We start from the raw sequence: 55,829 nt of genomic DNA on the forward strand, positions 1-55,829 counted from the left end.
ATTGTGCCTATCCACGGGCTCCACGGAAATACGGCGGCTCCAAGGGGTTGGACCATCCACAAATCCCCGGGGTTGCTGTGGATATGTGGATAAGGTTTGTGGATAATCCCATGCTACAATGGGGTGCCCTCCCCGTGGAGGGTTTCCCGGAGGCTTTTTCCCCTTCCCGGGAGGATCCGCCACATTCCACAAGTCGAGGTGAACCCGGTGGAGCAGGACCTCAAAGCGCTATGGCAGGACGTGCTGGCCCAGGGGAAAGACACCCTTCCCCCCGGGGCGGCGGACATTTGGCTCAAGACCTGCCTGCCCCTCTCCCTGGAGGGAGGGGTTCTGGCGCTGGATGTGCCCAACGTGTTCATCAAGGAGCAGATCCAGTCCCGTTTCCTCGTCCCCCTGCAGGAGCTGCTCCTGTCCCGGGGGGTGGCCCAGGGAGTGGAGCTTCAGGTGGCCTCGGAGATCCGCCCCAACGAGCAGAAACGGGCGGAGGCCGCGGCCCAGCTGGTGGTGCCCAAGAACGGCCTGAACCCCAACTACGTCTTCGACACCTTCGTGGTGGGCAAGTCCAACCGCCTGGCCCACGCCGCCTCCCTGGCCTCCGCGGAATCCCCCGGGGTGGCCTACAACCCCCTGTTCATCTGGGGGGGGGTGGGGCTGGGGAAGACCCACCTCATGCACGCCATCGGCCACTACGTCTCCGAGAACCTGCCGGGGGCCAAGGTGGTGTACGTGAGCTCCGAGAAGTTCACCAACGAACTCATCTCCTCCATCCAGAACAACCGCACCCAGGACTTCAAGGCGAAATACCGCAGCGTGGACGTGCTCCTCATCGACGACATCCAGTTTCTGGCGGACAAGGAGAGCACCCAGGAGGAGTTCTTCCACACCTTCAACAGCCTCCACGACGCCAAGAAACAGGTGGTTATCAGCTCCGACCGGCCCCCTAAGGACATCCAGCGGGTGGAGGAACGGCTGGTGTCCCGGTTCGAGTGGGGCCTGGTGACGGACATCCAGCCCCCGGACCTGGAGACCCGGGTGGCCATCCTCCAGAAGAAGGCGGAGCTCCGGGGTTACGTGGTGCCGGAGGACGTGATCTTCTTCCTGGCTCAGAACATCCCCAGCAACATCCGAGAGCTGGAGGGGGCCTTGAACCGCGTGGTGGCCTGTTCGGAACTCAACGGGGAACCCATCTCCACGGAGCGGGCGGCGGAGTGGCTCAAGGACATCATCCGCAACGTCCTGCGGGGCCCCGTGAGCATCGACCTGATCCAGCACCTGGTGGCAGAGAGCTTCGGCATCCCCGTGGAGGAGCTGTCCTCCTCCAAGCGCACTTCCGACCTGGCCCTGGCCCGTCAGATCGCCATGTATCTGTCCCGGGAGTACACCGAGGCCAGCCTCCAACAGATCGGCTACGGCTTCAACAAGAAGGACCACACCACGGTTCTCCACGCCTGCCGGAAGATCGACGAGCTGTTGAAGAACGACCTCCGGGTCAAAAGCATTGTGGATAACGTGCGGAAAAAGCTGTAGATTCCCCGTGTTTTCCCCGTGGACGGATCTGTGGAGGACCCTTTTTGGAAGTCTTTCCACAATTCCTTTGTGGACAGGGTGGATAACTTCCCGATTCCCCCGTGTCCCCCATCCACAGGGTTTCTTCGGAGGGGGACCGGTTTTGTAACAGTTGTCCACCCCATCCACCGCACCTACTTCTAGATCTCCTAGTCTTTTCTTAGAAACAAAGACAATAGAAGAAGAAGGAGGAAGCCCCGTGAAGCTGTCCATCGAGAAGTCCCAGTTCACCAAGAGCTGGTCCCTGGCGGAACGCAGCGTCGGAACGTCCAGCGCCCTCAACGTCCTCTCGGGTATTTTGGTTCGAGCTTCCGAGTCCACCGTGGAGCTTCTCGCCACGGACCTCAAGACCAGTGTGACCTGTCGGGCCCGGGGCGTCCGGGTGGAGGTGCCCGGGGAGGCGGTCTTCCCCGTGAAGTCCGTGGGAGACCTGTTCCGCAAGGCTCCGGAGGGGCAGTTCTCCGTCTCCGTGGAGGAGGGCAAGGCCACCCTCCTGGCGGGGCGCAGCCGCTATCGGTTCAGCACCTACGGGGTGCAGGAGTTCCCGCGGCTTCCCAGTGCGGAGCAGGGAACTCCCTTCGGGACCACCACGGCGCAGCAGCTCTTCGAGGCCCTCTCCGAAGGGACCCTGGCGGCCTCCACGGGGGAGGAGTACCCCCAGTTCCTCTCCTGCGCCTATTTCCAGCCGGAGAACGGCTTCCTCCGGGTGGTCTCCACGGACAGCCGACGCCTGGCCTATTCACGCTTTGCCGTGGGGGATGCGGCGGAGGGTCCGGGGATTCTGCTTCCCATGAAGGGCATCAAGGAGCTGGAGCGCATCCTGGGCTCCCTGGACGGGGAGACTCCCCTGAAGGTTCGCTTCGACGACGCCCAGGCCTATTTCTCCACCTCCGAGGTGGAGTTCGCGGTGCGTCGCGTGGAGGCCAAGTTCCCTCAGTACGAGAGGATCCTTCCCACCAGCCGCACCACCTGGTTCGAGGCGGGGCGCTCCTCCCTGGTGGAGGCGCTGGAACGCATCGACGTGGTGGTTCGGGATTTCAACCGCATGGTGGTGCTCCAGCTTTCCCCCGGGGGAAGCTGTACCCTTCGGGGGCGGGCCCCGGACTTCGGCGAGGCGGTGGAGGAGGTGGAGGGCTCCATCGAGGGAGAGCCCCTGCGCATCGCCTTCAACGTGCGGTTCTTCCTGGACGGGCTGAAGGCCCTGAAGGACCAAGGGGTCCGTCTGGACTTCAACGGGCCGGAGGGGCACCTGGCGATCCGCCGCCCCGGTTCGGACAGCTACCTCTGCCTGGTGGCTCCCATCGCCCTCACGGAGGAGGACGGCGGCGCGGAAGGGGATGCGCTTTAGGGATCTGGAAGTCCACCGGTACCGGAACCTGGAGGACCGGGAGATCACCTGGTCTCCGGGGATCAACGTGCTTCTGGGGCCCAACGGAGCGGGGAAGACCAACCTCCTGGAGGCCATGGACCTGCTGGCCGGATGGGGCCCCTTCGGGGACCGTCCGGCCTCCGTCGTTCCCTGGGAGGGTTCCGGGGACACCTGGGTGAGGGGACGTCTGGAGGGAGAGGAGACGGCGGTGGCCTCGGTACAGGTGAGGGGCCGCACCCTGCTTCGCTGGGGGGGCTCTCCCGTGCGGGCCACCCAGATGCGGACCTCCCTGCCCGTCCTGGCCTTTCTGCCCGACAGCCTCTCGGTGGTGGAGGGTTCCGCCTCCCAGAGGCGCCGGCTTCTGGACCAGGTGGGGGCGCTGGTGTACCCCCCCTACGCCCTGCGGCTCCACGATTACCGAAGGGCCCTCCGGCAGCGCACCGCCTGCCTGCGCCGGGGGGAGCGGGACGACCTGGTGCTTCGGGTCCTGGCCCCCCTGGGGGTGTGGCTCTGGCGGGCCCGGGAGGACGTGGCCCGGCGTCTGGCCTCCCGCCTGGAGGGGGTGGGGCCCCTCCTCTCCGCTCCCCTGGAGTTGCGTTACCATCGGGGGGGGGGAGGCTGGGAGGAGGACTCGAAGGAGGACTTTCGACGGGGACTTCTTCGGCATCGGGACCGGGAGCGCCTTTCCCGGACCCCCTTGGTGGGACCCCAGAGGGACGACCTGGTCTTCCTCTCCGGGAAGATCCCCGCGGCGGAACGTTTCAGCCGGGGCCACCGGCGCCGCGCCGCCGTGGCGCTCATGCTGGCCTCCGCGGGGGTGGTGCGGGACGCCCTGAGGCGGGACCCGGTGTTGCTGCTGGACGAGGTGACGGCGGAGCTGGACGGGGAGGGAAAGGGGATCCTCTTCTCCTCCCTGGAGGCCACGGGGTGGCAGGTCTTCGCCGCTACCGCCGACGCGGACGCCCCGCTGCCCGGGGCGGTGTACCGCATCGAGGGGGGGAAGGTGTTCCCTCCCCGGGAGGGTTGAGATGGAATCCTTCGAGGGGATCTACGACGTGGTGGTGGTGGGGGGAGGCCACGGGGGCTGCGAGGCCGCCCTGGCCTCCGCCCGCATGGGGGCCCGGACCCTGCTGCTGAACCTGCACCTGGAGAACGCGGCCCTCATGGCCTGCAACCCCTCCATGGGGGGTCCGGCGAAGGGACACCTGATCCGGGAAGTGGACGCCCTGGGGGGCTTCCAGGCCCGAGTGACCGACCGGACCACCCTGCAGCTCCGGTGGCTCAACACCTCCAAGGGTCCGGCGGTGCGCACCCTCCGGGCCCAGTGCGACCTGGTGCAGTACCACCTGGCCTTCCGGATGCTCCTGGAGACCACGCAGAACCTGGAGGTGCACCAGGGGGAGGTTACGGACCTGTGGGTGGAGCAGGGCCGGATCCGGGGGGTGCGCACCGCCCTGGGGGACCCGATCGAGGCCCGTCGGGTGGTGCTGGCGGCGGGAACCTACCTGGCCGGGGTGGCCCACATCGGCCTGCACCGCTTCGCCTCCGGTCCCCTGGGGGAGCTGCCCGCCTCGCGCCTTTCCGATTCCCTGCGCCGGGAGGGCTTCCGGGTGGAGCGCCTCAAGACCGGCACCACCCCGCGGCTTCACGCCGACACGGTGGACTGGGCCTCCCTGCCCCTTCAGGAGAGCGACCCCGAGCCCGGGGCCTTCAGCCATTTCTCCCCCAAACGGACCTATCAGGGGTACCCCTGCGCCCAGATCCGCACCAACCGGCGGACCCACGACCTGATCCGGGCCCACCTGGACCGAAGCCCCCTGTTCACCGGGGTCATCCAGGGGGTGGGGCCCCGGTACTGTCCCTCCATCGAGGACAAGGTGGTGCGTTTCCCGGAGCGGGATTCCCACCCCGTGTTCCTGGAACCCCTCTCGGCGACCAACCGGGAGATCTACGTCCAGAACCTCTCCACCTCCCTTCCCTACGACGTGCAGGTGGCCCTGGTGCGCACCCTTCCGGGGTGCGAGAGGGCGAAGGTCCTCAAACCGGGCTACGCCATCGAGTACGACTACCTTCCCCCCACCCAGCTGGAACCCTGGCTGGAGACCAAGGGGGTGAAGGGCCTCTTCTGCGCCGGGCAGACCAACGGCACCTCGGGCTACGAGGAGGCGGCCTCCCAGGGCCTCCTGGCGGGGATCAACGCGGTGCGGACCCTGAGGGGGGAGGACCCGGTGGTGCTGGGGCGTCACGAAGCCTACCTGGGAGTGCTGGTGGACGACCTGGTCACCAAGGGGACCCAGGAGCCCTACCGGATGCTCACCAGCCGGTGCGAGCACCGGCTGCTCCTTCGCCACGACAACGCGGACCGTCGCCTGGCCCCCCTGGGGCGTCGCCTGGGGCTTCTGGAGGACCGGGACTGGGCCCTCCTGACGGAGCGGTGGAGGCGGCAGGACGACCTGGAGGAGAGGCTGCAGGCCCTCCGGGTGGCCCCCACGGACCGGGTGCGTTCCCTCCTGGCCTCCTGGGACACCCCCGCGCCGGAGGAACCCCTGACGGCGAAGGAACTGCTGCGCCGTCCCCAGATCACCTGGGACCGTCTGGCGGAACTCTGCGGCCTGGAGGGGGAGGACCGGGAGGCGGGGGAGTACGTGGCGGTGGAGACGAAGTACCAGGGCTACGTGGAACGCCAGGAGAGGCAGGTGGCCCGGATGCGGCGCTTCGACGAGGTTCCCCTTCCGGAGGGGTTCGACTTCCGGTCCGTGCCGGGGCTCCTGACGGAGAGCCTGACCAAGCTGGAGCGGGTCCGTCCCCGGACCCTGGGGCAGGCGGGGCGCATCTCCGGGGTCACCCCCGCGGACCTGCAGCTCCTCTGGGCCACCCTGGAGGTTCGGAGGCGCCGGGATTCCCGTGGCTAGCCGGACCCGTTTCCTCCGGGAGGTGCTGGAAAGCGGCGTGAGCCCGGAGCTGCACCTGGCCTTCACCCTGGCCCGGGTCTGTCGGGAGTGGGAGTCCCTCCTGGGGCGGGCCCTGGGAAGCCGCACCGCCCCCCGTCGCCTGGAGGGTCGGGTGCTCTTCGTGGCGGCGGAAAGCCCCGCGGCGGCCCAAGCCCTGCAGTTCGAGCGGGCCCGGCTGCTTCGGGAGCTGAAGGAGCGGTTCCAGCTTCCCCTGGAGGAGCTGCGGGTTCAGGTGGGGTCCATCCGGTCCACCCCCGCCCCCGGGGCCCCGAGGCGCCGGGCCTCCCCTCCCCCCGTCCCCCTTTCGGAGGAGGAGGTGAGCCGGCAGGAACAGGCCTTTCGGGAGAAGGTGGCGGACCCGGAGATCGCCCAGGCCTTGGCCCGTCTGGCGGTGGCCTGTCGGAGACGCTTCGGGCCTCGGAACGGTGAAAGGTCTTAGAAGAAAGAATCTTCCGTTCTCTTTTTACAACCGCCCCCCTTTTCCCTATACTCGAACCGGTGCCCTGGGCACCGGACAGGATACGAAATTGACAAAAAAGGAGTCCTCGGTTTCCTTGAACGCCTCCTGGCCCACCCTCAAGCTCGGAAAACACGTGTCCCGGTACCCCCTGATCCAGGGGGGGATGGGGGTCATGATCTCCGGACCCAGGCTCGCAGGCGCGGTGGCCCGCGCAGGCGGAGTGGGGACCATCGCCAGCGTCGGCCTGGCCTGCGCCTCCCCCCACTACAACGGCCGCAACTACTTCGAGGCCAACCAGCTGGCCATGAAGGACGCCCTGGCGGAGGCCCGCGCCGCCGCCCCCGAAGGGGTCCTGGCGGTGAACTGCATGGTGGCCCTCACGGACTTCGACCTGCACATCCGCTCCGCCTGCGAGGGGGGGGCGAACGTGATCATCTCCGGCGCGGGGCTGCCCCTGAAGCTGCCGGAACTCACCAAGGACTACCCCGACGTGGCCCTGGTGCCCATCGTCAGCTCCGTGAAGGCGGCGGACCTGATCCTCCGGCGCTGGGAGAAGCTCTACGGGCGTCAGCCCGACGGCTTCGTGGTGGAGACCCCCCTCCACGCGGGGGGCCACCTGGGGGCCACCAAGATGGAGCAGGTGACGGACCCCGCCCTCTCCCTGGAGGCGGTGGTGCCGGAACTGGTGCGCTTCCTGGAGCAGGACGTGAAGGCGGACATCCCCGTGGTGGCCGCCGGGGGCATCTGGGACCGGTCGGACCTGGAACGGGCCTGGTCCTGGGGCGCCCGGGGGGTCCAGATGGGCACCCGCTTCGCCTGCACCCGGGAGGGAGACGCCTCGGACCGGTTCAAGCAGGCCTTCGTGGACGCCCAGGAGGAGGACGTGGTCCTCATCATGAGCCCCGTGGGCATCCCCGGACGGGCCCTGAAGAACCCCTTCGTGGCCCGGTACCTGGAGGGGGAGGTGGAGAGCAAGCCCTGCATCGCCAACTGCCTCTCCCACTGCACCTACCTCCGCACCCGGAAGACCTTCTGCATCGCCCAGGCCCTGGTGGACGCCTACCAGGGGAACTGGGAGACGGGACTCTTCTTCTGCGGCGACAACGTCACCCGGTGCCGGGGCATCGAAAAGGTGGAGGACATCCTGGCGGAGTTGTTCGAATCTTAAAGCTCTTTCTGGTAAGGCATTGACAGGAACCCCTCTTCCCTCTTGAATGGGGGTGTACGGATAGTCATTTCAATCTGCAGGGAGGGATTCGACTCATGAAGGTAGCGGACACCATCCAGAGCGGCGACTGGAAGGGGGAGAAGCACGTCCCCGTCATCGAGGCCCCGGAGAAGGTCAAGGCAGGAGAGGCCTTCGAGGTGACCCTGAGCGTGGGCAAGGAGATCCCCCACCCCAACACCACGGAGCACCACATCAAGTGGATCCAGCTCCTCTTCAAGCCCGAGGGCGGCAAGTTCGCCTACGAGGTGGCGAAGGTGCGCTTCGAGGTGCACGGGGAGTCCACCGAGGGGCCGAACCAGGGGCCCGCCCACGCGGAGCCCTGCGCCACCGTGAAGGTGAAGCTCTCCAAGCCCGGCACCTTCCTGGCCCTGTCCTACTGTAACATCCACGGTTTCTGGGAGAGCGAGCGGCCCGTCTCCGTGGAGTGATCCTTCCCGCACGCACCGGCAGAGCGCAGCGGAGGGGCCCCGATCCGGGGTCCCTCGGCTTTTTTCATGCCCCCGGGCACCGGGCGTACTCGCTGGGGCTCACCCCGCAGGTCTGCTTGAAGAGGGTGCTGAAGTAGGCGATGTTGCCGTACCCCACCGCCAGGGCGGCGTCCCGGACCGTGGAGCCCCCCGCCAGGAGGGCCTTGGCCCGGTCCATGCGGGTCTCCTTCACCACGTCCACGAACCGGCAGCGCAGCACCTTGCGGAACAGGCGGCTCAGGTGGCTGGCGCTGACGTGGACGTGCCGGGCGGTGGCCTCCAGGGTCACCTCGTCGTACCGCTCCCGGATGAAGGCCATGGCCTGGGAGATGACCTGGGCCCCCTCGTCCTGGGAGCTGGCCCGGATGGTCCAGGCTCCCTCCAGGGCCTGCACCAGGATGGAGTGGAGCCCCGCGGGGTTGTTGGGGGCCAGGATGTTGAGCATCTGCCGACGCACCCAGGCCTTCACCGCCCCCAGGTCGCACCGCAGGTCCAGGAGGAGTTCGCACACCTGACCCAGCAGGCCCAGCACCAGCATCTTGGAAAGCTCCACGTCCGGGCAGGCCCGCTCCAGCAGCCGTACCAGCTCGTCCCGTCCCGCCGCCATCTGGGCCAGGTCGCCGTTGCGGAACCCCTCGAAGACCCGACCCTGGAGGGCGCTCCATCCCTGTTCCTGCCCCGGGGGCCGGTCCTCCGGAAGGAGCTGGGGTTCCTCCGCCCACAACACCCGGCCGGTGCCCCCCAGGAGGCTTTCGTCCAGCCCCTCCTCCAGGGCCTGCACGGCCCGTCGGGTCTCCTCCAGGGTGCGCACGGTGCCCCCGAAGACCACGTTTCCGGGGATGCCGTTTTCCCCCAGCACCTCCAGCAGCCGGGCCGCCAGGGCTTCCGCCTGGGTAGAGGAGTCCTCCGGCAGGAGCAACAGGGTGGAGGAGCGGTGCCAGGGGATCACCAGCCCTCCCTCGAAGGACCGGGTGGCCGCCTCCAGGAACCGCAGGGTGCCCAGGCCCCGGGAGGGCCGGAAGGCCTCCAGGGTGGCCACCCCCAGGAGGTGGCAGGGCCGGTCCGGGGGGAGCCCCAGCTCCCGGAAGACCCCCTCGAAGGCCTCCGGGTCCGTCCTCTCCAGGACCAGCTCCGTGAGGGCCGCCATGGCCACCAGCCCCCGGTTGTCCCGGACGAAAGTCTGAAGCTCCCGGTGGCGCTCTTCCTCCTCCCCCTGCCGGTCCAGCTGGTCCAGGACCTTGCGGAGGGCGGCGTAGAGGGTGTCGGGCAGCACGGGCTTGACCAGGAAGGACTGGACCCCCAGGGAGAGGGCCCGCTGGGCGTACTCGAACACGTCGTAGGCCGTGAGCACCAGGACCTTCCCCCCGAAGCCCTGGTCCCGCAGCCCCTCCAGGGTGGAGAGGCCGTCCCCCCCGGGGATGCGGATGTCCAGGAGCACCACCTGGGGCTCCCAGGCCAGGGCGGTGCGGGCGAAGCTCAGGGCGTCGGCGGCGGTGCGCACCTCCAGGGCCTCGAAGGGTCCCTCCCGGAGGAACTTCGCCAGGGCCTCCCGTTCCAGGGGCTCGTCCTCCACCACCAGGACCTTCCAGGGCATGTTACCAGCCTCCTCTGCGCGGCGGCAGCACCACCCGGATCCGGGTGCCGTGGCCGAAGGCGCTGTCCACCTCGAAGCGCGCCGCCTCTCCGTAGTGCAGCCGCAACCGTTCCTCCACGTTGGCCATCCCCACCCCCCGGTGGGCCCCCTCCGCGTCGAAGCCCACCCCGTCGTCCGCCACCTCCACCACCAGGAAGCCTCGCTCCAGGGCGGTGCGGATGAGGATCTCCCCCCCCTGGGGGAGGGGTTCGATGCCGTGGGAGAGGGCATTCTCCACCAGGGGCTGGAGGAGCATGAAGGGCACCAGGAGTTCCTCCGTTCCCTCTCCCGCCTCGATCCGGGCGCGAAGGCGATCCCCGAAGCGCACCCCGTAGATGGCCAGGTAGCGGCGGATGCAGTCCAGCTCCATCCGCAGGGGCACCAGCTCCCCGTGGGCCTGCCGGTGGAGCACGTAGCGCAGGTATTCCGCCAGGTGCACCGTCAGGTCCTGGGTGCGGGGGGCGTTCTCGAAGAGGGCCAGCCGGGCGATGCTGTTGAGGGTGTTGAACATGAAGTGGGGGTTCAGCTGGCTTCGCAGGGCCTTCACCTGGGAGAGCTTCAGGCTCCGCTCCAGGGCCTCCTTGTGGCGCTGCTCCTGGATGAGGGAGATGCCCTTCTGGAGGAGCCGCCGCTCCGTGAGGTGCCGTTCGCAGAGCCCCACGATGTGGGATGCCACCAGGTGGAGGAGGTCCATGGAGTCCCGCACCGCGTGGTGGTCCACCACGGGGACGTGGAGGAACAGGTCGATGAGGGGGTCCGCCAGGCGCCCCGGGGCGAAGGCCCAGTCCCGCTGGGCGATGCCCTCCACCTCGGAGGTGGAGTAGCGCTCCAGGAGGACCTGGCCGCAGAGGAGCACCCCCACCATGCCCCCCTCCACGATGATGGGGCTGGCCATGTCCAGGAGACCGTGGGGGCACCGGTAGGCGAAGGTGCGTCCCACCTCCCGGGATCGGCGGCCTCCGGCGGCGTCGCTTTCGTAGCACCGGCAGCGCCCTTCGGGGAATTCCCGGATGGCCAGGCAGAAGGGGGTGAAGTTGCTGGGCTGGGTCACGGGGATGCCGTCGGTGGTGGTGATGATGGCCCCCACCTTCATGATCTTGGCGAACCGGTCCTGGATCTCCTGGAGTCGGGCGATCTCCGCCACCTGCTCCCACCAGGCCAGGCTGCCCGGGGTGAGCCCTCCTCCCTCCTCCTCCTTCCACAGGAGGAGCAGGGGGTCGTTCCAGGAGCCTCCGGAGGAATCCGGGGAAACGGGAAAGGCGGGGTCGCCGTTCAGGACGTTCACCTCCCGAGGATGGCCTTGCGCCCCCAGTGTAGCGTCCCGGGGAGAGGGGGGACAGCGGGGAGGGGAGGAAGCGGTCAAAAAAACCGCTTCCCCCGGGGATGCGTCCTCCGGGGAGCCCTCTATGCTGGGACCAAAGCCACGGGGAAGGGGGCGGCGAGGTGGCCTGGATCAAGCGTGGGGCCCTGATGGTGGACCTGAACAACCTGGAGCGGCTGGACGAGAAACGCAAGGACGGCTCCCTGCGGGGGCGCATCGTGGGGTGGGTGAACGAGGGGGTGGTACAGATCCCTTTGCTCAACACCTACTGGTGCTACGATGCCCTGCGGCGGGTGCACCAGGAATGGTTCCTCAAACGCCACCCGGACATGGTGGTGTTCGAGGGAGATCCCGCGGCGGCGGATGCCCTGTACCGGAAGCTTCAGGCCTGGCTGGCCGCCCCGAGTTACCGCCTCTTCGACGTGGACTACGAGCTGGAACGCCTGGGGGAGCCCCCGGGACGCTGACCTCCTCCCCCGCAAAACCGATCAAAAAAACGAACAAGTCCCCCTTGTCTTTCCTTCTTCCTTCTGCTTGGACAAAGGACTGCCGAAAAACCGCTCAAAAAGACCGCCCCCCCCCTGGATGCCCCCCGAAACGCCTTCGGGTATCTCTGGAAGCGCCGTGACGAACCGCGGTTTCCAAGGCGCCGCCCGAAGAGGGGGAAGGTCATGGGAGAGGGCAAGCAGCGCATCGTCCAGGAATACGTGCCGGGCAAGCAGGTCACCCTGGCCCATCTGATCCGCCGTCCCCGGCCGGATCTGTGCGAACGTCTGGGGGTGGACCACCCGGGAGCGGTGGGGATCATGACCATCACCCCGGGAGAGGGAGCCATCATCGCCGCGGACGCGGCGGGCAAGGCGGCGGACGTGCATGTCGAGTTCGTGGACCGTTTCACGGGGTGCCTCATGTTTACCGGAGAGGTCTCCTCGGTGGAGACGGGGCTTGTGGGGGCCGTCTCGGTCCTGGAGTCGGTGCTGGGCTTCGTGCCCGCTCCGATCACCAGGACCTAGGGGGCTCCCTTTCGTGTCTTCAGGGGGGGCGTCGCCCCGGAGGGTCATGGCCGTAGGCCCCGCCGGGGCGGGAAAGACCACCCTGCTGGCGGCCCTGGGGCTGACGGAGGGACGGGTCCGGAAGACCGAGATGGTGACCTTCTCCGCCTTCGCCATCGACACGCCGGGGGAGCTGCTGGACAATCCGAGGCTTTACCACGCCATCCTGATGAACGCCACCAAGGCGAGGGTGGTGCTGTTTCTGGCGGACGGAACGAGGGATTCCCGGTACCCCCCCGGGCTGGCCCGGTCCATCCGGGCTCCGGTGCTGGGGGTGGTGACCAAGAGCGACGAGGCCACGGCGGAAGGGGTTCGCCGGGCCCGGGAGGTGTTGCTCCGGGCGGGGGCGAGGGAGGTGAGGCGCTGTTCCTCCGTCACCGGAGAGGGGTTGCGGGAAATGAAGGAGCGAATCGAAGAACTGTTGGAGGAGGGGTGTTCCCGATGAACGGAGAAGCGCTGGGGCTCATCGAGACCCGAGGTCTGGTGGGGGCCATCGAGGCGGCGGACGCCATGGTGAAGGCCGCCAACGTGCACCTCATGGGGTACGAGAAGATCGGTTCGGGGTACGTCACCGTCATGGTCCGGGGGGACGTGGGGGCCGTGAAGGCCGCCACCGACGCGGGCGCTGCGGCGGCGAAGAAGGTGGGGGAGATCGTCTCCATCCACGTGATCCCCCGGCCCCACAGCGACACGGAAAAGATCCTGCCCAAGCTGGGCTGACGCGGAGGAGGTGCCCTAGATGGAACAGGACGTCATGAAGAAGGTCATGGACGAGGTGATGAAGCGCTTCGCCTCGGAGATTCCCGTGGAGGCCCCGAAGCCCGCCGTCGAGGCGGCCTGCGTTCCCGCGGGGGTCACGGAGTTCATCGGCACCGCCCGGGGCCACACCATCGGCCTGGTGATCGCCAACGTGGAGCCCCGGCTTCACGAGAAGATGGGCATCGACAAACGCTTCCGCTCCATCGGGATCATTTCCGACCGCATCGGGGCGGGGCCGCAGATCATGGCCGCCGACGAGGCGGTGAAGGCCACCAACACGGAGATCGTCTCCGTGGAGCTTCCCCGGGACACGGAGGGCGGGGCGGGGCACGGCTGCCTCATCGTCTTCGGGGCGGAGGACGTCTCCGACGCCCGTCGGGCGGTGGAGGTGACCCTGAAGGACCTGGACCGCACCTTCGGGGACGTGTGGGGCAACGAGGTGGGCTACCTGGAGCTGCAGTACACCGCCCGGGCCAGCTACTGCCTCAACAAGGCCCTGGGCGCCCCCCTGGGCCGGGCCTTCGGGCTCATCCTGGGGGCCCCCGCGGGGATCGGCCTGGTGATGTGCGACACCGCCCTGAAGGCAGCGGAGGTGGAGCCCTTCGCCTACTGCTCCCCCAGCAAGGGCACCAGCCTCACCAACGAGTGTTTCATCATGGTCACCGGCGACTCCGGGGCGGTTCGGCAGTCCATCATCTCCGCCCGAGAGGTGGGCTTGAAGCTGCTCCACTCCATGGGAGGCAAGCCCCAGACCAGCACCGTCTCCTACATCTAGGGGCCGACCGACCCGAAGGGGGTGGAAGGGATGGCACAAGCCAAGAGGAGCAAGCGATTCGAGATCCTGGAGAACCGACCCGTCCACAAGGACGGGTTCATCGGAGAGTGGGTGGACGTGGGCCTCATCGCCATGGACAGCCCCAACGATCCCAAGCCGTCGATCCGCATCGAGGGCGGCAAGGTGATGGAGATGGACGGCCGCACCCGGGACCAGTTCGACATGATCGAGCAGTTCGTGGCGGACTACGCCCTGGACACCGCCGTGGCCGTCGAGGCCATGGGGAAGAGCTGCCAGGAGCTGGCCCGGATGCTGGTGGACATCAACGTCCCCCGCCGGGAGGTGCGTCGCCTCTTCGGAGGGCTCACCCCGGCGAAGCTGGCGGGGGTCCTCTCGGTCATGAACATCGTGGAGATCATGATGGCCATGCAGAAGATGCGGTGCCGCCAGACTCCCGCCAACCAGGCCCACGTCACCAGCGCCAAGGACCACCCGGTGCTGCTGGCGGCGGACGCGGCGGAGGCGGCCCTGCGGGGGTTCGTGGAGATCGAGACCACCGTAGGGGTGGTGCGCTACGCCCCCTTCAACGCCCTGGCCCTGCTGGTGGGCGGCCAGGTGGGACGTCCGGGCACCCTGTCCCAGGACGCCCTGGAGGAGGCCTTCGAGCTTCAGATCGGCATGAGGGGCCTCACGGCCTACGCGGAGACCGTGTCGGTGTACGGCACGGAGAGCGTCTTCGTGGACGGGGACGACACCCCCTGGTCCAAGTCCTTCCTGGCCTCCGCCTACGCCAGCCGGGGCCTCAAGATGCGGTTCACCAGCGGCACGGGCAGCGAGGTGCAGATGGGGGCCGCGGAGGGGCGTTCCATGCTCTACCTGGAAGCCCGGTGCATCCTGGTCACCCGGGGCGCGGGGGTTCAGGGGCTGCAGAACGGCTCCATCTCCTGCATCGGCGTGCCCGGTGCGGTTCCCTCGGGCATCCGGGCGGTGGCGGCGGAGAACCTCATCACCATGGCCCTGGACCTGGAGGTGGCCTCGGGGAACGACCAGACCTTCTCCCACTCCGACCTGCGTCGGGTGGCCCGCACCATCCCCCAGTTCTTCCCCGGCACGGACCTGATCTTCTCGGGCTACTCCGCCACCCCCAACTACGACAACATGTTCGCCGGTTCCAACTGGGACATCGAGGACGTGGACGACTACCTGGCCCTGCAGCGGGACTTCCGGGTGGACGGGGGCCTCAAGCCCGTGTCGGAGGACGGGGTGGTGGCGGCGCGGAACAAGGCTGCCCGGGCGCTCCAGGCGGTGTTCGACGAGCTGGGCTTCCCCCCCATCACCGACGAGGAGGTGGAGGCGGCCACCTACGCCAACGGGAGCCGGGACGTGGGCACCCGAAACGTGCCCGAGGACCTCAAGGGCGCGGAGCGCCTCATGGCGGAGGGGGTCACGGGGGTGGACATCGCCCGGATTCTCGCCAAGCGCGGTTTCCGGGACGTGGCGGAGTCCCTGATCATGATGATGCGGCAGCGCGTTTCGGGGGACTACCTACAGACCTCCGCCTGGATCGGGTCGGACGGCACGGTGCACAGCGCCGTGAACGACCCGAACACCTACGAAGGTCCCGGTACGGGCTACCAGCTCACGGCGGAACGCTGGAACGAGATCAAGGCGATCCCCTGGGCGGTCAACCCCGAGGACATCTAGGCAAGGGGGGAGATACCTGTGCAGATCAACCGTGAACTGGTGGAGAAGGTCGTCGCCGAGGTGATCGCGGAGGTTCTGGGCTCTCAGTCCGGTTCCGCCCCGACCCCGACGCCTCGGGAGGAAGCCTCGGGGGTGGCGTTTGCGGAGAGCGGGAGGGCGGTCAAGGGGACGGACCCGAAGGAAGTGGTCCTGGCCCTGACCCCCGCCTTCGGCACCACCTTCAGCAAGACCATCGTGGACGTGCCCCATGCGGAGGTGCTTCGTCAGATCTTCGCGGGGGTGGAGGAAGAGGGGCTGAAGATCCGGGTGGTGCGGGTCTACCACACCGCCGACGTGGCCTTCATGGCCCACCAGGCGGCGAAGCTCTCCGGGTCGGGCATCGGCATCGGGGTGCTCTCCCGGGGGACGTCGGTGATCCACCAGAAGGACCTGGCTCCCCTGAGCAACCTGGAGCTGTTCCCCCAGTCCCCCCTGCTGGACGCCATGACCTTCCGGGCTATCGGCAAGAACGCCGCGAAGTACGCCAAGTCGGAGCAGCCCACGCCGGTGCCCACGAAGAACGATCCCATGGCCCGGCCCCGGTATCAGGGGCTGGCGGCGCTGCTCCACAACAAGGAAGCCCGCTTCCTCGACCGGACCAAGGCTCCGGTGGAGGTCAAGGTCACCTTCGAAGGATAGGGAGGGGACGAGATGGCCCAGATCAATGAGCAACTGGTGGCGCAACTGGTGAGGCAGGTCCTCCAGAACATGGACGGATCCGCCCCGAATCCCGCCGCCCCGGAGGCGGCCCGGTCCGGTCCGGGGGTCACCGCGGCGGACTACCCCCTGGGGAGCAAGCGGCCGGATCTCCTGAAGAGCCCCCGGGGCATTCCCTTCCAGGAGCTGACCCTGGAGGCGGTGGAGAGCGGCAAGGCCACCTTCGAGGACTTTCGCATCACCCCGGACGCCCTGGAGATGCAGGCCCGGATCGCCGAGAGCGCCGGGCGTCCCCAGATCGCCCGGAACCTGCGGCGGGCGGCGGAGCTGACCCGGGTGCCCGACGAGCGCATCCTCCAGATCTACAACGCCATGAGGCCCCACCGGTCCACCCGGGAGGAGATGGAGGCCATCGCCCGGGAGCTGGAGGAGACCTACGCCGCGAAGGTGTGCGCCGGCTTCGTCCGGGAGGCCGCGGAGGTCTACGGGCGGCGGAAGCTGCTGCGGGGAGACCTCCCCTCCTCGGACTAGGGGGGGTTCCATGTCCCTCGTCGCGGGCATCGACATCGGCAACGCCACCACGGAGGTGGCCCTGGCCCGGGTGGAGGGGAAGGAGATCACCTTCCTCTCCACGGGCATCTCCGCCACCACGGGCATCAAGGGAACCCTGCAGAACCTGTCGGGGCTGCGCCAGTCCCTGGGCATGGCCCTGGAACGGGCGGGGTTCCGGCGGGACCAGTGGGGGGTGGTGGACGTGATCCGCCTCAACCGGGCGGCCCCGGTGATCGGGGACGTGGCCATGGAGACCGTCACGGAGACGGTGGTGACGGAGTCCACCATGATCGGCCACAACCCCTCCACCCCCGGAGGTCTGGGGGTGGGTCGGGGGCGCACGGTGCCCTTCGAGGCCCTGCCCTCCCTTCGTCCCGGGGATCCGGTGATCCCCGTGATCCCCCGGTCCGTGGACTTCACCCGGGCCGCCGGGGGGATCGCCGAGGCCCTGGGGCGGGGGGTGGAGGTGGCGGGGGCCATCTGCCAGGCCGACGACGGGGTGCTCATCGTGAACCGGCTTCCCGTGGGCATCCCCATCGTGGACGAGGTGTCCGCGGTGGATCGGGTCCCCCTGGACATGAAATGTTGCGTGGAAGTGGCCCCTCCGGGGCGGGTGGTGGAACTGCTCTCCAACCCCTACGACATCGCCACCCTCTTCGACCTCTCCCCGGAGGAGACCCGGCAGATCGTGCCGGTGGCCCGGGCCCTGGTGGGCAACCGCTCCGCCGTGGTGGTCCGCACCCCCCTGGGGGAGGTGCGGGAGCGACGCATCCCCGCGGGGGAGCTGTACATCCAGGGCCCGGGGGGCAAGCGGACCGTGAACGTGGAGGACGGGGCCGAGGCCATCCAGACGACGGTGGCCGCGTCGGCCCCGGTGGAGAACATCTTCGGCCAGCCGGGCACCCACGTGGGAGGCATGATGGAACGGGTCCGGCGCACCATGTCGGACCTCACGGGCATCCCCCTGGGAGAGGTCTCCATCCGGGACCTCCTGGCGGTGGACACCCTGGTTCCCCAGAAGGTGGTGGGGGGGGTGGCGGGGGAGTTCTCCCTGGAATCCGGCGTGGCCCTGGCGGTGATGGTGAAGACCGAGGAGCTGCCCATGCAGCGCCTGGCGGAGGCGGTGAGCGCGGACCTGGGGGTCCCGGTGGAGGTGGGGGGCGTGGAGGCGGACATGGCCATCCGGGGAGCCCTCACCACCCCGGGGACGAAACGCCCCCTGGCGGTGCTGGACCTGGGGGCGGGGAGCAGCGACGCCTCCTTCATGAAAGAGGACGGAACCGTGGACCTGGTGCACCTGGCGGGGGCGGGGAACATGGTGAACACCATCCTCGCCAGCGAGCTGGGCATCGAGGACCCGGACCTGGCGGAATCCATCAAGCGGTATCCCCTGTGCAAGGCGGAGAGCGCCTTCCACATCCGGCAGGAGGACGGGACGGTGCGGTTCTTCGACGCCCCCCTGGACCCCCAGGTGTTCGGCCGGGTGGCGCTGCTCCACGAGAACGACCTGCTTCAGCCCATCCCCCTGCCCGTGACCCTGGAGAAGGTCCGGGCGGCGCGGCGCAAGGCCAAGAAGGAGGTCTTCGTGACCAACGCCCTCCGGGCCCTGGAACAGGTGGCCCCGGCGGGGAACGTGCGGATGCTGGACCACGTGGTCCTGGTGGGGGGCTCGGCGTCGGACTTCGAGGTGCCCACCCTGATCACCGAGGCCCTCTCCCGCTACGGCATCGTGGCGGGACGGGGGAACATCCGGGGCAAGGAAGGCCCCCGGAACGCCGTCGCCACGGGCCTCGTGCTCTCGGCGGCGGGGTAGGGGTCCATGGCGACCTGGTGCGGCCGGGCAGGGGAGCTGCCCTCGGACAAGCCCTCCGTCCACCTCCTTGTGGACGCTTCGGTGGATCACTCCGCGGCCCGATGGGTCGCCGCGGGGTGCGAGGAGGAGGGGGTGCCCCTGGCCTGGGACGAGGGGACGGGGGATGCGGATGCCCTGGCCCGGCAGGCTTCGACCCGCTCCCGCCTGGAGGTGGGGGTGGGGGTGGACCCCCTGGGCGGGGCGGTGGCCCTGGCCAAGATCCCCCAGCGGGCCTACGTGGTCGAGGGGGGAAGCGATCCGGCGACGCTGCGGCATCTGGGACAGTGCGCCGCCCGGCTGGCCAAGGGGGAGCCGGTGCCCCGGAAGGCGCCCCCCGGGGCAGAGGTCGGGGTGGCGGCTCGGCCGGAGGACAGCGAAATCGGCGCGGCCCCGTCCCGGTCCTTCCCGGAAGGGGATGGGCGGACCCGTCTCCTGGTGGAGGCGGTGCTGAAGGCCCTCGCAGAACGACCGGGAGGGAGGGATGGATCGGCATGAGCGGGCAGAAGAACGCCTTGGGGTTCATCGAAACCGTGGGTCTGGCGGCGGCGGTGGCGGCGGCGGACGCGGCGTGCAAGGCCGCCGACGTGCGTCTCATCGGCCGGGAGATCTCCAAGGGCTACGGCTACGTCACCGTGAAGCTCGCCGGAGACGTGGGGGCCGTGAAGGCGGCCCTCGCCGCGGCGAAGGCCGCAAGCGAGAAGGTGAACCGGGTGTGGTCCCTGGACCTGATCCCCCGCCCCGCGGCGGGCCTGGGGGACGTGCTGGTGTGGAACCGGGAGACCCGGGGGGCGGAAGGGTGGCGGGAGGGCCAAACCGTCTCCTTCCCCGAAGAGCCTCCCGTCCCGTCGGAGGAACCGACTCCCCCGGAGGAGGAGTCCCTCCCGGAGGTCCCGGAGACGCCGGAACCGGCGGAGGAGCCCGAGGCCCCGGCCCCCGAAGGGCCCGAGGTGAAGGAAGAGGAGACGGAGAAGGGGACGACTCCGGGCGCCGAGGCGCCCCGGGCCCCCCGGCGCAGGACCAAGAGGCGTTGACGCCCCCTGGGGGGCGCGGAGGAACGAAGGGAGGACCGGTCCATGACTCAGGAAGCGTTGGGCATGATCGAGACCCGGGGCCTGGTGGGCTCCATCGAGGCGGCGGACGCCATGGTGAAGGCCGCCAACGTCACCCTGGTGGGACAGCGCCTCACCGGGGGCGGCCTGGTGACGGTGATGGTTCGGGGGGACGTGGGGGCCGTGAAGGCCGCGGTGGACGCGGGAACCGCCGCCGCCACCCGGGTGGGTGAAGTGATCTCCACCCACGTGATCCCCCGGCCCCACACGGACACGGAGACCATCCTTCCCTCCCCCCAGGGAGGGCGGACGGAGAACGTGTCGATCTCCCAGGACTAGGGGGACAGGATGGATTCCGGGGCGGATCGGGCGGCAGGCGCGCCTCTCCCCGGAGGAGACATCCCCTTCGCCCCTGGTGGAGGGGGAAGGGGGCGACGCGGAGGCGGGGGAGGCCGAGAGGGCCTCTTCCGCCGGACCCGGGAGGACTCGGCCCCTTGGGGCGGGTCTTTCCGGGAGACCGGACGAGGCGGGGGCCCCTGCCCCCTCCGGGGAGGAGAGGGTGCGACGGTGCGTGTAGACCTGGACGTGCGGGAGACGGAGCTGCCCTCCCTGGGTCCCTGGGACCCGGAGCGGGTGACGGACCTCCTGGCCCCCCTGGAGGAGTCCCTGGAGGACGAGCGCCCCCGGGCGGACTGGAAGCGCCTGTTTCTGGGCTTCGACCTGGGGACCACCAACCTGGTGCTGGTGGCCCTGAACGAGGAGGGGCGCCCCGTGACGGCGGTGATGGAGTCCTCCCGCGCCGCCGTGCGGGACGGGGTGGTGGTGGACTACTGGCAGGCCATCCAGGGGATGAAGTCCTGCCTGGAGCGACTCCAGCGCCGCCTGGGCCGGGACCTCCCGGGGGTGGGGGCCGCCGCGTTCCCCCCCGGGGTGGGGGAGCGCACCGCCCAGGTGTGCGCCCACGTGGTGGAGGCCCTGGGCTTCGACTGCCGGGGGCTCTACGAGGAACCTACCGCCGCGGCGGAGGCCCTGGGGGTGCAGGAGGGGGCCATCGTGGACATCGGCGGCGGCACCACGGGGATCTCGGTGCTCCGGGAGGGGCGGGTGGTCTACTCCGCCGACGAGCCCACCGGGGGCACCCACATGACCCTGGTGCTGGCGGGGGGCCTGGGACTGGAGTTCGACGAGGCGGAGACCCGCAAGCGGCGCATCGCCCAGGAACCGAGGCTGGTGCCCCTGCTGGTGCCGGTGCTGGAGAAGATGGGCACCATCGTGCGGGACCACCTGGTGCGAAGCGGCCACCTGGGCCGGGTGCCCGTCCTGGTGTCCGGGGGCGGGGCGGTCCTCCCCGGGGCGGAGGGCGTCCTCTCCCGGGTGGTGGGCGAACCGGTCCATCTGGCCCCCCATCCCCTGCTGGTGACCCCCGCGGGCATCGCCGCCCGCCTGTGGAGGGAGCGCCGTGGCTAGGCCCGACCCGGAGGCCTTGATCGCCCGGGCGACGGAGCTGTTGCGCCTTCCCCGCATCGGCCTGCTCTGGTGCCGGGGGGCCGTGCCCTCCCCCTGGACCCTTCCGGGGACCCGGGGGATCCACTACCTGGAGGAGCCTCGCGCCGCGGGGCTGCACCCCCTCTACCTCCTGGAGGGCCTCTCCCTCCCGGAGCGGGAGGCCCGGACCCTGGCGCTTCTGGCGATCCTGGAGCCCCCGGTCTCCCTGGTGGCGGAGCTGGTCTCGGGGTTGGGGGCTTCCCCCGCCGCCCGGCTGGCGTCGGCCTGCCTGGACGAAGGGGTGCCGGTGCTCCTGGACCCTTCCCGCCTGGAGTCCTGGCTGGCCGGGGCCGGTGCGGGGGCTCGGGACCGATGGACGGAGGCCCGAGGGGTCCTGGAGGCCCGGGGGGTCCGGTGGCTGGGCTCCGGAGGGGCCGCACCGCTCCCGAAGGCTCCCGACCATCCGGGAGCCCTGCGCCTCGGTCCGGGCTGGCACGCCTGGGGCGAGCTGAGCGGGCGGACGGAGGGGTGCTCCGCCGTGGTCCTGGCACCGGGGGCGAGGCTGACCCCGGAGGCCCGGGAACGGCTTCGGGTTCGGGGCATCCCGGTTCGGGAGGAGGGGACGGGATGGCGTTGATCCATCGGCTGATCCAGGCGCCCTCGGAGACCACCCGGGCCATGCTGGCCCGGCGCATGGGCCTCCGGAAGGACGAGGCCGTCCCCGGCCCCTGGGGAGCGGTGCTGCTGGTACAGGGGCAGGTGGCGGACCTCTTCGCCGCCGTGGACGTGGGCGCCAAGGCGGCCCCCGTTTCGGTCCGGGAGGTGTGGGGCAACTGCCCCCAGCACCTCAACACCGTGGCCTTCTGGGGGACGGCGGCGGACGTGCGGCAGGTCCTGTCCGCCCTGAAGAACGAGGGGGTGCTGGCGTGAAGCTTGCCAAGGTGGTGGGTTCGGTGGTGGCCACCCGGAAGGACGAACGTCTGGTGGGCCACAAGCTCCTGGTGGTGCAGACCCTCATGCCCGGACGGGAGGGTACCTATCGCCCCGGGCGGGACGAGGTGGGGTTCGCCGTGGCGGTGGACCTGGTGGGGGCGGGGACGGGGGAGACGGTGCTCCTCTGCTCCGGCAGCTCCGCCCGGAGCGCCGCGGGGGACCTGTCCTCCCCGGTGGACCTGGCCATCGTGGGCATCGTGGACCGATCGGACGTGGACGACCGGGAGGTGCTCTAGGTGGGGCGCCTCTACACCCGAGGGGGGGACGGGGGCCTGACCCGGCTGGGGGACGGCACGGCGGTGCCCAAGGACCACCGAAGGGTGGAGACCAGCGGCCTGCTGGATCAGGCGGGAGCCGCCCTGGGCCTGGCCCGGTCCCTGGCGCCCGAGGCCCTGGAAGAACCCATCCGGCGGGCCCAGGAGGACCTGATGGCCCTCATGGCCCGGATCTCCCGGGCCCGCCCCGACGGCCCCATCCCCTCCCCGGAGGAGCTGGAGGCCCGCATCGAGGCGATCCGTTCCCTCTGTCCCTTCCCGGACCTGTTCGTCCTCCCCGGGGACAGCCCCTCGGGAGGGGCGCTCCACCTGGCCCGCACCCTGGTGCGGGGGGCGGAGCGGCAGGCCGTGGCCCTGGCACGGGAGGAGGGGGCGGACGAGGGGGTGCTGGCCGCCCTGAACCGCACCTCCGACCTGCTCTTCGCCCTGGCCCTGTGGGCGGACCGGGAGGAGCGGGTGGGGCGCATCGCCCGCCGGGTGATGCAGGAGCTTCGGGAGGATCCGCCCCGGTGCGGGGTGGGGCTGGAGGAGGCCAAGGATCTGATCGAGGTCATGGAGGGGAAGGCCCGGGAGGTGGGGGTCCCCATGGCCCTGGCGGTGACGGACGAGACGGGGGCCCTGGCGGCCTTCCTGCGCCAGGACGGGGTGTTGCCGGTGAGCGTGGACCTGGCCCGCCAGAAGGCCTTCACCTGCACCCGGATCCGGATGAGCACCGGGGAGCTGGCCCCCCTGGTGCAGCCCGGGGCGGCTCTCTATGGCATGCAGAACCAGCGGGATTTCGTGGTCTTCGGCGGGGGCATCCCCCTCTGGCGGGGGGAGGTCCTGGCGGGGGCCGTGGGGGTCAGCGGCGGGACGGTGGAACAGGACGTGACGGTGGCCGGTGCGGGGGCGGAAGCCTGGAAGAGACGAGGGAGGTAGGTGGTTCCCATGGCGATGGCAAAGGAGCAGCTCATCGAAAACGTGGTGGGTCGGGTCCTCTCCCTCCTGGGAGAGGAGGGGGTTTCTTCCTGCGGCTACGAGAAGGTGGACGAGGCGGTGGCCGCTGCGGGGGCGGCCCAGAAGGCCTGGCAGTGGGACTTCTCCCTGGAGGCCCGGATGCGGGTGGTGGACCGCCTGCGCCGGGACCTGCTGGAGGGGGACGTGATCCGGGAGGTGTCCGCCCTGACCCTGGAGGAGACGGGCATGGGGCGGCTGGACGACAAGCTGATCAAAAAGCGCCTGGCCGTGGAGAAGACCCCGGGGCCGGAGTTCTTCGCCACCAAGGCCACCAGCGGGGACCACGGCCTGGTGCTGGAGGAGCTGTCCCCCTTCGGGGTCATCGCCTCCATCACCCCCTCCACCAACCCGGTGGCCTCGGTGTTCAACAACACCCTCTGCATGATCTCCGGGGGCAACGGGGTGGTCTTCGCCCCCCACCCCGGGGCAGTGAAGTCCACCCTGAGGGCGCTGGAGTACGTGACCCGCTCCCTGGAGGCCAGCGGCGCCCCCTCGGGCCTGGTGACCACCCTCACCCAGCCCAGCATGGAGAACCTGGGGCTCCTCATGGAGCACCGGGGCATCCAGCTCATCTCTGCCACCGGAGGCCCCGGGGTGGTGAAGGCCGCCCTCTCCTCCGGCAAGCCCGCCGTGGGGGCGGGTCCCGGCAACCCCCCGGTGGTGGTGGACGAGACGGCGGACCTGCGGGCCGCCGCCCGGGACGTGATCCTGGGCTGCTCCTTCGACAACAACCTGCCCTGCATCGCCGAGAAGGAACTCTTCGCGGTAAACTGCATCGCCGACGAGCTGAAGAAGCACATGCTGGAGAGCGGGGCCTTCGAGCTGAAGGACCCGAAGGACGTGGGGAAGCTGATGGAGCTGACCCTGCGGGGAGGCGCCCCCAACAAGGCCTGCGTGGGCAAGTCCGCCCCTTGGCTGCTGGAGCAGATCGGCCTGAAGGTGGGGGGGGACGTGCGGGTGATCCTGGTGGAGACCCCGGAGGACCACCCCTTCGTGCAGGTGGAGATGCTCATGCCCCTGCTGCCCCTGGTGCGGGTGGCGGACTTCGACGAGGCCCTGGCGGCGTCCCTGCGGGCGGAGCACGGTTTCCGGCACAGCGCCGCCATCCACAGCACCCACGTGGTCCACATGAGCCGCATGGCCCGGGCCATGGAGACCACCATCTTCACCAAGAACGCCCCCTCCTATGCCTCCATCGGCGTGGGGGGCGACTGCCCCACCGCCTTCACCATCGCCACCACCACCGGCCAGGGACCCACCACCCCCCTGTCCTTCTGCCGCACCCGGCGCTGCCTGCTCCACGGGGCGTTCCGGATCGTCTAGGGGATCTCCCATGGAGCGGGGGGAACTGGCCCGAAGGGTCTTCGAGGCGGGGGTGGTGGGCGCGGGGGGCGCGGGCTTCCCCACCCACGTGAAGCTCGCCGCGGAGGGCATCGACACCTACCTGATCAACGGGGCGGAGTGCGAACCCCTCCTCACGGTGGACCAGCACCTCATGGAGGCGGAGGCCCCCCGGCTGGTGCGGGCCGCCGCCTCCGTGGCGGAGGCCTTGGGGGCGACCCGGGCGGTCTTTGGCCTCAAGAAGAAGTACCGACGGCAGATCGACGCCCTCCGGGCCGCCGGGGGGGAGGTGGCGGAGGTGGGGAACACCTACCCCGCGGGGGACGAGGTGATCCTCATCCAGGAGGTCCTGGGCCGCACGGTCCCCGAGGGGGGGCTGCCCCTCCTGGTGGGGGCGGTGGTGAACAACCCCGAGACCCTGCTGAACGTGGCGGAGGCCCTGGAGGGCCGACCGGTGACCCACACCTACGTCACCCTGGGGGGCGCGGTGGCGTCCCGGGGGGTCTGGCGGGTCCCCGTGGGGACCGACGGGGCGGAGCTTCTGGCCGCCGCAGGGGGTGTCACGGAGGACGACCCGGCGTACATCGAGGGAGGCCCCATGACGGGCAAATACCGCTTCGACCCCCACTTTCCCGTCACCAAGGCCACCAAGGGACTTCTGGTGGTGCCCCGCACCTCCGCCCTGGTGCGCTATGAGACCCTGGACGTGGAGCGCATGCTGAACCAGGCCCGGGTGGCCTGCTGTCAGTGCGTCCAGTGCACCCTGGCCTGCTCCCGCAACCTGGTGGGCTACGACCTGGAACCCCACCGGATCATGCGCCTGCTGGCCTACGGCCCCATGGGACTGCCGGAGGTGGCCAAGCAGGCCTTCCTCTGCTCGGAGTGCAACCTCTGCAGCGGCCTCCACGCCTGCCCCATGCAGCTCTCCCCTCGACGGGTGAACCAGGTCCTCAAGGCCCGGATGCGGGAGGCGGGGATCCGGCCCGACTTTCCGAGGCGGGAGATCGAACCCCGACGGGAGCAGCCCTACCGACAGGTGCCCAGCCACCGTCTGGTGCAGCGCCTGGGGCTGGAGCGCTACGAGGGACCCTCCCCCTTCCGGGGAGACCTGCGCCCCTCCGGGGACCTGACGGTCCTCCTGAAGCAGCACGCCGGGGTCCCGGCGGTTCCCTGCGTGGCTCCGGGCCAGGTCCTGGAGGCGGGGGCCCTGCTGGGCTCTCCCCCCGAGGGGGCCCTGGGGGCCCGGGTGCACGCCCCCCTGGGGGGCCAGGTGGTCCGGGTGACCCCCGAGGCCGTGATTCTACGACCCGCCGCGGCGGGACAGGAAGGGTGAGACCCTCATGGACAAGGCGCTGGCGGTGGTGGAGCTGATCAGCGTGGCCCGGGGCGTGGCGGCGGCGGACGAGATGCTCAAGGGAGGGGACGTGACCCTCCACGTGTCCTGCTCCGTCTGCCCGGGGAAGTACCTCATCGTGGCGGGAGGCCAGGTGGGGGCGGTGAAGAGCGCCCTCAAGACGGGCCTGGCGGCGGGGGCGGAGGCGGTGACGGACTCCCTCCTCCTGCCCAACGCCCACCCGGACCTCTTCCCCGCCCTGTCGGGGGCCACGGACCCGGGGGCCCTCGCCTCCCTGGGGGTGGTGGAGACCATGAGCGGCCCCGCCGCGGTGGAGGGGGCGGACGCCGCCGCCAAGGCCGCCCGGGTGCGACTGTTGGAGATCCGCCTGGGCCGGGGCCTGGGGGCCAAGGCCCTCTTCAGTTTCACCGGCGACGTCTCGGAGGTGCGCACCGCCGCCAAGGCGGCGGAAAACCTCATCGCCCCCAAGGGCCTCCTGGTGGACCTGACGGTGATCCCCCGCCCCCACAAGGACCTGCTGCCCTTCGTGGTCTGATCCTCCGACACCTTCCCTCCTCCTCTCCTCCCGCTCCCTTTCGGGGAGCCCGGCGCCCTCCCCTCCCCCGGGAGGGCGCCGGCCGTTGGGGGGAGTTTTCGCCCCTTCCGTCCGTGAAGGAACACGAACTTTCCCTCGGAAGGGAGACTCGATGGACTCCGACTTTCGAACCCTCCTACGTTTCCCAGACAACAAGAAAATGAAATTTACTAAATGAGCCTTTCCCTGAACGTTTCCTTTGGAATCCTCATGAAATTTCTCAATTTGCCCGTTCTCTCAACCTGGAAAGTTCGGTCCAGCAGCAGCCCCGACGGGAGGGGATAGTACCGTTATGCTGCATGATATACTCTTATCAAGAGAAGGTGCATTTTGATAATTACATGTCCAGAGAGCGAGGGTGGTTTTCAATGGAACGCGGTAGAATTTCAAGAAAGCAGGTTTTTAGGGTTGAGATAACGGAATTGACAAAGCAAGGAGAAGAAAACCGAGAATATAATTATGGTAGAGCAAACAAGGACAAGGCAGGGCGTGCTATTGGGTTATTGTTTATATTTATTGCTTTATATCTGGTAATGTATCTATTTACATATATATCTGTTGAATCTGAACATTTTACGCAAACTGCGCCAAAGCGGATAGGGTTAATATTCGAGCTCCTAGGGGGGTTACTTCCCCTGGGAGGGCTCCTTTCATTGGAACAAAGAAAGATTAATGCCAAAAGAGATGATTACTATATTATAATTGGGTTTATGTATATTTTTTGTGGGAAGATAGTCGAAAACGTATCTATGCCCATAGGGCCTATCATGGCTCTTGTGGTCGTAGTCTTTTCATTTTTTTTACACAAACTTGCCAATCCAAAATATTCATGCTCCTTTGCGGCAATTCTTGCGATACTATGGGGTATTGAATTTTGGAACAAGCTATAGTCACGCTTTAGCCCTCCTGCCCTCCCCCAGCGCCCGCAGCCGTTCCGGCAGGGTGGGGTGGCTGCGGGTGAGGGAGGCGGTGAGGGGGTCTTCGGGCAGCCAGGCCAGTTCGTGGGTGCCCAGCTTGGTGAGGGCCCGGGCCAGGGCGTCGGGGTCCGAAGCGTGGTCGAATGCGTACCGGTCCGCCTCGAACTCCTGTCTGCGGGACAGGGCCGCCGCCGCGGGCTCCAGCACCGTCTTGAAGGCCGTCAGGGAGAGCCCCAGGGCCAGGGCCAGCCGTCCGGGCATCTGCCCCGTCAGGCCGAAGGCCCCCCCCAGGGCGGGAAGGTCCAGCAGCAGCGCCGCCGGGGCCAGCAGGGCGGCGTACTGCACCGCCACCAGCCCCAGCCGCCGGTTCAGGTGTCCCGAGGCGGCGTGTCCCACCTCGTGGGCCAGCACCCCCTCCACCTCCTCCGGGGTCAGCGCCGAGATCAGGGTGTCGAACAGGAGGATCCGCTTGGTCCGCCCCAGCCCCGTCACCGCCGCGTTCAGGTGGCTGGACCGGCCGCTCTCGTCCGCCACGAAGAGCCCCGCCAGGCGCAGCCGCGCCCCCGAAAGCAGCCGTTCCGTGCGCTCCTTCAGGTCCGGGTCCTCCAGGGGACGCATCCGGTACAGCAGGGGCAGCACCACCAGGGGCATCAGGGCCGCCGCGGCCACGGAGACCCCGAAGAGCCCCCCGAAGGCCCAGAGGGGCCACAGGGGCAGGGGCAGCAGCGCCGCGGGAACCCCCAGCAGGACGGCCCCCAGCAGGCCGGACAGCCCCACCCCCAAGGTCTGCTCCCACAGGAAACGCCCCGGGGAGATGCGGGAGAAGCCGAAGCGCCGCTCCACCCGGAAGACCCGCAGCACCGTCCAGGGCAGGGCGAAGAGGGCCAGGACGATCCCCAGGGCCGCGCCCAGGGCGGCGGCCCCTGCGGGCCCCTCCCCGAACCGGGCCGCCGCGGTCTCCACCATCCGCCGGAAGAGCCCCCCCCGGAAGAGGGCCCACAGGGCGGCGGTCTCCGTGAGGGTCGCGAAGATCTGGTGCCACGCCGAGAGGGTTCGGTACAGGTACTCCCGGGTGCCGTCGTAGCCCTCCGGGGCGCCCGGAAGGTCCTTGAGGCGCCGGTCCAGGGCCAGTCGCTTCCAGCCCCGGAGGTTCCGGGTCAGGAGGATGACATCGAAGAAGCCCGAGAGGAGAATGAACCCCAGAAAGACGCTCTCGAAGGCCGAAGGGGACAGGGCTCTCACCGCCTTGGGTGGAAGGATGGGCCCGGGGGCCGGGTACGAGGATACCCCCGCCCCGGGCCTTCGTCCAAGCCCGGGCTTGGGGGTTTGCGAAAGGGTCGGCCTTTCGGAGCGAGGGGCTTCTGGCAGATCTGGCCGAACCGGTGAGGGGGGATGTCCATGTCCGGGAACGGGAACCGCCGAAGAGCCGTGGGGTTGTGGACGATCGTTCTGGTCCTGGGTCTCCTGGCCCTGGGGGGGTGCGGGGGAGGCGGCGGGGGATCCCTGGCGGAGGAGGAGGGAACCCGCTACGCCCGGCAGATCCTCCAGGATCGCCGAGGGGGGTCCCTTTCCGTGGCCCTGGTGGAGGACGGCAGGATCCTCTGGGCCCGGGGGTTCGGGCTGCGGGACCGGAGCGCCGGGCTGGCGCCGTCCCCGGATACCCTGTACGGCATCGGATCCACCAGCAAGCTCCTGGCGGCGGTGGCGGTGATGCGCCTGGCGGACCAGGGCCTGGTGGAGCTGGACCGTCCCTTGGGGGACTACCTTCGGGACTTCCGCATGGAGTCCCCGGAGGCGTCGCAGGTGACGGTGCGCATGCTGCTGAACCATTCCTCCGGCTTCCCCGGGGGGGATTACCGAGGCTCGGGCACCACCGCCCGCAACGAGGGGTACCTGGAGGACATGTACGAGAACCTGAGGACGAGCCACCTGAAGCACCGCCCCGGGGCCCTGTGCATCTACTGCAACGACGGGTTCACCCTGGTGGAGAAGCTGGTGGTCGCGGTCTCCGGGCGTCCCTACGAGGCCTTCCTGCGGGAGGAGATCCTTCTCCCCCTGGGGATGACCCACACCCGGGCGCCCCTGGAGGCCTTCCCCTTGGGGTCTTTCGCCCCGGGCTATCCGGACAGCGGCGACCGTCCCCTTCCCCAGGAGTTCATCAACACCCTGGCGGGGGGAGGGATGTACTCCACCCCCACGGATCTCTGCCGCCTCCTGGCCCTTCTGGCGGGCGGGGGAACCCTGGAGGGGACCCGGATCCTTTCGGAAGCGTCCGTTCGGGCCATGGGGGAGGACCAGACCGGGGGGACCCTCCGGGTGGTGGACACCCGATCCTCCCGCTACGGCCTGGGATTGGACACGGTGCGCCAGCCCGGCCTGGAGCTGGCGGGCTTCCGGGCCTGGATGAAGGGGGGAGATTCGTCGGTCTACGGGTCCGCGGTGGTGGTGATCCCGGATCTGAAATTGGGGGCGGCGGTGACCGGGGCCACCCGCATCGGCTCGGAGCAGGCGGTGGCCCTAGCGGAACGGGTGCTCCTGGCGGCGCTGGTAGAACGGGGCCTCCTGGACCGGATGCCCCCGCTCCTCCCCGAGACCCCCCGTCCTCCCGCCCCGGCCCCGGACCTTTCCCCCTTCCTCCCGGGGATCTACGCCGCCTCGGGACAGCTGTTTCGCCTGGAGCAGGGCGCGGCGGGCCTGGCGATCTCCCGGTGTTCCGAGGGAGGCGGCTGGGAGCCCGCCTTCTCGGGGCTGGTCCATCGGGAGGACGGGCGCTTCTCCTCCGACGGCGACCCCCTTCGGGAGTTCTCCTTCGCCGAGGAGGGCGGGTTTCGGTACCTGGTCCAGCGGTCCCCGGGGTACGGGCGGATCTACCAGGACGACCAGGTCCTGGCCCAGAAGCTGGAACCGGGAGCGCCCCTGGAAGCCCCCTGGGCGGCCCGCCTGGGGAGGGTGTGGCTGGCGGTCAACCTCCCCAGCCGGACCTACGGCCTGGACACCTCCTGGGATCCCCGGATGCGTCTCCTGTCCCTGCCCGATCTGCCCGGGAGCCTCTTCGCGGGGCCCCAGGGACAGGGCTGGTACCTGGTGCGGCCCCGGTCGGACCGGCTGGCCCTGCCGGGCATCACCATCCCCACCGACGGGGGGCGGGACCAGAACGACCTGAAGGTGCTGGAGGTGGAGGGGGAGGAGTGGCTGCGCTTCGGCAGCTTCCGGTACCGCCCCGCGGAGACGGTCCCGGTGGTGTCCGCCGACGCCCTGCCCCGACAGGTGGCCCTGGGGACGGAGGGACAGTGGCTTCGCCTGGACCCCGGGGCGAAGGGGGGTATCCTGAGGGTGGCTTCCCGGGGGACCGGGACCCGGTGGATGCTCTTCGACGGGGCCTTCCGAGGGGTGACGGACAGCCAGGTCCTGGGGGCGGACTCCCGGGCCTCGGCGCCCCCGGGGGGCTACCTGGTCCTCCTGGGGGACCCGGGAGCCCGGTTCGAGGTGACCCTGGAGGTTCCCGGGGGGAGCGGAAAAGGGACACGGCGTCCCTGAGGGGGCTTGGAACGACGAGGGGAGGCTGCGCCATGCCGCTGGCAGCGGTGCTGTGGGATCTGGACGGGGTGCTGGCGGACACGGGGGAGCTGCACTATCGGGCCTGGCAGGAGGCCTGCGACGAGGAGAAGATCCCCTTCGACCGGGATCTCTTCGCCCGGACCTTCGGGCGGAACAACGCGGGGGCCCTGGAGGTGGTGCTGGGGCACGTCCCGGAGGAGGGGTTCCTTCGCCGGTTCGTGGAGCGCAAGGAGGGGCTCTTCCGGGCCCGGGCGGCGGGGACGGTGCGCCCCATCCCGGGGGTGGAGGGGTGGCTTCGGGCCTTCCGGGACCGGGGGCTGAAGCAGGCCGTGGCCTCCTCGGGACCTCCGGAGAACCTGGAGGCGGTGCTGGGATCCCTGGGCTTCCTGTCCTACTTCGACGCGGTGGTCTCCGGGGCGGAGCTGCCGGGAAAGCCCCAGCCTCACGTGTTCCTCCGGGCGGCGGAGCTGCTGGGGGTTCCCCCCGCCTCCTGCCTGGTGGTGGAGGACGCGGTGGTGGGGGTCCGGGCGGCCCGGGCGGCGGGCATGAAGGTGGTGGCGGTGGCCACCACCCACCCCGCGGAGGCCCTGGGGGAGGCGGACCGGGTGCTCCCGGGGTTCGGGGAGGCGCCGGGGCCGGAGTGGTTCCCGGGGGCTCCCTGAGAAGATGCCGGAACGGCGCCGGGGTACAATGGGACCGAGACGAAGCGACGAACCTATGGAGAGGGGAATGCCCATGAACGGATGGAAAGGTCGGATCCTTGCGGCGCTGTGCGTCCTGAGCTGCCTGGCCCTGCCCGCCTTCGGGGGGACCGGGTCGGCGGAGGGGCTGGGCCAGGCGGCGCAGCTGTCCACGGCCCTTCGGGCCGTGGTGCCCCCCGGGCAGTCGGATCGGCAGCTCTGGGGGATCCTGACGGGAGAGGGGAACCTGCAGGTGCGGGTGGGGGCGGGGCTGGTGCTGGCGGATCGCCTCTACCCCCAGGGAGACCTGGCCCGCTGGTCGGAGGTGCAGGGCTGGTGGCTGCCCGAGCAGATCCCCCTTTCTCTGGCGGCGGCGGACGCGGCGCTGGTCACGGCGGTGCTGGCGGCGCAGCTCCCCGATCCTTCGGGATCGTGGCTGGCTTTTCGCCTGCTGGACAGCTTCTTTGCCTCCCCCGACGCCTGGGTCTTCCTGGGGCGCTGTCCCCCCGTCGCGATCTCGGACCTGGAGGACTCCCTGTCCTCCCGGGGAATCCGGTCCGGTCGGGGGTGGCCTCCCTTCGGGGCCGCCATGGGGACCCTTCCCCTGGCCCGGCCCCTCTTCGGGGAGCTTTCCCTTGATCAGGCCATGGCCCAAGATCTGTCCTTCCTGGACGGCATGGGACGCCCCACCGGGGGGGCGGGATTCTACGCCTGGGACCGCCTCACGGGCCGGGTCTACCAGATTCGCGAGAAGCTGCGGGACTAGGGTCTTGAGGTTCTTCGAGAGGATGGGGATCATGGGGAAGAGGGGACGAGGGCTTGCCGCCCTGTGCGGGGTGCTTGCGCTGCTGGCGTTCCTGCCCGCTCTGCCTGCCCGAGGGGACGAGGTCTCCCGGCTCTACGACGGGATGGTCCGAAGGGAACAGGGGGTCGCCCAGGGGCAACGGCTCCGGCAGGAGCTTCGGGGGTACGTCCCCTTCGGGGTGAACGACCAGTGCCTGTGGGAGGCCCTGGTGGGGGACGGACGCCTTCGGGACCGGGCGGCGGCGGGGCTGTACCTCATCGAGTGCCGCTGTCCCGACGGAGACCTGGCCCGGTGGGACGAGGTGGAGGGCTGGTGGCTCCCCGGGCAGATTCCCGTGCCCCTGGCGGTGGCGGACGCGGCGCTCCTGACGGCGGTGCTGGCGGCGCAGCTTCCCGACCCGGGGGGGCCGTGGCTGGCCCTGTCTCTCCTGGAAGGGTTGTGCCGGTCCGACCGGGGGCGGTACTTCTTCGGTCGGGTCCTCCCCGGTCCGGTGGCGGAGCTGCGGGCCGCCCTCTCCGCCCGGGGGGTGGAGCCCCTCTTCGGCTGGCCCCAGGTCCTGGAGGTGACGGGAACCCTGCCCCTGGCCTCCCCCCTCTACGGGACCATCCGGGTGGGTCGGGCCCTGAACGAGGGCATGACCTTCCTGGACGGCATGGGGCGTCCCGTGGGCGGGGCGGGGGCCTACGCCTGGGACCGGCCTACCGGCCGGATCTACCGGGTGGTGGGGAACGAACCCCTGTTCCCCCTGCTTCCCTGAGGGAGGGGCCCCATGCTCCTCTACCGGAGGGTCCAGTGGGGGCGCTTCCTGCTCTGGATCTTCGGGGCCGCCTGGCTCCTGCAGCTGGGGGTCCTGCTCGCGGCGGCCCGGGGGACGGGGGAGCCTTCGGGATTTTGGTCCTCCCTGGGGGTGACGGGGCTGATCCTGGGGGCGGCCTTTGGGGCCTTCGGGCGGATGGAGGTTCGGGTGGAGGACCGGGTCCTGCGGGTCTCCCAGGCCTTCGGGCTTCTCCGCCGAAGGGTGCCCCTGGAGACGATCCGGGACATCCGGCCGGGGCGGATTCCCTGGTATCTGCTGGGGATCAAGTTCCATCGGGGGGGCTGGTGGTGGAGCGTGGCCCCCGGGGAGGCGCTGGAGCTGACCCTGGAAGGCGGGAAGCTCCTGGTGGTGGGTACGGAGGATCCCCGAAACCTGGCCGCGGCCCTGGGGGTTTCCGTCCTTTCCGGGAGGGCTTGAGGGATCCCGGAGATTCCGGTAGGGTGGGAAAGGCGCATCGCTTCGGGGAGCCTCCGCTTCGCGGAGGCCCCTTTTTTTCTCTGGTCCTCCCGGAACGTAGGGACTATGATGGAATGCGACAACAAGACATCAGGGTCTAAGGATGACCCATCAACAAGGAGGTGTCGAAGATGCAAAAAGGCAACCATCCGGCCCTTCTGGCCCTGGCCCTCGGGGTCCTCTGCTTCCTGGGGGGCGAAGCCTGGGCGGGACCTTTCCAGGCAGGATCCAAGCGGGAGCTGGGTCTGGAGGCCGCCGCGGCCCTGCGCATCGAGCTGCTGGCGGAAAAGCCCCACACGGGCACCGAGGAGGCCCTGTGGCGGGTCCTCACCACGTCCAAGGACCTTCGGGTCCGCGTGGGGGCGGGCTTGGCCCTGGTGGACCGCATCTTCCCCGGCGGAGATCCCGCCCTCTGGGGGGAGGTCCACGGCTGGTGGCTTCCCCGGAGGGTCCCCCGCTCCCTGGGGGCGGCGGACGCGGCGATCCTCACCGCCTCCCTGGCCACGGCCCTGCCGGATCCGGCGGCTCCCTGGCTGGCCTACCGCATCCTGGAGCCCTTCTTCCGGTCCTCCGATGCCCGCTACCGCTTCGGTCGCCTGGCCCCCCAGGGGCTGGAAGAACTGCTTCGGAGCCTCTCCGCCCGGGGAGTGGAGCCCCCGGAGGGGTGGCCCGAGCCCTTCGAGGTGGTGGGAGTCCTTCCCCTGGCCTGCCCCCTGGAGGGGACGGTTCCCCGGGAGCGGGCCCTGATGGAGAGCATGGTCTTCCTGGACACCAAGGGACGGATTGCCGACGACGCCCGCACCTACGCCTGGGATCGGGCGGAAGGGCGGCTTCACGAGGTCGTGGAGGATGAACGGTTCCCGGTCCCCTGAGGTCTCCCCGGGGATCGTCAGCGCCAGCCGCCGCACCGACCTGCCCGCCTTCTACGCCCCCTGGCTTTTTCGGCGTCTGGAGGCGGGCTTCGCCTTCACCGTCAACCCCTTCAACCCCCATCAGGTCTCCCGAATCGACCTTTCCCCGGAGGCGGTGACCTGTCTGGTTCTGTGGACCCGCAACCCCGGTCCGCTGCTTGCCCGCCTGCCCTGGCTGGAGGCCCGAGGCTACCGGTTCCTGATCCAGGCCACCCACCTGGGCTACCCCCGGGAGCTGGAGCCCCGCCTTCTCCCTCCCCATCGGGCCCTGGGACTGCTCCGCACACTGGGGGATCGCCTCGGTTCGGATCGGACCCTCTGGCGCTACGACCCGGTTTTCCTCTCCCACGCCACCGACCCCTCCTGGCACCGCCGCCGCTTCTCCGCCCTCTGCGCCGCCCTGGCGGGCCGGGTGGGCGGGGTGACCCTGAGCTTTCTGGACCGGTACCCCCGGGCGGAGCGCCGGCTTCGGGCCCTTCGGGGGACGAGCCTGGAACCCTGGGACCCGGAGCGGGCGAAGGAGGCCCGGGGGCCCCTGGCCCGAGACCTGGGGGAGATCGCCGCGGGCTTCGGCCTGGAGGCGCGAAGCTGCGCCGAGGCGGGGCTGGAGCCCTGGGGGATCCCTTCCGGGGCCTGCATCGACGGGGAGCGCATCGCCCGGCTCTGGGGCGTCCCGGTGTCCCGGGGCCGGGACCGGAACCAGCGCCACGGCTGCCGCTGCGCTCCCAGCCGGGACCTGGGAGCCTACGACACCTGCCCCGGGGGGTGCGCCTACTGCTACGCCCTCTCCTCCCCCGAGAGGGCCCTGGGGCGGTTTGCCCGGGGGGAGGCGGGGAAGGAAGGGGAGGAAAGATTCGCGCAGGGGAAGGGATGGGAGGGCTAAAAAGAAACCCGTTGATCTGGTGTGTTACTTTTAGCGAAGCAACTATTTGAATGATACGAAAAAGGGAATACAGCATTGACAATACTTTCGAGAAAGGAGAAGATGCAGCCGATGGCTTGTGACTTTATTAGCATTCAGGTCGACCCATCTATCGGAATTGTAGGAAAAAGACAGTACGCGCTTGACAAAGCACCGGGGCCTTACGAGAATGGCACGCAAGGCGCTCAGCCGCCTGCAATCCAACTCGTTCGGGTGCTCGGGAAGACCGGTGAAACTCCGGAGCGGACCCGCCACTGTGACCCTGACGAACCTGCCGCGACATCCACTGGACCTCGATCCGGGAAGGAGCAGGGGAGGAAGAAGGGAAGCCAGGAGACCGGCCCGGTGCGAGGGAGAGTCAAGAGTCTGCGGTGGTCGGATTCTCGTCTGGCAAGGCACATCCCGTGCATGGGTCGCTTTGTGCACGAGACGTCCCGCTTGGTTTCCAGAGGGGATCTTCCGCATCGGGGGAAGGTCCCCTTTTTGTACCCGAAAACCGGCCGGCTCGGCCGTAGAAGGAGTGAGGAGCATGGGGCAGACGGTGACAGAGAAGATCCTCTCGGCCCATCTGGTGGAAGGGAAGCTGGTCAAGGGCGAGCGGATCGGCCTGAAGATCGACCAGACCCTGACCCAGGACGCCACGGGGACCATGGCCTACCTGGAGTTCGAAGCCATCGGGGTGGACCGGGTGCGCACGGAGCTGTCGGTGAGCTACGTGGACCACAACATGATCCAGGGGGACTTCCGCAACCCCGACGACCACCGGTACCTGCAGGACGTGGCGGCGAAGTACGGCATCCTCTACTCCCCCCCGGGCAACGGCATCTGCCACCAGCTCCACGTGGAGCGCTTCGCCCGCCCCGGCAAGACCCTGCTGGGCAGCGATTCCCACACCCCCACCTCCAGCGGCGTGGGCATGCTGGCCATCGGAGCCGGCGGCCTGGACGTGGCTCTGGCCATGGCAGGAGAGCCTTTCCCCGTGGCGGTGCCCCGGGTGGTGAAGGTGCACCTCACCGGGACCCTCCAGCCCTTCGTGTCCGCCAAGGACGTGATCCTGGAGGTGCTGCGGCGCATCGGCGTCAAGGGCGGGGTGGGCAAGGTGCTGGAGTACGCCGGTCCCGGCGTCGCCACCCTCTCCGTGCCCGACCGGGCCACCATCACCAACATGGGCGCCGAGACGGGCGCCACCTCCTCCGTCTTCCCCAGCGACGAGGTCACCCGGCAGTGGTTCGTGGCCCAGGGCCGGGAGGACCAGTGGGTCCCCCTGGCGGCGGACCCCGACGCGGTCTACGACGAGGTCATCGACATCGACCTGTCCTCCCTGGAGCCCCTGGTGGCCCAGCCCTCCCAGCCCGACCGGGTGGTGAAGGTGCGGGAGATCGCGGGGCTGAAGGTGGACCAGGTGATGTTCGGCTCCTGCACCAACTCCTCCCTGCGGGATATCGAAGCGGTGGCCAACATCCTGGACGGCCGGATCGTGCACCCCAACGTGGACGCGGGGATCTCCCCGGGGAGCCGTCAGGTGGTGGCGGAGTCCTCCGCCTCCGGCGCCTTCTCCAAGCTGGTGGCCGCGGGGGTCCGCATCCTGGAGGTGAGCTGCGGGGCCTGTATCGGCATGGGCTTCGCCCCTCCCACCGAGGGCATCTCCCTGCGCACCATCAACCGCAACTTCCTGGGGCGCTGCGGCCACAAGACCGGCAAGGTCTACCTGGTGAGCCCCGAGGTGGCGGCGGCCTCCGCCCTGGCGGGGGAGCTGATCGACCCCCGGGACCTGGCGCAGAAGCTGGGGATCCAGTCCTTCCGGTTCCAGCAGCCCGCGGCACTGAAGGTGGACGACCGGCGGATCCAGCATCCCGCGGCGGATCCCTCCAAGGTGACCATCCGCCGAGGCCCCAACATCGCCCCCCTGCCCGTCATGAAGCCCCTGGGGGCCTCCCTGGACGGCCCGGTGCTCCTGAAGGTGGGGGACGACATCACCACGGACCACATCATGCCTGCAGGGGCGAAGATCCTTCCCCTGCGCTCCAACGTCCCCGCCATCTCCAAGCACGTCTTCGAGGTGGTGGACGAGACCTTCCCCGATCGGGCCCTGGCCTCCGGCGGCGGCTTCGTGGTGGGGGGCAGCAACTACGGGCAGGGCTCCAGCCGGGAGCACGCCGCCCTGGCTCCCCGGTACCTGGGGGTGCAGGCGGTGCTGGTGAAGAGCTTCGCCCGGATCCACCTGGCGAACCTGGTGAACTTCGGCATCCTGCCCCTGGTGTTCCAGAAACCCGAGGACTACGACCGCATCGACCGGGACGACAAGCTCTCCCTGAACGTGTCGAAAATCACCGCCGGCGGGCCCTTCGTGGTGCGCAACCTCACCAAGGGGGCGGAGATCTCCTGCGACACCCCCGTGACCCGGGAGGACCTGGAGGTTATCGCCGCGGGGGGCCGTCTGAACTGGGTGAAGGGCCGCAAAAAATAGCGTTTCCGTTTGGCCTTCGGGGAACACCTGCGGGACACCGGGTTGACCTTGCCCTGGGTTGAAACACCGGCTCCGTAGTTTTGCGACACGCCTCCGCCTCCACCGTTCCCCGGAGGTTCTCCTTTTGGATAGAGCACCGGCGTCACGAGCACCTGCGCACGAGGGCCACAGGCTAGGCACCACCGACCAGAGACCCGAAGGAGGAACACGCACATGTCGCGTTTTGAAGGGCTTCAGCTGAAGGACATCGCCGCGCCGGAGCGGGGCGAGCGGATCGAGTACAGGAACGGCAAGCAGATCGTCCCCGACGAGCCCGTCATCCCCTACGTGGAGGGTGACGGCATCGGGCTGGACATCACCCCCGCCATGAAGACCGTGCTGGACGCGGCGGTGGCCAGGGCCTACGGCGGCAAGAAGCGCCTGGCCTGGTGGGAGATCTTCGCGGGGGAGAAGGCCATGAACAAGTTCGGCACCGCCATCCCCGACGATTCCTTCAACGCTCTGCGGTACTTCCGCATCGGCATCAAGGGCCCCCTGACCACCCCCGTGGGCGGCGGTTTCCGCAGCCTCAACGTGGCCTTCCGGCAGGTGCTGGACCTGTACGCCTGCGTGCGCCCCGTGCGGTGGTTCGAGGGCGTTCCCGCCCCCCTGAAGCGTCCCCAGGACGTGGACATGATCATCTTCCGGGAGAACACGGAGGATCTCTACGCGGGCATCGAGTGGGAGCAGGGCACCCCGGAGTGCGCCAAGGTCATCGAGTTCCTTAGGGGCATGGGCGCCAAGGTCCGGGACGACTCGGGCATCGGCATCAAGCCCATCTCCGTCACCGGCAGCAAGCGGCTGGTGCGCATGGCCATCCAGTACGCCGTGGACCACAAGAAGAAGTCCGTCACCCTGGTGCACAAGGGCAACATCATGAAGTTCACCGAAGGGGCCTTCCTCAAGTGGGGCTACGAGGTGGCCAAGGAGGAGTTCGGCTCGGTGTGCATCACCGAAAAGGAACTCTTCGACATCTACAACGGCGTGCAGCCCGAGGGCAAGATCGTGGTGAAGGACCGCATCGCCGACGCCATGTTCCAGCAGATCCTCCTGCGGCCCGCGGAGTACGACGTGCTGGCCACGGCGAACCTCAACGGAGACTACATCTCCGACGCCCTGGCGGCCTCCGTGGGCGGCCTGGGCCTGGCGCCGGGAGCCAACATGAACGACGAGGTGGCCTTCTTCGAGGCCACCCACGGCACCGCCCCCAAGTACGCCGGGCAGGACAAGGTGAACCCGGGCTCCCTGATCCTCTCGGGGGTGCTCATGCTGGAGCACCTGGGGTGGCAGGAGGCGGCGGACCTGGTGGTCAAGGGCATGGAGGGAGCCATCCGGGACGGCATCGTCACCTACGACCTGGCGCGGCAGCGGGAAGGGGCCACGGAGGTCTCCTGCTCCAAGTTCGCCCAGGCCATCTGCGAGCGGATGTAGCATAGCGGGGGGCGAGGAGCGTCCTCGCCCCCTTCTTCGTGGAGGGAGGCTCCTCCGAAGACGGACCTTCGGGGAACCCTCATGGGGTTCCCCGCGTCCCTTATGGAGAGCCTGATTCGCGAACCGACGGAGGGAGGAATGTCCCATGGCTTTGGAGACGGCGCAGGCGGGGACCCTGGAGTCCTCGGACTGCCTGGTGACGGTGGGTCCCGCGGAGGGACGCATCCTGGACGTGCGGGGGGGCAACGCCAAGCTCTTCGCGGAGCGCACCCGGCGGGTGGTGGACGAGGTCCTGAAGAGGTACGGCCTGCGGGACGTGCGGGTGCAGATCCAGGACCAGGGGGCCCTGGAGGCCACCCTGACCGCCCGGGTCGAGACGGCCCTGGATCGGGCCTTGGGGAAGGAGGGGGGACGATGAAGCGCGCCCTTCGCTCCATGCTCTACATCCCCGGGAACAACCCCGGGATGATCCAGCACGCCCCCATCTTCGGGGCGGACAGCGTGCTCCTGGACCTGGAGGACGCGGTGGCCCTGTCGGAAAAGGACGCGGCCCGCCGCTTGGTGACCCGCCTCATGGGGGTCCTGGACTTCGGGGACGTGGTGGTGACGGTGCGCCTCAACGGGGCGGACACCTCCTTCTTCGAGGAGGACCTGAAGGCGGTGGTGCCCTGCCGTCCCGACGCGGTGCGCCTGCCCAAGTGCTCCTCCCCGGAGGACGTGGTGGCGGCGGACGTCCGGATGACGGAGATCGAGCGGTCCTGCGGCTTCGAGTCCCGCACGGTGAAGCTTCACGCCATGCTGGAGACCGCCTCGGGCATCGCCCTGGCCCGGGAGATCGCCTCCTGCTGCCCCCGGGTCACGGCGCTCACCCTGGGGGGACAGGACCTCACCGCCGACCTGGGGGTGGCCAAGACCCGGGAGGGATGGGAACTCTTCGTGCCCCGAAGCCAGGTGGCCCTGGCGGCGCGGAGCTGCGGCATCGACGCCTTCGACACGGTCTGGGCGGACGTGAACGACCACGAGGGCCTGCTGGAGGAGACGAAGAAGGTCGTCGGCCTGGGCTTCACCGGCAAGGCGGCCATCCACCCCGGCCAGATCCCCTGGATCCACAAGGCCTTCGTACCGGAGGAGAAGGAGATCGCCAAGGCCCTGCGTATCGTGGAGGCCGCGGAGGCGGCGGAGAAGGAAGGCCGCGGCGTGGTGGCCGTGGACGGGAAGATGGTGGACGCCCCGGTGGTGAAGCGGGCACGGCACACCCTCGACATGGCCCGGCTGGCGGAAGGGGGAGTGTCCCGATGAAGCTGGTACCCAACGCGCTCGGACGGATGGTGCCCGAAGAGGTGCCGGAACTGGGACGCTTCGAACCCTACGGGGGCCTGTGGGCCCGCCTGGAGCGGGGCTACGAGGCCCCCCGGCTGGTCCCCCCCCTCAAAGGAACGTCCCGGCGGAAGGACAAGCTGGCGGAGAACCTGGAGGCGGCGGTGCGGCGCTCCGGCCTGGAGAGCGGCATGACCGTCTCCTTCCACCACCACCTGCGCAACGGGGACGCCCTGCTGCCCCAGGTCCTGGGGGTGTGCGAGAACCTGGGCATCCGGAACCTCACCCTGGCCCCCAGCTCCCTCACCGACGCCCACGAGGCGGTGGCGGACTTCGTGCGCCGGGGGGTGGTGCGGGTTATCCACACCTCCGGGGTCCGGGGCGAGGTGGGCAAGGCCATCAGCCGCGGAGAGCTGGAGGTGCCCGTGGTGATCCACAGCCACGGGGGCCGGGCCCGGGCCATCGAGGAGGGGAGCATCTCCATCGACGTGGCCTTCCTGGCCGCCCCGGCCTGCGACCCCCAGGGGAACCTCACCGGGGCCCTGGGCCCCACGGGGTGCGGCTCCCTGGGGTACGCCCAGACCGACGCCCGGTACGCCCGCCACGTGGTGGCGGTGACGGACAACCTGGTGCCCCAGCCCCTGGCCCACGTCTCCATCCCCCAGTACCTGGTGGACCAGGTGGTGGTGACGGAAAGCCTCGGGGATCCCAAGAAGATCGCCACCGGGGCCGCCCGGATCACCCGCAACCCCGTGGACCTGCGCATCGCCGAGGATGCCTTCCGGGTCATCCGGGCGTCGGGGCTTTTGGAAAACGGCGTCTCCTTCCAGGTGGGCGCCGGCGGGGCCAGCCTAGCGGTGGCCCAGTACGTGCGGGAGTACATGAAGGACAAGGGCATCGTGGGCAGCTTCGGCTGCGGCGGCATCACGGGCTACATGGTGCAGATGCTGGAGGAGGGGCTCTTCAAGGCCCTCTACGACGTGCAGAGCTTCGACGCGGCGGTGCGGGACTCGGTGGCCAAGAACCGCAACCACATCGAGATCGACCAGTCCTGGTACGCCAACCCCCTGAACCGGGGCTGCGTGGTCCACGACCTGGACGTGGTGGTCCTGGCGGCCCTGGACGTGGACGTGGACTTCCACGTCAACGTCCTCACGGGGCACGACGGGGTGCTTCGGGGCGCCTCGGGGGGACACTGCGACACCGCCGCCGGGGCCAAGCTCTCCGTGGTGGTGCTTCCCTCCTTCCGGGGGGGCGTGCCCTCCGTCAAGGACCGGGTGCAGACCGTGGTCACCCCCGGGGAGAGCGTGGACGTGGTGGTCACGGAGCGGGGGGTCTGCGTGAACCCCCGACGGCCGGAGCTTGCCGAGGCGGCCCGCGGGGCGGGGCTCAAGGTGGTGGACATCCACGACCTGAAGGCCCAGGTGGAACGCCTCACCGGCGTCCCCGAGCCTGTGGCGGCGGACACCTCCCGGGTGGTGGCGCTGGTGGAGTACCGGGACGGCACGTTGCTGGACAGCGTGTTCCGGGTGGACTGCTGAGTCTATCGGGACGAGAACAGGAGATTCAAAGGGCCCCGGGGCGTTATCGCCCCGGGGCCCTTCCCTTCATTCCCTCGGCGGCTCCTCGAAGAGGTCCCGCACCTCCAGCAGTTCCGGGTGTTCCCGGAGGATCCCCTCCACCAGCGCGTCGCTGCGTCGGCAGTAGGTCTCGAAATCCGCGAACCCCGGGTCCAGGTGTCCCATGTAGGTGCGGAACACCAGGTCCGGGATGTGCCCCACCGCCCGGGTCTTGGGGTAGAGCACCAGGGTGCGCTCCATGCTCACGCACAGGTAGGTCCCGAAGAGTTCCAGATACTCATCGCTGTGCCCCAGCCCGTATTTTTCGTTGATCCGCCGGAGGCTGCGGAGGCTCTCGTCGGGGTTGCTCCCCCGATCCTCCGGGATGGTGCGGAAGTACAGGTCGTTGCGCATGGCGTCCTTGTAGAAAAGCTCGAAGGGGGGGGAGGACATGACCCGGTAGTTCAGGCGCACCAGGGAGGCGGAGTAGAGGAGGGGATCCTCGTCCACGTCCACCGCCCGCTCCAGGTGCTCCTTGAAGATCCCCAGGAAACGGTTCAGGATCTCCAGGGCCACGGTCTCCTTGGTGGCGAAGTAGTAGGTCACCAGCCCCAGGCTCACCCCTGCCGCCTCGGCGATCTGCCTCATGCTGGTGCCGCCGAACCCCCGGGCCAGAAAAAGACGCCAGGCCTGGTTGAGGATCCGGTTCTTTCGGTTTTCCGGGTCTTTCATCTCCTGCACCTCCGTGGCCAGCGGTTCTCCGGGGCCGAAAAAAACCGCCCCGAAGGGGGCGGGAAAGGGCGGTCCCTCGGGACCCGGACCGATTGTACTCCCCTCTTCGAAGGGGGGGCAACGAAGGGGGCTCCCCTTCGGGGAGCCCCCGGACCCGCTCAGGCTTCTTCGTAGCTGATCTCCATGTGCACCTTCCCGCTTCGTTTCCGCATCACCGCATAACCCGCCGCGGTGACCAGCACCACCCCGTTGCCCACCATCTCGTAGGGCTTGAGGACGCTGAACAGCAGCAGGGTCTGCCCCAGGGTGGCCACGCCTCCCAGGACGCTCCAGAACTTCAGGGTTCCGGTGGACACGTGGAACCGGGACTGGGCCCACAGCTCCGGCACCCGGGTGGTGAGGCGCACCGCGGAGAAGCACACCAGGGCGAAGAGCACGTTGTTCAGGATCACCGCCATGTTCCCGATGGTGGAGATGTTGAACTCGAAGAAGATGGGCGCCAGGCTTTCCAGGTACAGCAGCGTGAGGATGACGTAGGGGATCTTGTGCTTCACCGTGAGGACCCCCAGGCCCGAGGGGAGCCATCCGTCCACGCAGGCCTGGAGGATGGGCTTGGTGACCCAGCCCAAGGCGGCCACCTTGGTGTGCCGCACCCCCTTCTTGATAGCCGCCGCCAGGTAGGCGTTGCAGCCGTGGGGGAGGAACATGGAGGGCACCATGGTGGTGTTGGTGGAGGGCACGTGGAAGGTGCCGTCGGACACGTTCAGCAGGTCCAGCTTCCCGTCCAGCATCCCCGCGAAGGCCACCATGTCGTCCAGATCGAAGCCCCCGGGGGTCAGCTCGGAGCCGCTGATGCGGAACTCCACCGGGAAGTCGGCGCCGCATTTTTTCTTGATGTTCTCCAGCACCAGGAGGGCGAAGCGGCCCCGGTTCTCCAGGCTGCCCCCGAACCGGTCCGTGCGCTGGTTGTTCAGGGGGGACAGAAACTGGTGCAGCAGCCAGCCGTGGCCCGCGTGGACCATGCACAGGTCCACGCCCCCCAGCTTGGCCATCTCCGCCGCATCCCCGAAGGCCTCCACGATCTCCTCGATGTGCTCCTCGTCCAGCTCCGTCACCGGGACCCCCAGGGGGCCCATGCCGGCGGAGGGGCCGTAGATGGGCCCGTCGTAGTAGCGGGGGTTGGCCCGACGCCCCGGGTGGATCAGCTCGATGGACGCCAGGGCCCCGTGGTGCTTGATGGCGTCGGTGGTGTTGATGAGGGAGGGCAGCACCTCGTCGTCGTCCAGGGGCACCATGCGCCCGTGGGCCTTGCCGGTCTTGGTGTGCACGTTGCTTTCCCCGATGGTGACGATGGCGGCGCCCCCCCCGGCTTTCACCTCGTAGGCCGCCACGTTCTCCCGGGTGAGGTAGCCCTCCGGGGTGAGGTCCCCCATGCTCCCCGGGGCGGACTCGATGCGGTTCCGGGCGGTGAGGCCTCCGATGCGGACGGGACTGAACAGGTGCGGGTACGGATTCATGCGGATTCCCCCTTGGGTATGTCGATTCGGGCCCCGGAGCGGAAGGCCCGCCGCCGGGGATGGAGACCACGACCCACCTTCCCGGAGCGTGGACGCCCCGGGGCGGAGGCATGGGAGAACCGTCGCGACGTTCCCGTACATGTACGGCAGTGTCAAGATCCCCTTCCTCTTTGCGGCAGGGACGAGTTCCCGGGGGTTCTTTTCGAGGGGGGCTTGTAATACCAGAGGCAATAGACTAAACTTCAAGGAGTGAATGGTTCATATTTTTCTGGGCTTCGCGGCGCGGGTTCCGCCGGATGCGAGCGGGCAGAGGAAGAGGCTTTCCCCGGTCGGTCTTTTTCGTGGTGCCTTCGCCAGGGAAACGGAGCTTCAAACCGGGGGAAGGGGCGTCTTGACAGGCCTTTCAGACCGGTTTTCCTCCGCCTAACTAAGGAGGAAGCCAAACCCCCCCGTCCCTTCTCAGTCTGTTGCGTTGCGCTTCCTTCCAATTTGGGGAAAAACGGTTTTTGCGTCGACCATCGGGGCGCATCGAAACCCAAGTCATAAATGAGGTCAAAAAACCAGAAAGAGGTGGAACCCATGGCGAACAGGTCGCAGGAACTCATGGAGATGGAGCACCACTACGGCGCGCACAACTACCACCCCCTCGAAGTGGTCATCGCCAAGGCCCAGGGCATCTGGGTGGAAGATCCCGAGGGCAAGCGGTACATGGACATGCTCTCCGCCTACTCCGCGGTGAACCAGGGACACCGGCACCCCAAGATCATCCAGGCCCTGAAGGACCAGGCGGACGTGCTTACCCTCACCTCCCGGGCGTTCTTCAACGACCGGTGGCCCCTCTTCGCCAAGAAGCTCTCCGAGATGACGGGCAAGGAGATGATCCTGCCCATGAACACCGGCGCCGAGGCGGTGGAGACGGCCCTCAAGACCATGCGCAAGTGGGGCTACATGGTGAAGGGCGTGGAGAAGGACAAGGCGGAGATCATCGTCTTCGAGGAGAACTTCCACGGTCGCACCATCAGCATCATCTCCTTCTCCGTGGACCCCGACGCGAAGGACAACTACGGGCCCTTCACCCCGGGCTTCGTGGTGGTGCCCTACGACGACCTCGCCGCGGTGGAGAAAGCCATCAACAAGAACACCGTGGGCATCCTGGTGGAGCCCATCCAGGGCGAGGCGGGAGTTCGGGTCCCCAGCGACGGCTTCCTGAAGGGTCTGGAGAACCTGGCCCGGAAGCACAACGTGCTGCTGGCCATGGACGAGGTGCAGACGGGCTTCTGCCGCACCGGCAAGACCTTCGCCTTCCAGCACGAGGGGATCAACCCGGACATCATCGTCATGGGCAAGGCCCTGGGCGGCGGCGTCTTCCCCGTGTCCGCCGTGGCGGCCAACAAGGACGTCCTGGGGGTGTTCCAGCCCGGGACCCACGGTTCCACCTTCGGGGGCAACCCCCTGGCCTGCGCCGTGGCCATGGCGGCCATGGACGTGCTCCAGGAGGAGAAGCTCGCCGACCGGGCCGCCGAGCTGGGGGTCTACTTCATGGAGGGCATCCGGGCCATCAACTCCCCCAAGATCAAGGAAGTCCGGGGCAAGGGGCTCCTCATCGGCGTGGTGCTCCACGAGTCCGCCGGGAAGGCCCGCATCTACACCACCGCCCTCAAGGAGAAGGGGCTCCTCTGCAAGGAGACCCACAGCTGGATCATCCGGTTTGCCCCTCCCCTGGTCATCACCAAGGAGGAGATCGACCAGGCCCTGAAGATCATCAAGGAAGTGCTGGGCTAGAACCGTCCTCCGAAACGACGCGGTCCTGAGGGGAACCCCTTCCGGGGTTCCCCTTTTTTGATGCCCCGGGATCCTTGAGCCCCCACCGGGCGGGTAAGATGGGAAAGGGCCTCGGGCCCCGAGGGAGGGGATGCCGTCATGACGGAAGGATCCTCCGCCCTGAGGGAGCGGATCCGCAGGCTCCAGCGGGACGAGATCACGGAGCACCACATCTACCTGCGTCTGGCCCGTCGGGCGTCCCCGGAGAACCGGGGGGTGCTGGAGCGGGTGGCGGGGGAGGAGCTGCGGCACTATCAGGTCTGGCGGGACCGGTCCGGGGAGGAGGTGTCCCCCCGGTGGGGGAAGGTGTGGGCCTACGGTCTCATGGGCCGGGTGCTGGGGTTCACCTTCGCCGCCAAGCTCATGGAGAAGGGGGAGGAGGGGGCTCAGGACTGCCTGGAGGAGCTGACGGAGGTCTTCCCGGAGGCGGAACAGATCCTCCGGGAGGAGGAGGAGCACGAGACGGCCCTCCTGGCCCTGCTGGACGAGGAGCGGCTGCACTACACCGGCTCCCTGGTGCTGGGTCTGAGCGACGCCCTGGTGGAGCTGACGGGCACCCTGGCGGGGCTGACCCTGGCGCTGCAGAACACCCGGCTCATCGCCCTGTCGGGACTCATCACCGGGGTGGCCGCCTCCCTGTCCATGGGGGCTTCGGAGTACCTCTCCACCAAGGCGGAAGGGGGGCGGAAGAGCCCCTTCAAGGCGGCCCTCTACACCGGGGGGATCTACCTGTTCACCGTGTTCCTCCTGCTGCTGCCCTACTTCGTCCTGAAAGACTACTTCCTCTGCCTGGGGGTCTCCCTGGCGGGGGCGGTGGGGGTGATCCTGGCCTTCACCGCCTACGTGGCGGTGGCCCAGGACGAGCCCTTTCTCCGGCGGTTCCTGGAGATGGCGGGGCTCAGCCTGGGGGTGGCGGCGGTGAGCTTCGGCCTGGGCTACCTGGCCCGCCTCTTCCTGGGGGTGGAGGTTTAGGGAAAGCCCTCCCCCGGGCCCTTTCGGGCGAAGGGGCAGACGCTTCGGCAGGCGAAGCACCGGATCCGCCACTCTCCCCCGTGGGCGGGGGAGCCGAAGGCGTGCTCCCAGCAGGCCCGCTGGTCCATAGGGTCCCGATCCAGGGCTCCGGAGGGACAGGCGTCTCGACAGAGCCGACACCCCTCGGGGCAGCGAGGGGCGGCACGGACCGGGTCGGGCTCCAGCTCCAGGTCCGTCACCACCCCTCCGAGCCACACCAGGTTCCCGTGCTCCGGGGTCACCAGGAGGGTGTTCCGGCCGATCCATCCCAATCCCGCCAGGGCGGCGGCGTGCTTCAGGGAGAGGATCCCCCGGGTCCGCCCCGAGAGGGGGTCCCGTTCGGTGGGCCCGATGGCGTTCACCGGGACCGCCCGGGCTCCCGCGTCCTCCAGCCGGTAGGCCAGCTCCGTCGACAGGTCGTCCATCCTTCGGGTCAGGTGGTTCCGCACGTCCGTGTAGGGGATGGAGCTTCCCGCCTCCAGGGCGCTTTGCAGAAACCGCCGGGCCGTCACCACCACGGACCGGGCCCGGGGCAACACGTCCTCGGGGCGGAACCCCTCCGGGGCCTCGCCGAACCGGCTCGCCGCCGCCACGCCGCACAGGTCCGCCCCCAGTTCCCGGGCCAGGGCCTTCACGTCTTCCCTTTCCATCATTCCCTCGTCCCCTTTCGGCGGATCCGTTCCTGGGCTACCCTACCAGGGAGGGCGGCGGGGAGCCATCGGAAACCCTCGAAGGGGAGCTTCGAAAAGACGAAAGGCGGGAAAACCATGGAGATCCGAAACCTTCGCAGCTTCGCCGTGGCCGTCCGGCTGGAGCGCTTCGCCCGGGCGGCGGAGACCCTGGGGTATACCCCCTCCACCATCACCGCCCACATCCAGGCTCTGGAGGCGGAGCTGGGGGCGTTTCTCTTCTTCCGGGAAGGGGGTGTGGTGAGGCTGACCCCGGAGGGAGAGAAGCTGCTGCCCTTCGCGGAGCAGATGGTGGCTTTGGCGGAACAGGCGGGGGAAGCGGTGCGCTCCCCCCGGGTGCCCTGCGGTCCCCTCCTGGTGGGGGCCGCGGAGACCTTGGTGGATCATCGGCTGGGGGGCTTCCTGGAGGGCTTCTGCCGTCGTTACCCCGACGTCTCCCTGAGCCTCTGCTACGGAAGCTGCAACGAGTTCCGCTCCGCCCTGCGGCGGGGGACCCTGGACCTGGCGCTGCTGCTGGACCGGTCCTCGGAGGATCCGGACCTGGAGGTCCTGGACCTGGGGGAGGAGCCCCTGGCCTTCGCCGTCGCCCCGGACCACCCCCTGGCATCCGGTCCCCTGACCCCGCCGGGCCTGGAGGAGCAGACCCTGATCCTCACCGAGGCGGGGTGCTACTACCGGGGGCACCTGGAGGGGGTCCTGGAGGCCCTGGGGGTGCACCCCCGGGCGGTGCTGAGCCTGGGCCAGACGGCGCCGATCCTGCAGCTGGTCCGGGCGGGAGGAGGGATCACCTTCCTCCCCCGGGTGGCCCTGGCGGGGGATTTCGAGGCGGGGACCCTGACGGAGCTTGCCTGGGAGGGGCCGGAGTTTTCCCTCCACGCCCTCCTGACCCGTTGTCGCCTGCGTCCCTTCGGCGGCCCCGCCCGGGCCTTCTGGGAGGCGATGGAGGAGCATCCCTGGCAGGAGGAGGCCCCGGAGGCTTCTCTTTCTGTATCCGATAAGATACAATAGGGTCCATGGTCCTCTTCCTTCAGACTCGGGAGTTTCAGCGCTGGCTCCATGACCTCAAGGATCTTCGTGGGAAGGCGAGGATTCTGGCCCGCCTGCGCTCCTCCGAGGAAGGGCATTTCGGGGACTGTGCGCCCGTGGGGGAAGGGGTTTCGGAGATGCGGGTCCACGAAGGACCTGGATATCGGGTTCTTTTGCCCGACCGGGACAGACGGTCTACCTGCTTCTCTGCGGGGGAGACAAAACGTCCCAGAAAAGGGACATCCGGTGTGCCTTGGCTCTTTGGGCTCGAAGGAGGGGAACCCCTTGAAGGATCTGGCGGTTTTCGACGCGGCGGAGTACCTGGACAGCGAGGAAATGGTGGCGGAGTACCTGGATGCGGCGCTGGAGGACGGAGATCCGGAGGTGCTCCTTCGGGCGATTGCGGATGTGGCCAAGGCTCGGGGGATGACTCGTCTGGCCCGGGAGGCAGGGGTGGGACGGGAGAGCCTCTACAAAGCCCTGGCTCCCGGGGCCAAACCCCGGTACGACACGGTGCTGAAGCTTCTTCGAGCCCTTGGGGTGGCGCTTCGCGCTTCGCCCCGGGCCGGGGGTCTTTGAACTCCTTAGAAGTGTGCCGCAGGGCGGCCCTTGGAGGGGCCGCCCTGCGGCGTTGCGGGTGTGGATGCGCCATGGGAGCGCGCAGAGTTCAGCTCGCCGAAGGGGTCCTGCGGCGGCGGACCTTCACGTAGGCCAGGTAGATCAGGGGCACCACGAAGAGGGCCAGAAGCCCCGACATGAGCACCCCTCCCGCGGAGGCGATGCCGATGCCGTTGGTGAGTTCGCTGCCCAGGCCCGAGGCCACCGCCAGGGGCAGCATGCCCAACACCGCCGCGGCGGTGACCATGAGCACCGGTCGGAAGGATTCCTCCAGGGCCTTGTACATCCCCTCCTCCTGCCCCAGCTCCGGCTCCGCCCGCCGGATGGTGAGGAACCGGTCGATCACCAGGATGGCGTTGTTCACCACGATGCCGATGAGCATGACCGTCCCCAGGAGCACGAAGATGGACATGCTGGTCCCCGTGAGGGCCAGGGCCCAGAGCACCCCCACCAGCCCCAGGGGGACGGTGGTGAGGATCAGGGTGGCCCACTTGAAGGACTCCATGATGGCGGAAAGGGCCAGGAAGGTGAGGAGGACGGAGAGCACCGCCGCCTCCCCGAAGGCCGCCGTCGCCTCGTCCATGCGCTCGAACTCTCCTCGGAACCGGGCCTCGTACCCCGGGGGCAGCAGGTCCCCCTCCCGGATCTCCCGGTTCAGGGTCTGCACCGCCGTGCCCAGGGGCAGCCCCGAGGCCAGGCTGGCGTTGACCTTGCTCACCCGCACCTTGTCGGACCGGCGGATCTGGATGGGGGAGCGCCGTTCCTCCAGGGAAGCGAAGTTGGCCAGGGCCACGGTGTGCCCCGGGGTCGTGGGGATCTGGAAGGTCTGCACCTGGTCTTTCCCGGGGCGTTCGGCCAGCTTCACCCGGATGTCGTAGGTCTTGGCGCCGGACTTGTAGGTGGCCGCCTTGACCCCCTCCAGGTTCCCCCGAAGCAGAGCCCCCACCGCCAGGGGAGAGGCCCCCAGGTCCGCCAGCACCGCCCTTCGGGGGAGCACCCGGATCTCCGGCTTCCCCTCCCGCACCGACGTGTCCAGGTCCACGAACCCCGGGGTCTTCCGGGCCCGGTCCGCCACCCCCAGGGCGATGCGGTCCAGCTCCTTCAGGTCGTCCCCTCGGATCTCCAGGTCGATGGGGCTGCTCTGGCCCCCCACCAGCCCCGGGATGCTGGCGGTGACGATGCAGTCCGGGAAGCTGCGGAAGCGGCGACGCAACTCCGTCAGGATCCGAGCGATCCCCTCGTCCCGGTCCATCTTGTCCGACAGGTTGAGCTGGATCTGGGCCAGGTACACCCCCTGCTGGTTCTCCCCCAGCCCCTCCACCACCCCTACGGTGGAGAGGACCCGACGCAGCCCCGGCAGCCCCTTCAGGAGCCCCTGGGCCTCCTGCACCCGGCCCACGGTGGTCTCCAGGTCCTGCCGGGTGGGGAACTCCAGCTTCATGTAGATGGTGCCCTTGTCGATGTCCGGGGCGAAGCTGAAGCCGATCCCCGGGGCCAGGGAGAGAGCATGGAGGAAGAGCACCGCCACGCCCCCCAGCACCCCCAGGGTGAGGGCCTTGTGGCGCAGCATCTTTCGCAGCGCCCCCACGTACCGGTCCGCCAGGCGATCCAGCCCCTGGTTCCAGCGGCGCTCCAGGCGCTTCAGCCGGGAGTCCTGGGTCTCGTCCACGGGCTTGAGGACCAGGGCCGCCAGAATGGGGGTGAGGGTGAAGGAGATGAAGATGGACACGCCGTTCACCACCACGGAGGTGAGGGCAAAGGGACGGAAGAACAGCCCCACCATGCTGCCCATGAGGCCGATGGGCAGCATCACCACCACGTTGGTCCCTGCGCTGGCCAGCACCGCCACCGCCACGTCGGCGGTGCCCTCCCGGGCGGCCCGCCAGGGGTCCCCGGTGCGCTGCAGGTGGGTGAGGACGCTTTCCAGCACCACCAGGGAGTTGGACACCAGGATGCCCACGGAGAGTCCCGCCGCCAGGAGGGTGGAGGTGTTGAGGGTGTACCCCAGAAGCTGCATGAAGAACAGGGCGATGATGATGGTCAGGGGCATGCTGACCGCTACCACGAAGGTGGAGCGCAGGTTGTAGAGGAACAGGAAGAGGATCCCCGCGGTGAGGAGCACCCCCTGCCAGATGTTGTTTACCGTGCTGTCCACGGAAGCCCGGATGTAGTCCCCCTCGTCGGAGACCCAGGTGAGCTTCGTGCCCCCGGGGAGGGTCTTCTGAAGGGCTTCCATGGTGGCCCGGACCTTGTCCACCACCACCACCGTGTTGGCGTCCGCCTTCTTCACCACCCGGATGGCCACGGCGGGCCTGCCGTCCAGGAACACCGCCTGGCGGCGCTCCTCCGTGCCCAGGCGCACCGTCCCCAGGTCCCGGATGTACCGCCGGGCCCCGTCCCGGCCCACCACCTGGAGGGAGCCGATGTCCGGCACGGAGTGGAACTCCGCGTCGTAGCGCACGGAGAATTCCGCCCCTCCTTCCCGCACCCGTCCCGCCGGGAGGGTGCGCACCCCCTCCCGCAGGGCCTGTTCCACCTGGAGGGAGGTGAGCCCCGCCGCGGCCAGGAGGTCCCGGTCCAGCAGCACGTGCACCTCCCGCTTGGCCCCCCCGGTGAGCTTCACGTCCGCCACCCCCGACAGCACGGAGAACCGGTCCCGAAGGGACTGGTCCGCGTAGTCGTACAGCTCGTCCAGGGGCAGGTCTCCCACCAGGGCCAGGGTCACCACGGGCTGGGCGTTCACGTCGAACTTCTGGATCACCGGCTTCTCCACGTCCTCGGGAAGCTCCGAGAGCTTCTGGTCCACCTTTTCCCGCACGTCGTCCGCCGCCACGTTCACGTCCGTGCCCAGTTCGAACTCCAGGCTGGTCTGCACGGCGTTCTCCATGCAGGTGGAGATGACGTGCTTCAGCCCGTCCACCCCGGAGACCGCGTCCTCGATCTTCTTGGCCACGTCCACCTCGATGTCCGTGGGAGAGGCCCCGGGCCACACCGTGAGGATGGAGATGTAGGGGGCGTCCACCTTGGGCATCAGCTCCAGGCCCATCTTCCGGTAGGCGTTGACCCCCAGGAAGGCCAGGGCGATGAGGAGGCACCCCATGGCCACGGGGCGCTTCAGGGAGGCATCGGAGAGGGACATGCTAGTTTCCCTTCTGCACCCGCACGGGGGCGCCGGGGTTCAGGAGGAACTGTCCCTGGGCCACCACCGCGTCCCCGGGCTTGAGGTCCCCCGAGAGGACCTCCGTCCAGCCGTTGGTCACCAGGCCGGTGCGCACCGGAACCATACGGGCGGTCTTCCCGTCGGAGACGAAGACCACCTTCCCCCCGGCGCGCTCCAGCACCGAGGCGGTGGGGACCCCGGGCCCCTCCCGGCGGTTCAGGAGGAAGGAGAGGTTCACCAGGGCCCCGGGAACCCGCACGGCGTCCCCGGACAGCAGAGCTCGGGCCTCGAAGGTGCGAAGCGTCGGGTCCACCACGGGGCTCTTGGTGGCCACGGGGACCTCCAGGGTCCAGGCCCCCCCGGAGTCCGAAACCTGGACCCGGGTCCTGCCCTCCTGGATGCGGGCGTAGAACTGCCCCGGGACGAAGACCACCGCCTCCAGGAGCCGGGGGTCGTCGACCCGCACCACCGGGGTGCCCACCTTGCCCGTCTCCCCGGGCTCCGCCAGGCGCTTGCTCACCACCCCCGTGAGGGGGGAGAGGACCAGGGAGTCCCGCAGGTTCTTTTGGGCGATGCGCAGGGCCGCGTCGGCCTTGCGCACGTTCTCCCCCGCCGCCTTCAGGGTGCTGCGGCTCAGGTCCCTCATGGAGGCCATCTGCCGGTACCGGGACTCCACGTCGTCGAAGCCGCTCTGGCTCACCACGTCCTCTTCGTGGAGGGCCTGGAAGCGCCGGTACTCCTTGGCGGCCCGATCCAATTCGATCGCGGCCCTCTGGAGGGCGGCGTCCCGCTCCTCCCGGGCGAACCGGGCGGCGGCCAGGTCCTTCTGGGCGATCTGCTCCGCCTCCCGGAGCTTCAGGTCGTCGATGCGGAACAGGGGCGTTTTCCCCGCGGTCACCCGGTCCCCCTCCCGGACGTACACCTCCAGGATGGGGCCGTCCACCTTGGGGGACACCAGGGCGAAGTGTTTCGCCCGCAGGGTTCCCTGGGCTTCCACGGTCTCCGCGAAGGAGTGGGTCCGGATCTTCTCCAGCACCACCGGCACCGCCTCGTCCGCCGGAGCCTCCTGCTTCCCGTTCCCCCCCATGCGCAGGACGTAGGCCCCCGTTCCCAGAAGGGCCACCAGGCCCAGGGCAAGGAGGACCTTCGCCCGTGGCGACGCCTGCTTCCACCGATGGCTGAGCTTCATCGCCCCGCTCCCTTCGCCGTTCCCTCGGGCTCCCGCGCGTTTTCCCGGGGCAGCACCGCCCCGTCCGCCAGGCGCAGCAGCTCCTCCAGGATCCGCTCTCGGGTCTCTTCGTCGAAGGGGCTCACGTGGACCAGGTCCAGGAGGCAGAGGCCGTCGCTGGCCAGGCACACTACCGCCGCCTTCTCCCGAGAGAGCCCCGCCCCCGTCAGTTCCCGAAAGAAGGCCTCGTACTCGTGCCGCAGGGGGGTGGCCAACTCCGGGTCCAGGGCCGCCGCAGCCAGAAGGCCCGCGAAGAGCCGCTTGGTGCGCAGCACCTCGGGATACCGGGAGGTAACGTCGTGGGCCAGCAGGTGGGCCTTCAATCTGCGGGAGGGGGTTTCGGGCAGGTCCTCTCCCTGCCTCTTCGCCTCCTCGTCCAGGCGCTCCGCCGCCCGCTTCAGGGTGGCCTGGATCAGCTCTCTCTTGGTCTGGAAGTGGTAGAGGAGCCCTCCCTTGCTGATTCCCGCCCGGGAGGCCACGGCGGAGAGGGTCAGGTTCTGGGCCCCCGTCTCCATCACGATCTCCTCCGCCGCCTCCAGGATGGCCTCTCGAAAGTGTCCCTTGGGGTGCATGACTTTTCCTCCTCGCGTACCGTCCGGTCGGTTCAAAACCGTCTGGTCGGTATAGTAGAGAGGGAGGAAGGCCCTGTCAAGGCGTCGCGAGTTCCCCCCGCCGGGTTTTCCATTGTGTTTCGCCGGGGATGTCTTTAGACTGGTTCCGTCCTGTCGCGATGATTCCGCGGCGGAAGCGGGAGGAACTCTTTCGGATCGAGGTGTTGGAAGGGTGAAGACGTGGAAGCACCTCCTCCTGGGGCTGCTCCTCATCGTCGCGGCCGGCGGGGTGCTGCTGTTCTCCGACTGGCTGGGTCGGGGGGGAAGCCTGGGGGGGGGAGACGATCCGGCGGCGCAGCTGCACCGAAAGGTCCGGGAGGGACGGAAGGTCCGGGTGGGGGTGCTGAAGTGGGCCTCCAGCCTGACCCAGGACGAGACCTGCCGAGGACTCCTCCAGGGGCTGGAGGAGCGGGGCTTCCGGGACGGGAAGGAGCTGGAGATCCAGACCTTCTCCGCCGAGGGGGACATGCCCACGGCGGTGAGCCTGGCCCAGAGGGCCTGCGGGGGGGAGTACGACCTGCTGCTCACGGTGAGCACCCTTTCCCTCCAGGTGGGGGCCACGGCCAACAAGGGGGGGAAGGTGGTCCAGGTCTTCGGCGCCGTGACGGATCCCTACGGCGCGGGGGTGGGCATCTCCCGGGAGAACCACGAGGATCACCCCGCCTGGCTGACGGGGGTGGGGACCTTTCAGCCCGTCCGGGAGACCCTGGAGCTGGCCCGCAAGCTCAACCCGGACCTGAAGACCCTGGGGACGGTGATGAACCCTTCGGAGGCCTGTTCCAAGGCCTGCTACGACCTGGCGGAGAAGGTCTGCGGCGAGATGGGCATCCGGCTGAAGGCGGTGACGGTGGACAACTCCTCGGGGGTCTACGAGGCGGCCTGCGCCCTGGCGGCCCAGGGGGTGGAGGCCTTCGTCATCGGGGGGGACAACACGGTGGAATCCGCCTTTGCCTCGGTGGTGAAGGCGGCCAAGGCCGCCCGGATCCCCGTGCTGGGATACGCGGCCATGTACGGGGCCCAGGGGGCCCTGGCGGGGCTGGGGGCCAACTACGTGGACGTGGGACGGATCCAGGCCCATCTGGCGG

Annotated in this window: 54 protein-coding genes, 1 pseudogene and 1 riboswitch (1 of these 56 running past the window's edge); of the genes and pseudogenes, 46 read left to right on the top strand and 9 right to left on the bottom strand. The window is 69.2% G+C overall.

The window, feature by feature from the left end:
- The first annotated feature begins 207 nt into the window (after positions 1-207).
- The 7 genes from dnaA to APAU_RS00035 all read left to right on the top strand — a co-directional run bounded on the left by dnaA (position 208) and on the right by APAU_RS00035 (position 8,002).
- Positions 208-1,527 carry a chromosomal replication initiator protein DnaA gene (gene dnaA / locus APAU_RS00005; protein WP_006299579.1) on the top strand — a complete coding sequence of 440 codons (1,320 nt, stop codon included), beginning with the start codon at positions 208-210 and terminating at the stop codon, positions 1,525-1,527.
- Between the two features lie 238 nt (positions 1,528-1,765).
- Positions 1,766-2,914 carry a DNA polymerase III subunit beta gene (gene dnaN / locus APAU_RS00010; RefSeq protein ID WP_006299580.1) on the top strand — a complete coding sequence of 383 codons (1,149 nt, stop codon included), beginning with the start codon at positions 1,766-1,768 and terminating at the stop codon, positions 2,912-2,914.
- Positions 2,904-3,962, top strand: a complete 1,059-nt coding sequence (recF, locus tag APAU_RS00015) for a DNA replication/repair protein RecF (protein ID WP_006299581.1) — start codon at positions 2,904-2,906, stop codon at positions 3,960-3,962. Before dnaN ends, recF begins: the two co-directional genes overlap by 11 nt.
- 1 nt (position 3,963) lies before the next feature.
- Positions 3,964-5,847 carry a tRNA uridine-5-carboxymethylaminomethyl(34) synthesis enzyme MnmG gene (gene mnmG / locus APAU_RS00020; RefSeq protein WP_006299582.1) on the top strand — a complete coding sequence of 628 codons (1,884 nt, stop codon included), beginning with the start codon at positions 3,964-3,966 and terminating at the stop codon, positions 5,845-5,847.
- On the top strand, positions 5,840-6,325 hold the full coding sequence (locus APAU_RS00025; protein WP_006299583.1) for a DciA family protein: 486 nt from the start codon (positions 5,840-5,842) through the stop codon (positions 6,323-6,325). Before mnmG ends, APAU_RS00025 begins: the two co-directional genes overlap by 8 nt.
- A 115-nt stretch (positions 6,326-6,440) precedes the next feature.
- Positions 6,441-7,514, top strand: coding sequence for an NAD(P)H-dependent flavin oxidoreductase (locus tag APAU_RS00030; protein WP_006299584.1), 1,074 nt, complete (start codon positions 6,441-6,443; stop codon positions 7,512-7,514).
- A gap of 95 nt (positions 7,515-7,609) precedes the next feature.
- On the top strand, positions 7,610-8,002 hold the full coding sequence (locus APAU_RS00035) for a class II SORL domain-containing protein (RefSeq protein WP_006299585.1): 393 nt from the start codon (positions 7,610-7,612) through the stop codon (positions 8,000-8,002).
- A 64-nt stretch (positions 8,003-8,066) separates the two neighbouring features.
- On the opposite strand, the gene APAU_RS00040 is transcribed toward APAU_RS00035, so the two are convergent.
- Positions 8,067-9,635 carry a response regulator gene (locus APAU_RS00040; RefSeq protein WP_006299586.1) on the bottom strand — a complete coding sequence of 523 codons (1,569 nt, stop codon included), beginning with the start codon at positions 9,633-9,635 and terminating at the stop codon, positions 8,067-8,069.
- Between the two features lies 1 nt (position 9,636).
- Positions 9,637-10,959 (bottom strand): sensor histidine kinase, encoded by a 1,323-nt coding sequence (locus tag APAU_RS00045; protein WP_006299587.1) that lies wholly within the window; start codon positions 10,957-10,959, stop codon positions 9,637-9,639.
- A gap of 158 nt (positions 10,960-11,117) precedes the next feature.
- Between APAU_RS00045 and APAU_RS00050 the strand changes: the two genes are divergently transcribed.
- From APAU_RS00050 to APAU_RS13150, 21 genes are all read left to right on the top strand, one after another.
- A complete protein-coding gene (locus tag APAU_RS00050; protein WP_006299588.1) occupies positions 11,118-11,462 on the top strand; it encodes a hypothetical protein in 345 nt (114 codons plus the stop codon).
- A gap of 204 nt (positions 11,463-11,666) precedes the next feature.
- Positions 11,667-12,008, top strand: coding sequence for a BMC domain-containing protein (locus APAU_RS00055; protein WP_006299589.1), 342 nt, complete (start codon positions 11,667-11,669; stop codon positions 12,006-12,008).
- 46 nt (positions 12,009-12,054) lie between these two features.
- Positions 12,055-12,492, top strand: coding sequence for a EutP/PduV family microcompartment system protein (locus tag APAU_RS00060; protein WP_006299590.1), 438 nt, complete (start codon positions 12,055-12,057; stop codon positions 12,490-12,492).
- A complete protein-coding gene (locus tag APAU_RS00065; protein WP_006299591.1) occupies positions 12,489-12,767 on the top strand; it encodes a BMC domain-containing protein in 279 nt (92 codons plus the stop codon). The genes APAU_RS00060 and APAU_RS00065 overlap by 4 nt, the downstream gene beginning before the upstream one ends.
- A 19-nt stretch (positions 12,768-12,786) precedes the next feature.
- Positions 12,787-13,581, top strand: coding sequence for a propanediol utilization microcompartment protein PduB (gene pduB / locus APAU_RS00070; protein ID WP_006299592.1), 795 nt, complete (start codon positions 12,787-12,789; stop codon positions 13,579-13,581).
- A 30-nt stretch (positions 13,582-13,611) separates the two neighbouring features.
- Positions 13,612-15,285: a propanediol/glycerol family dehydratase large subunit gene (locus tag APAU_RS00075; RefSeq protein WP_006299593.1), complete on the top strand. Its 1,674-nt coding sequence runs from the start codon at positions 13,612-13,614 to the stop codon at positions 15,283-15,285.
- 18 nt (positions 15,286-15,303) lie between these two features.
- Entirely contained in the window at positions 15,304-15,963 is a 660-nt protein-coding gene (locus APAU_RS00080; protein WP_006299594.1) for a propanediol/glycerol family dehydratase medium subunit, read from the top strand.
- A 12-nt stretch (positions 15,964-15,975) separates the two neighbouring features.
- Positions 15,976-16,512: a diol dehydratase small subunit gene (locus APAU_RS00085; protein WP_006299595.1), complete on the top strand. Its 537-nt coding sequence runs from the start codon at positions 15,976-15,978 to the stop codon at positions 16,510-16,512.
- Positions 16,513-16,522: 10 nt separating this feature from the next.
- Positions 16,523-18,346 (top strand): diol dehydratase reactivase subunit alpha, encoded by a 1,824-nt coding sequence (locus tag APAU_RS00090; protein WP_006299596.1) that lies wholly within the window; start codon positions 16,523-16,525, stop codon positions 18,344-18,346.
- A gap of 6 nt (positions 18,347-18,352) precedes the next feature.
- Positions 18,353-18,880 (top strand): glycerol dehydratase reactivase beta/small subunit family protein, encoded by a 528-nt coding sequence (locus tag APAU_RS00095; protein WP_006299597.1) that lies wholly within the window; start codon positions 18,353-18,355, stop codon positions 18,878-18,880.
- Positions 18,877-19,416 carry a BMC domain-containing protein gene (locus APAU_RS14820; protein WP_006299598.1) on the top strand — a complete coding sequence of 180 codons (540 nt, stop codon included), beginning with the start codon at positions 18,877-18,879 and terminating at the stop codon, positions 19,414-19,416. Before APAU_RS00095 ends, APAU_RS14820 begins: the two co-directional genes overlap by 4 nt.
- A gap of 42 nt (positions 19,417-19,458) precedes the next feature.
- Positions 19,459-19,773 (top strand): BMC domain-containing protein, encoded by a 315-nt coding sequence (locus APAU_RS00105; RefSeq protein ID WP_006299599.1) that lies wholly within the window; start codon positions 19,459-19,461, stop codon positions 19,771-19,773.
- A 228-nt stretch (positions 19,774-20,001) separates the two neighbouring features.
- Complete coding sequence (eutJ, locus tag APAU_RS00110; protein ID WP_006299600.1) at positions 20,002-20,901, top strand: ethanolamine utilization protein EutJ; 900 nt, start codon at positions 20,002-20,004, stop codon at positions 20,899-20,901.
- A complete protein-coding gene (locus APAU_RS00115) occupies positions 20,894-21,556 on the top strand; it encodes a hypothetical protein (protein WP_006299601.1) in 663 nt (220 codons plus the stop codon). Before eutJ ends, APAU_RS00115 begins: the two co-directional genes overlap by 8 nt.
- Complete coding sequence (locus APAU_RS00120; protein ID WP_006299602.1) at positions 21,547-21,849, top strand: hypothetical protein; 303 nt, start codon at positions 21,547-21,549, stop codon at positions 21,847-21,849. The genes APAU_RS00115 and APAU_RS00120 overlap by 10 nt, the downstream gene beginning before the upstream one ends.
- Complete coding sequence (locus tag APAU_RS00125) at positions 21,846-22,148, top strand: EutN/CcmL family microcompartment protein (RefSeq protein ID WP_006299603.1); 303 nt, start codon at positions 21,846-21,848, stop codon at positions 22,146-22,148. The genes APAU_RS00120 and APAU_RS00125 overlap by 4 nt, the downstream gene beginning before the upstream one ends.
- A complete protein-coding gene (locus APAU_RS00130) occupies positions 22,149-23,105 on the top strand; it encodes a cob(I)yrinic acid a,c-diamide adenosyltransferase (protein ID WP_006299604.1) in 957 nt (318 codons plus the stop codon).
- A 9-nt stretch (positions 23,106-23,114) separates the two neighbouring features.
- On the top strand, positions 23,115-24,506 hold the full coding sequence (locus tag APAU_RS00135; protein WP_006299605.1) for an aldehyde dehydrogenase: 1,392 nt from the start codon (positions 23,115-23,117) through the stop codon (positions 24,504-24,506).
- 10 nt (positions 24,507-24,516) lie between these two features.
- Positions 24,517-25,857 (top strand): 4Fe-4S dicluster domain-containing protein, encoded by a 1,341-nt coding sequence (locus APAU_RS14415; protein ID WP_006299606.1) that lies wholly within the window; start codon positions 24,517-24,519, stop codon positions 25,855-25,857.
- A gap of 7 nt (positions 25,858-25,864) precedes the next feature.
- Positions 25,865-26,413 (top strand): BMC domain-containing protein, encoded by a 549-nt coding sequence (locus APAU_RS00145; RefSeq protein ID WP_006299607.1) that lies wholly within the window; start codon positions 25,865-25,867, stop codon positions 26,411-26,413.
- A 338-nt stretch (positions 26,414-26,751) separates the two neighbouring features.
- Positions 26,752-27,342, top strand: coding sequence for a hypothetical protein (locus APAU_RS13150; RefSeq protein WP_156789377.1), 591 nt, complete (start codon positions 26,752-26,754; stop codon positions 27,340-27,342).
- Here APAU_RS13150 and APAU_RS13155 read toward each other — a convergent pair whose 3' ends face one another.
- A complete protein-coding gene (locus tag APAU_RS13155) occupies positions 27,343-28,611 on the bottom strand; it encodes a M48 family metalloprotease (RefSeq protein WP_006299608.1) in 1,269 nt (422 codons plus the stop codon).
- Positions 28,612-28,803: 192 nt separating this feature from the next.
- Between APAU_RS13155 and APAU_RS14420 the strand changes: the two genes are divergently transcribed.
- The 12 genes from APAU_RS14420 to citF all read left to right on the top strand — a co-directional run bounded on the left by APAU_RS14420 (position 28,804) and on the right by citF (position 42,313).
- Positions 28,804-30,906 (top strand): serine hydrolase domain-containing protein, encoded by a 2,103-nt coding sequence (locus tag APAU_RS14420; protein WP_198004014.1) that lies wholly within the window; start codon positions 28,804-28,806, stop codon positions 30,904-30,906.
- A 32-nt stretch (positions 30,907-30,938) separates the two neighbouring features.
- Positions 30,939-31,589: an HAD family hydrolase gene (locus APAU_RS00160; protein WP_006299610.1), complete on the top strand. Its 651-nt coding sequence runs from the start codon at positions 30,939-30,941 to the stop codon at positions 31,587-31,589.
- A gap of 73 nt (positions 31,590-31,662) precedes the next feature.
- Positions 31,663-32,373 carry a hypothetical protein gene (locus tag APAU_RS00165; RefSeq protein WP_006299611.1) on the top strand — a complete coding sequence of 237 codons (711 nt, stop codon included), beginning with the start codon at positions 31,663-31,665 and terminating at the stop codon, positions 32,371-32,373.
- 31 nt (positions 32,374-32,404) lie between these two features.
- Positions 32,405-33,169: a hypothetical protein gene (locus APAU_RS00170; protein ID WP_006299612.1), complete on the top strand. Its 765-nt coding sequence runs from the start codon at positions 32,405-32,407 to the stop codon at positions 33,167-33,169.
- A 12-nt stretch (positions 33,170-33,181) separates the two neighbouring features.
- Positions 33,182-33,646, top strand: a complete 465-nt coding sequence (locus APAU_RS00175; RefSeq protein ID WP_006299613.1) for a PH domain-containing protein — start codon at positions 33,182-33,184, stop codon at positions 33,644-33,646.
- A gap of 170 nt (positions 33,647-33,816) precedes the next feature.
- Positions 33,817-34,557 carry a hypothetical protein gene (locus APAU_RS00180; RefSeq protein WP_006299614.1) on the top strand — a complete coding sequence of 247 codons (741 nt, stop codon included), beginning with the start codon at positions 33,817-33,819 and terminating at the stop codon, positions 34,555-34,557.
- Positions 34,535-35,479: a DUF1848 domain-containing protein gene (locus APAU_RS00185; RefSeq protein WP_006299615.1), complete on the top strand. Its 945-nt coding sequence runs from the start codon at positions 34,535-34,537 to the stop codon at positions 35,477-35,479. Before APAU_RS00180 ends, APAU_RS00185 begins: the two co-directional genes overlap by 23 nt.
- A 234-nt stretch (positions 35,480-35,713) precedes the next feature.
- A riboswitch (cobalamin riboswitch) is annotated at positions 35,714-35,878 on the top strand.
- A 169-nt stretch (positions 35,879-36,047) separates the two neighbouring features.
- Positions 36,048-37,985, top strand: a complete 1,938-nt coding sequence (locus APAU_RS00190) for an aconitate hydratase (RefSeq protein ID WP_006299616.1) — start codon at positions 36,048-36,050, stop codon at positions 37,983-37,985.
- A gap of 213 nt (positions 37,986-38,198) precedes the next feature.
- The gene (icd, locus tag APAU_RS00195) at positions 38,199-39,455 is read left to right on the top strand and encodes an isocitrate dehydrogenase (NADP(+)) (protein WP_006299617.1); all 1,257 of its coding nucleotides are present in this window, start codon (positions 38,199-38,201) and stop codon (positions 39,453-39,455) included.
- A gap of 145 nt (positions 39,456-39,600) precedes the next feature.
- Positions 39,601-39,873, top strand: coding sequence for a citrate lyase acyl carrier protein (gene citD, locus APAU_RS00200; RefSeq protein ID WP_006299618.1), 273 nt, complete (start codon positions 39,601-39,603; stop codon positions 39,871-39,873).
- Positions 39,870-40,754 carry an HpcH/HpaI aldolase/citrate lyase family protein gene (locus APAU_RS00205; RefSeq protein ID WP_006299619.1) on the top strand — a complete coding sequence of 295 codons (885 nt, stop codon included), beginning with the start codon at positions 39,870-39,872 and terminating at the stop codon, positions 40,752-40,754. Before citD ends, APAU_RS00205 begins: the two co-directional genes overlap by 4 nt.
- The gene (gene citF / locus APAU_RS00210) at positions 40,751-42,313 is read left to right on the top strand and encodes a citrate lyase subunit alpha (RefSeq protein ID WP_006299620.1); all 1,563 of its coding nucleotides are present in this window, start codon (positions 40,751-40,753) and stop codon (positions 42,311-42,313) included. Before APAU_RS00205 ends, citF begins: the two co-directional genes overlap by 4 nt.
- 66 nt (positions 42,314-42,379) lie before the next feature.
- Here citF and APAU_RS13415 read toward each other — a convergent pair whose 3' ends face one another.
- Entirely contained in the window at positions 42,380-43,063 is a 684-nt protein-coding gene (locus APAU_RS13415; protein ID WP_006299621.1) for a TetR/AcrR family transcriptional regulator, read from the bottom strand.
- Positions 43,064-43,221: 158 nt separating this feature from the next.
- On the bottom strand, positions 43,222-44,580 hold the full coding sequence (locus APAU_RS00220; RefSeq protein ID WP_006299622.1) for an oxidoreductase: 1,359 nt from the start codon (positions 44,578-44,580) through the stop codon (positions 43,222-43,224).
- Between the two features lie 579 nt (positions 44,581-45,159).
- Between APAU_RS00220 and rocD the strand changes: the two genes are divergently transcribed.
- Together rocD and APAU_RS00230 are read left to right on the top strand one after the other, a co-directional pair.
- Positions 45,160-46,362: an ornithine--oxo-acid transaminase gene (gene rocD / locus APAU_RS00225; RefSeq protein WP_006299623.1), complete on the top strand. Its 1,203-nt coding sequence runs from the start codon at positions 45,160-45,162 to the stop codon at positions 46,360-46,362.
- A 138-nt stretch (positions 46,363-46,500) separates the two neighbouring features.
- Complete coding sequence (locus tag APAU_RS00230; RefSeq protein ID WP_006299625.1) at positions 46,501-47,373, top strand: VIT1/CCC1 transporter family protein; 873 nt, start codon at positions 46,501-46,503, stop codon at positions 47,371-47,373.
- Here the strand turns inward: APAU_RS00230 and APAU_RS00235 are convergent.
- A complete protein-coding gene (locus tag APAU_RS00235) occupies positions 47,370-48,065 on the bottom strand; it encodes an epoxyqueuosine reductase (RefSeq protein WP_050792439.1) in 696 nt (231 codons plus the stop codon). The genes APAU_RS00230 and APAU_RS00235 overlap by 4 nt on opposite strands.
- Before the next feature lie 114 nt (positions 48,066-48,179).
- Between APAU_RS00235 and APAU_RS00240 the strand changes: the two genes are divergently transcribed.
- The 3 genes and pseudogenes from APAU_RS00240 (at position 48,180) to APAU_RS13425 (ending at position 49,706) form a co-directional block, all read left to right on the top strand.
- A complete protein-coding gene (locus APAU_RS00240; protein ID WP_006299627.1) occupies positions 48,180-49,109 on the top strand; it encodes a LysR family transcriptional regulator in 930 nt (309 codons plus the stop codon).
- Between the two features lie 5 nt (positions 49,110-49,114).
- Positions 49,115-49,306 (top strand): annotated as a pseudogene (locus APAU_RS14835) (type II toxin-antitoxin system RelE/ParE family toxin); the annotation flags it as partial.
- A 106-nt stretch (positions 49,307-49,412) separates the two neighbouring features.
- Complete coding sequence (locus APAU_RS13425; RefSeq protein ID WP_006299628.1) at positions 49,413-49,706, top strand: addiction module antidote protein; 294 nt, start codon at positions 49,413-49,415, stop codon at positions 49,704-49,706.
- Positions 49,707-49,794: 88 nt separating this feature from the next.
- Here APAU_RS13425 and APAU_RS12315 read toward each other — a convergent pair whose 3' ends face one another.
- Genes APAU_RS12315 through APAU_RS00260 form a run of 3 tightly spaced genes read right to left on the bottom strand, consistent with a single transcriptional unit; the run spans position 49,795 to position 54,705 of the window.
- A complete protein-coding gene (locus APAU_RS12315; RefSeq protein WP_006299629.1) occupies positions 49,795-52,884 on the bottom strand; it encodes an efflux RND transporter permease subunit in 3,090 nt (1,029 codons plus the stop codon).
- Position 52,885: 1 nt separating this feature from the next.
- Positions 52,886-54,094: an efflux RND transporter periplasmic adaptor subunit gene (locus APAU_RS00255; protein WP_006299630.1), complete on the bottom strand. Its 1,209-nt coding sequence runs from the start codon at positions 54,092-54,094 to the stop codon at positions 52,886-52,888.
- Positions 54,091-54,705: a TetR/AcrR family transcriptional regulator gene (locus APAU_RS00260; RefSeq protein ID WP_006299631.1), complete on the bottom strand. Its 615-nt coding sequence runs from the start codon at positions 54,703-54,705 to the stop codon at positions 54,091-54,093. The genes APAU_RS00255 and APAU_RS00260 overlap by 4 nt, the downstream gene beginning before the upstream one ends.
- 211 nt (positions 54,706-54,916) lie before the next feature.
- Between APAU_RS00260 and APAU_RS00265 the strand changes: the two genes are divergently transcribed.
- Positions 54,917-55,829, top strand: partial view of an ABC transporter substrate-binding protein gene (locus APAU_RS00265; RefSeq protein WP_006299632.1) — the start only. 1,145 nt of this gene lie beyond the right edge of the window; the window shows 913 of its 2,058 coding nt (coding positions 1-913); its start codon is at positions 54,917-54,919; the stop codon falls past the right edge of the window.

Origin of the sequence: Aminomonas paucivorans DSM 12260 (assembly GCF_000165795.1) — a bacterium.
GTDB lineage: Bacteria > Synergistota > Synergistia > Synergistales > Synergistaceae > Aminomonas > Aminomonas paucivorans.

Bases quoted from the DNA above. Each gene is read 5' to 3' on its own strand.
- APAU_RS00185 (WP_006299615.1), top strand. From the start codon at position 34,535: ATGAACGGTTCCCGGTCCCCTGAGGTCTCCCCGGGGATCGTCAGCGCC.
- APAU_RS00075 (WP_006299593.1), top strand. From the start codon at position 13,612: ATGGCACAAGCCAAGAGGAGCAAGCGATTCGAGATCCTGGAGAACCGA.
- APAU_RS13150 (WP_156789377.1), top strand. From the start codon at position 26,752: ATGATATACTCTTATCAAGAGAAGGTGCATTTTGATAATTACATGTCC.
- APAU_RS00260 (WP_006299631.1), bottom strand. From the start codon at position 54,705: ATGCACCCCAAGGGACACTTTCGAGAGGCCATCCTGGAGGCGGCGGAG.
- APAU_RS00180 (WP_006299614.1), top strand. From the start codon at position 33,817: ATGCAAAAAGGCAACCATCCGGCCCTTCTGGCCCTGGCCCTCGGGGTC.
- APAU_RS00205 (WP_006299619.1), top strand. From the start codon at position 39,870: ATGAAGCGCGCCCTTCGCTCCATGCTCTACATCCCCGGGAACAACCCC.
- APAU_RS00240 (WP_006299627.1), top strand. From the start codon at position 48,180: ATGGAGATCCGAAACCTTCGCAGCTTCGCCGTGGCCGTCCGGCTGGAG.
- pduB (WP_006299592.1), top strand. From the start codon at position 12,787: ATGGAACAGGACGTCATGAAGAAGGTCATGGACGAGGTGATGAAGCGC.
- APAU_RS00230 (WP_006299625.1), top strand. From the start codon at position 46,501: ATGACGGAAGGATCCTCCGCCCTGAGGGAGCGGATCCGCAGGCTCCAG.
- APAU_RS00095 (WP_006299597.1), top strand. From the start codon at position 18,353: ATGGCGACCTGGTGCGGCCGGGCAGGGGAGCTGCCCTCGGACAAGCCC.
- APAU_RS00035 (WP_006299585.1), top strand. From the start codon at position 7,610: ATGAAGGTAGCGGACACCATCCAGAGCGGCGACTGGAAGGGGGAGAAG.
- APAU_RS00255 (WP_006299630.1), bottom strand. From the start codon at position 54,094: ATGAAGCTCAGCCATCGGTGGAAGCAGGCGTCGCCACGGGCGAAGGTC.
- mnmG (WP_006299582.1), top strand. From the start codon at position 3,964: ATGGAATCCTTCGAGGGGATCTACGACGTGGTGGTGGTGGGGGGAGGC.
- APAU_RS00135 (WP_006299605.1), top strand. From the start codon at position 23,115: ATGGCGATGGCAAAGGAGCAGCTCATCGAAAACGTGGTGGGTCGGGTC.
- APAU_RS00040 (WP_006299586.1), bottom strand. From the start codon at position 9,635: ATGCCCTGGAAGGTCCTGGTGGTGGAGGACGAGCCCCTGGAACGGGAG.
- APAU_RS00065 (WP_006299591.1), top strand. From the start codon at position 12,489: ATGAACGGAGAAGCGCTGGGGCTCATCGAGACCCGAGGTCTGGTGGGG.
- APAU_RS00190 (WP_006299616.1), top strand. From the start codon at position 36,048: ATGGGGCAGACGGTGACAGAGAAGATCCTCTCGGCCCATCTGGTGGAA.
- APAU_RS00165 (WP_006299611.1), top strand. From the start codon at position 31,663: ATGAACGGATGGAAAGGTCGGATCCTTGCGGCGCTGTGCGTCCTGAGC.
- APAU_RS00160 (WP_006299610.1), top strand. From the start codon at position 30,939: ATGCCGCTGGCAGCGGTGCTGTGGGATCTGGACGGGGTGCTGGCGGAC.
- APAU_RS00090 (WP_006299596.1), top strand. From the start codon at position 16,523: ATGTCCCTCGTCGCGGGCATCGACATCGGCAACGCCACCACGGAGGTG.
- APAU_RS00220 (WP_006299622.1), bottom strand. From the start codon at position 44,580: ATGAATCCGTACCCGCACCTGTTCAGTCCCGTCCGCATCGGAGGCCTC.
- citD (WP_006299618.1), top strand. From the start codon at position 39,601: ATGGCTTTGGAGACGGCGCAGGCGGGGACCCTGGAGTCCTCGGACTGC.
- APAU_RS00170 (WP_006299612.1), top strand. From the start codon at position 32,405: ATGGGGAAGAGGGGACGAGGGCTTGCCGCCCTGTGCGGGGTGCTTGCG.
- APAU_RS00060 (WP_006299590.1), top strand. From the start codon at position 12,055: ATGGCCGTAGGCCCCGCCGGGGCGGGAAAGACCACCCTGCTGGCGGCC.
- APAU_RS14415 (WP_006299606.1), top strand. From the start codon at position 24,517: ATGGAGCGGGGGGAACTGGCCCGAAGGGTCTTCGAGGCGGGGGTGGTG.
- APAU_RS00055 (WP_006299589.1), top strand. From the start codon at position 11,667: ATGGGAGAGGGCAAGCAGCGCATCGTCCAGGAATACGTGCCGGGCAAG.
- recF (WP_006299581.1), top strand. From the start codon at position 2,904: ATGCGCTTTAGGGATCTGGAAGTCCACCGGTACCGGAACCTGGAGGAC.
- APAU_RS00235 (WP_050792439.1), bottom strand. From the start codon at position 48,065: ATGATGGAAAGGGAAGACGTGAAGGCCCTGGCCCGGGAACTGGGGGCG.
- APAU_RS00105 (WP_006299599.1), top strand. From the start codon at position 19,459: ATGACTCAGGAAGCGTTGGGCATGATCGAGACCCGGGGCCTGGTGGGC.
- citF (WP_006299620.1), top strand. From the start codon at position 40,751: ATGAAGCTGGTACCCAACGCGCTCGGACGGATGGTGCCCGAAGAGGTG.
- APAU_RS00085 (WP_006299595.1), top strand. From the start codon at position 15,976: ATGGCCCAGATCAATGAGCAACTGGTGGCGCAACTGGTGAGGCAGGTC.
- APAU_RS13415 (WP_006299621.1), bottom strand. From the start codon at position 43,063: ATGAAAGACCCGGAAAACCGAAAGAACCGGATCCTCAACCAGGCCTGG.
- APAU_RS00120 (WP_006299602.1), top strand. From the start codon at position 21,547: ATGGCGTTGATCCATCGGCTGATCCAGGCGCCCTCGGAGACCACCCGG.
- APAU_RS12315 (WP_006299629.1), bottom strand. From the start codon at position 52,884: ATGTCCCTCTCCGATGCCTCCCTGAAGCGCCCCGTGGCCATGGGGTGC.
- APAU_RS00175 (WP_006299613.1), top strand. From the start codon at position 33,182: ATGCTCCTCTACCGGAGGGTCCAGTGGGGGCGCTTCCTGCTCTGGATC.
- icd (WP_006299617.1), top strand. From the start codon at position 38,199: ATGTCGCGTTTTGAAGGGCTTCAGCTGAAGGACATCGCCGCGCCGGAG.
- APAU_RS00145 (WP_006299607.1), top strand. From the start codon at position 25,865: ATGGACAAGGCGCTGGCGGTGGTGGAGCTGATCAGCGTGGCCCGGGGC.
- rocD (WP_006299623.1), top strand. From the start codon at position 45,160: ATGGCGAACAGGTCGCAGGAACTCATGGAGATGGAGCACCACTACGGC.
- APAU_RS14820 (WP_006299598.1), top strand. From the start codon at position 18,877: ATGAGCGGGCAGAAGAACGCCTTGGGGTTCATCGAAACCGTGGGTCTG.